We start from the raw sequence: 57,671 nt of genomic DNA, 5'->3' as shown, positions 1-57,671 counted from the left end.
AAAATTTGGACTTGCCGTAACCGGAACCGTTAATCCAGCCAAAGTGCGGACCAATCAGGGAGCAAAACCCGGTGACAAGCTTATTTTAACGAAGCCAATAGGTGTTGGGGTTATGTCAACTTCGATCAAAAATAATCTGCTGGACGAATCAGAAATCAAGCGTGTAACGGAAGTCATGGCAACGCTGAATAAAACTTCTACTGAAACGATGGCCGGGTACGATGTTCATGCAAGCACCGATGTAACAGGATTCGGACTGCTGGGACATGCTTCCGAAATGGCAGCAGCCAGCAATGTCGAAATCCACATTCATCATGATGACGTCCCAGTGCTGCCACGTACGAAAGAACTTGCTGTATCAGGATCAGTACCGGGGGGAACCAAAAATAACTTTAAACATGTGCAAGATGTGGTGACCTACCCTGACACAATGGATCAGACTGATAAATGGATTCTTTGTGATGCTGTCACATCAGGGGGACTGCTTATCTCAGCGGCAAAAGATGATGCTGATTCACTGCTGGGCGACCTGCAGAAAAATGGCGTAGACGCACACATTATTGGTGAAGTTATTGAGGGAAATGCGGGCACTATTACGGTCAAATAGTAATTTATACAGGAAGTGACGTTATCTATGTTTCAGGATATTACATTAAAAGAATTATTGGAGCAGCAAAGTAAGCCACACACCGTAATTGATGTACGCTCACCTAGTGAATATCATGATGCTACCATTCCGGGCAGCATCAACATTCCGGTATTTACTGACGAAGAACGTGCCGAAGTGGGAACTTTGTACAAACAAGTCAGTCAGGAAACTGCTAAAAAGCGTGGGCTGGAAATTTTCTCCGCAAAACTCCCGCAGTTTATCGAGGAATTCAATCAAGTTGATTCACCGAAAACAGTATTTTGCTGGCGTGGCGGCATGCGGAGTAAAACAGCTGCAACGGTTCTCGATTTGATGGGAGTTGACGTCTATCGGCTGCACGGCGGTTATCGAACTTATCGCCAGTGGGTAGTCGCCGCCCTTGAAAATATGGATTTTAAACCGAATCTTTTTGTGCTGAATGGCAACACGGGATCCGGCAAAACCATCCTGTTAAAAAAACTTTCCGAAAAAGGATACCCGATAATTGACCTGGAAGCGATGGCCGGTCACCGCGGATCCATCTTTGGACAAATTGGACTTGAGCCGCACAATCAAAAAAAATTCGATTCCCTGCTTATTCGGGAAATTCATCGGTTGCAGGATGCACCCTTTGTCTTCGTGGAAGGTGAAAGCCGCCGAATTGGCAAGGTAACAATTCCGGATTTCCTGTATACAAAGAAGGAGCATGGGAAGCAGCTCTTTATCGGCCTGCCAATCGAGGAGCGGGTGCGGAATATTCTGGATGATTATCAGCCCTGGAATTCGCCAGATGAATTTCTTGATGCTTTTCACAGAATTAAAAAACGGATTCATACACCAATTGCTGCTGAGATTGACCAGGATCTCCGGAAAGGAAATTATCACGAAGCTGTCAGGCTGCTGCTTGAATATTACTATGACCCAAGATATGAGCATGCTGCAAATCAATACCCGGAAATGCAGACGACACATCTGAACGCCGCTGATAACGAAGACGCGCTCAGGAAGGTTGAGAGCATAATTCTGGAAGCTGCCAAAAATACATGAAACGGGGGATTGCAATGAAAATTGGTGTATTGTCCGATATTCACGAGGGGATTAACCGTAAAAAAACCGGAGAAGATATTCTGCCTACCATCCATAACTGGATTGACACAAACAATCCGGATGTTTTTATCATCGCCGGTGATATGACTGCTAAACCACAACAGGCATTGACCTTGCTAAACCAGCTCCAGAAAACGTGTTCAAAAACGAAAATTCTTTTCGTTCACGGAAACCATGATGTTTACGACGAAAATTCGGTCAATGCCTATGAAACATTGCTGCAATTTCCGGGAAATCTCGGTAACGGAGTCGTTGAATTGAACAAAGATTGGGTCGTAATCGGTGACGGAGGCTGGTATGACTACAGTTACGGCCTTCCACAATTCAAAACGAATGATTTTAAAAAAGGAACGTTCCGTGATTTTACATGGCCGGACAAAACGTACGCACATTGGTCTGAACCCGATCAGGATGTTACTGACCGCTACATCCGTAAACTGTCCTACTGGCTGGAAAAGCATCGTGAACAAAACATTATTATGGTGACCCATTTTGTGCCTTTCTCCCACTTTGTGGAAGTTAAAAATGACCCGGGCTGGGATTTCTTCAACGCCATGCAGGGCAGCTCGGTATTTGGCGAACTTGCCAAGCAATATAACATAAAAAAATATATCTTCGGACATGTACATAAACGGTACCATGAACAATACAATGGAATGGAAATTATCTGCAATCCATTGGGCTATTACCCGCACGAGTGGGCAACTGATTCAGCTGAGGAAGAAATTACATCGACGATTAAAATGATTACCATTTAATGTAACGTTTAGTTCATATGCCGTTCATATTGATAGGGTATACTGAAAACAGTTTGAACAAGGGAGAGAGAAATTTTGAATACGTACAGTAAGATATTACTCAGATTTTCCGCTTTATTTGCTTTACTCGGAGCATTTCTTGGCTCACATATGGCTGGTGCGGGCAGCCTGGCGTTTAAAACAGTACACGCGCATATTTTAGTCGTCGGCTGGCTCTCTTTATTCGCCTGGGCTGTCTATTACAGGCTTTTCACCCCGGTAAATAAAATCCTCTCTATACTGCACGTCACCACAGCGATTGTTGGAGCAGTCGGTCTGACTGCCGGCATGTGGTTGTATTATCTGCGGCCATTTGATATTGCCGATGGCGTCGCAACCGTATTCTTCATCGTTGGCGGCTCCATTTTGCTGTTGGCATTCGTCTTTTTTGCCATTTTGGTGTTTTTGAAAACGGAAGATGAATAATAAAACAGGAATCTGTAGGAGGCGCCACAGATTCCTGTTTTTGATCGTACAAAATCCTTTTTTCGAAAAAAGATTGCCAACTATTCCTTCAGCACTTTTTGAATGGAGTTATTAAGCTTCTTAACATTAACAGGGTTCGTTTTTGCATCAGACAGATGGTACTTTTCTTTCAGACGGATAATTCTTTTAACACTTTGATCAATCCGCTTCTCAGATATTTCCCCGCTGCGTACTGCTTTCTTTAAACCATGAACAGCTGCGACCACCTTATCATAATCATGTGCAACCATAACAATGTCAGTCCCCGCTTTGACTGATTTCACGGCAGCCTGATCGATTTCATAGTTATTCGTAATCGCCTGCATCGTCATATCATCGGACATAATCACGCCTTCATACTGGAGCTCTTTTCTCAGCATACCGGTTAGAACCGGTTTTGACATCGAAGCAGGATAATCCTGATCAATTTTCGGCAGCAAAATATGCGCTGCCATGACGGCATCCGCACCATGTTGCATCGCATTTTTAAACGGAATCAACTCCAACTTTCTTAACTCCGCTTTATTTTTATTTACCGTTGGAAGCTGCAAATGAGAGTCAACACTTGTATCACCATGTCCCGGAAAATGTTTAATAACCGAAACAACATTCTGTGATTGAATTCCTTTCATCGCCTGAATTCCAAGATTGCTGACTATTTCTGGATTACTGCTGAATGCCCGATCACCAATAACCGGGTTATCCGGGTTGCTGTTAACATCCATTACTGGTGCAAAGTTAAGGTTGAAGCCATATTCTTTTACCATTTTGCCGAGAAGCGATCCGATATTACGTGCATACTCCAAATCATTAACTGCCCCTATTTTGCTGTTTGGCGGAATGTCTATTAATTTACCCGGCAATCTTGAAACAGCACCGCCTTCCTGGTCCACTCCAAGAAAGACAGGCAGGGCATTTTGCTTATTGACCTGCTTAATGTTATTCAAGAGTGACACCGTTTGATCAGGTGTCTCCATATTAGCTGAATATAAAATAAAGCCGCCTACTTTGTATTTTCCGATCAGTTTTTTTGTTTGTTCGGTCACTGTTGTTCCGGAAATCCCTGCAAAAATCATTTGACCGATTTTTTCATCCAGTGTCATTGTATTAACCTGCTTTTCCAATTGATAAACAGGACTCGTAACAACAGAAATATGATCAACCGCTGGATTTGGACGAGCATCGGTTGGCCTGGGTATTACCCATTTCAAATGGTAATCATCATTAACATGGTATACAAGTATAACCTGATGGTGAGATTCATCATTATAAACGTGTGTTTCATCAGGATTTCCTTTAATTTCCTTGATTCCCTTATAATGAATGGAGGAGAGTCTTGAATCAAATAACCGAATATCAAAAACAGTTTCATTTTTTATGCCGAAATGGACATTGCGATCCGGAAACTCAACATATTGCCCGTTGTTTGTTTGTACCGTTTCCTGATAACTGTCCCACTTTTTTGTTACCGAATTTATTTTCGTTTTACCAGCCGTAAAAGAATGACCTGGTACTTCCCCTTTTGCAGCCTGCGAAAATATTTTATTGATGGTCGCATATTCACTTTCTACATCCTGTTTTTCCGTCCGCTGCGAATTTTCCGGTGCGGACTTGGATGGCTCTTCTTTCTCCTGCTGTGTCAGATAATATACACCGATGAGCATGAGTGGAATAACAACTGCCAAGCCAATCTTTTTGATCACTGGAATATCCTCCAACTGTACAGTTTAGTGCGAAATCCGTTCTGAAGTCATGGTCACCATGCTTTTAATGCTTCACCTTCTGAAAATAATCGATGATCCCAAGTGCACTGACTTGCATATCCAGATTAATGATAACCAACACATCATGATCCGGCGGCACACCAAGCCCTGAAAGGTAGTCCTTTGTATGCTGCAACAATCTTTCAGCCAGCGCATCATATCCCTTTCCTTCCGCTTTTACTTCATGGCCAATTTGCATAAACACATCCAGCCATTCTGAAACTTGACTTAGTGCGCCGTCAACACGCTCTGTCATCCCGAAATGACCGAAGTAAATTCGGTCCACACCCAGACTGCGAATCCGGTCAATGGATTCGTGCATTGCTTCCGGATCAAAATGGTTCGGTGATGTCGATGGCAAAAAGAAATTAATGCCCAGTTTTGTAAGTGATTCATAACGAATCCCGACCGTATCACCTGTAAAAATTCCATTACTGATTGGATCATAAATACTGAAATGATGTTTGGCATGTCCGGGAGTATCAAGAAATTCAAGTGTACAGTCCGGTCCGATTTTTAAAGTATCTCCTTCTGATTTCTCAATCAGACGCTCTTCAGGAACCGGAACAATCGGATCAAACAGTTCACTGAAACTGTCACCGTATACAGCCCTGGCTCCGGCAGCAAGTGCTTTTGGAGCAGCCAGATGTCTCGATCCCCTTGGGTGCACAACCACTGTTGCATTCGGACATTCCCTAAGCAGCAATCCTGCCCCGCCGGCATGGTCGAGATGAATGTGTGTAACAATGATATACTTCACCTGTTCCAGCGAAAACCCAAGTGCATGCAATCCCTTTTTAATGTATTTGACCGATGGACTCGGTCCGGTTTCAACCAAAGTCAGTTCATTTTCATCGATCACATATATTCCAGTACGTTCTGGCTTTCCCAAATCAAATCCATCAATCAAATGGATCCTCTCATCAAGTTGAATCGGCTCTTTATCCTCCACAAATCTTCCCCCTCTTCGCGCTTCTTTCTTTACTATACCAAAAACTTCATACCGTTTTACAGTCCGCAGTTTATTTGTTTATTCCGTTTTTATAGTATTCCCCGCACTGCACGCAAACTGCCATCCAAAGTGATTTTCCATCAGTCAAGGTTACCGTATCGGACGCTTCAATTACTTTATTGCACCTATGACATACTGACATTACAGGGTCATCATAATCCAAATCATCAAAGTTATAGAATTCCTCCAGTTCTTCCATTCGTTCCAGCTCCTCTTTTTGCTTGCATTATATCGCACTTTTTGTTTAATGCCTAACACATAAAAATCCAAAATGCTGCTGCATATTAGTGACAAATCCGCATTTTCTTGGCAGGAACTACAATTTTTCCGTTCACTTTTACTACCCAAAATCAATTTTCCGCACAATTTATTTTACCAATGCCAAAAGTTGGTATAAACAGGAAACTTTTCATCCATACTAAGCGTGAATAATATCAATTTACACCCAGGAGGAATGAACAATGCTAAAAACACTTTCATATCTGTTAATAACTGCTTTTGTACTGTTTACTGTTGCAGCATGTGATGCTGGTAACGACGAACAGGAGGAAACACGCCAGCAGCCTGCACAGGAGGCTTCGACCAAAGTGGATAAATCAACTTCAGAGGATCTGAAAAGCGGAGTGGAGCAGGTATTATCAGCAGTTGAAGATCTAAAAGAAGCAAATGATGTAAAAACAGTGAAGAAATATGGAAACGCACTTCGTGAAAGCTGGGATAAAATTGAAAAAGAGGTCGAAGAAAATTATCTCAACTACTATATGAATATCGAGCATACATTATATCCGCTCATTGATGAAACACAAAATACCAAACCAAATTCGGAAAAAATATCCAAGCTAAGTGATGTCACCGTACGCAAGCTGGAAGCATTTAAAGAAAAAATCGGTCCAGCCGCCGCATCATAGGATAAAACCCTCTTTTCAGGGGGTTTTTTCTATACATATTCCGCTTGTTTTTCGCCAAAAATAACATTGATTAACTTAAGGAGGTCAATGCAATGCATAATCAACAACAGCAAAACCAAAACACTCAAGGTATGACTGGCATGCCAGCACAGCAGTATGGTGCTCATGATATGTTCGATGCGCACGAGGCACTTTCAACACTTATCGGTGGTATGGATCAATATACCATGTACGAGCAGCAGGCTCAGGATCCGGAATTGAAAACGATGATGCAAAAACACAAGACTTTTTGCACGCAATTGTACAACACAATGGTTGACACGTTTAAATCCGGACAAGACCCGTCAACACCAACACAAAGCTACGAAATGCAGCAGGACAACAATGTTATTTACGGTATGCAGCCTTCACAACCGAAGACACCTATTCAGTCAACCACCGAACTGAATGATGAGTGCATTTCCGGTTTCATGCTTGGCTGTATGAAAGCAAATGCCACAGCATTTACGTCAGCAGCCCTTGAAATGTCCAACCCGGTAATGCGCCGGATTTTGCAGGATAGTATCCCAAACATGGCTGAAATGGCATATGAAATATTTTTATACCAGAACAAAAACCATTATTATCAAGTACCAAAACTGCAACCGCAAGATATGCAGGCATTTCAGAATAGTTATGGTCCAACACAGGGCACAATGCCTCATTAACTGACTGAATTCCAAAAAACACCTCGCTCTGATTTTTATCCGAGCGAGGTGTTTTTATGTTGCAAATTGCCATCGTACCAAAGAGGCAACAACTGCCTCAGACCATTTAAAGACCTCAGTTCAACAAGTGCGTATCAAAGAACTTCCCTACTCGTGTGCAGATTTAATCCAGCAGGCGGTTATTTTCATCTACTGACATGATTCGAGCGCCCCGGTCGATGTCCTTTACATCATAGCTGCCATCCCCATCACAAACACTGCATTTGTACTGCCAGCCTTCGTCATCAGACAGCATTCCAGTTCCTTCGCATGCCTTGCATCTATAATCTCGTTCCATGTATTTTTCACCCCTTTGCTGCTTGCCTGTCTTTGGCCCAGTTGATAATACCACCGGCAAGCATAATGTCAATTTGCCGCTGGGACAGACTGTGTCTAACCTTCATTTGCTGGTTTTTATCCTTCACTTCGATATCAAATTCATATCCCTGCTGAATTTTGTTCCGCATATCGGTCAGGATAAGCGTGTCGCCAGACTTTAACAGGTCATAGTCTTCTTCATTTACAAATGTTAACGGCAGCACCCCGAAATTAACCAGGTTTTGCCAATGAATCCGGGCAAAATCCTTCACGAGAGCGACCCGCAGTCCAAGGTATCGCGGTGCCAAGGCAGCATGCTCACGGCTTGAGCCCTGACCATAGTTAAATCCACCGACTACCGCATGTCCCCCGTTTTCCACTGTGCTTTTTCCGCGCTTATAGTAGGTGTCATCGATTATCTCGAATGTAAATTTACTGATTTCCGGCAGATTGCTTCGGTACGGCAATACCCGCGCTCCACCGGCAAGAATTTCATCCGTCGAAATATTGTCACCCATTTTTAGTAAAATAGGCAATTCAAATTGATCCGGCATAGCATCCATTTTCGGGATTGATGCGATATTCGGCCCTTTTTGCAGATCAACTTTCCGTGCATCTGCATGCGGGAGCGGATTGTCAAGCAAGTTCACATCTGTTGTTGGATGCTTTGGATCTTTTACTTTCGGGTAATCCATTTCCAATGTACGCGGATCGGTGATTTTACCCGTCAATGCAGATGCTGCCGCTGTTTCCGGGCTGCACAGATACACGCTGTCTTCTTTCGTCCCGGATCTGCCGGGGAAGTTCCGTGGTGTGGTGCGCAGACTGTTTCTTCCCGTGGCGGGAGCCTGTCCCATTCCAATACAGCCGTTACACCCCGCCTGGTGCATGCGCGCTCCTGCCTGCAGCAGACTCGCAATATGACTTTCTTTAACCAAATCGGTAAGCATCTGCCTTGAAGTCGGGTTAATATCAAATGACATTCCATCTGCTATATGCTTCCCGGATACGGTCTGTGCAGCGACCGCAAAATCACGAAATCCCGGGTTCGCTGATGAACCGATATATGACTGGTAAATAGGTGTGCCTGCTATATCTTTGACAGGTACTACATTTCCGGGACTGGAAGGTTTGGCAATGAGCGGTTCGAGTGCGGAAAGATCAATTTCCTCCAGGATGTCGTATTCCGCACCATTATCAGCTTCCAATTCGATCCAGTCATCTTCACGATCCTGCTCTTTTAAAAATCGCTTTACTTCCTTATCAGATGGAAATACGGTGCCCGTTGCCCCTAATTCCGCGCCCATGTTGGCAATGACATGCCGGTCCATGGCACTCAGATGTTTTAAGCCGGGCCCAAAATACTCAACGACTTTTCCGACACCGCCTTTTACATCATGGCGGCGTAACAATTCAAAAATGACATCTTTGGCGCTCACCCAATCGGGAAGTTTACCAGTCAATTTAACCCCCCATACTTGCGGCATTTTTACATAAAATGGTTCCCCTGCAATCGCTAGTGCCACATCAATACCGCCAGCACCCATCGCAAGCATCCCCATACAGCCATTAGCACATGTATGGCTGTCAGATCCAAGCAATGTTTTACCAGGCTTGGCCAAACGCTGCATATGAACCGGATGACTCACCCCATTGCCCGGTCTGCTGTAATACAGGCCAAATCGTTGTGCCGCACTTTGCAAGAAGAGATGGTCATCCGGGTTTTTGTTGTCTTCCTGAATCAGATTATGATCCACATATTGTGCGGAAGCTTCTGTCCTGGCGCGATCCAGTTCCATGGCTTCGAGCTCCAGCATAACCAACGTACCTGTCGCATCTTGTGTCAGAGTCTGATCAATTTTCAGTCCAATTTCCTCACCTGGTACCATTTCACCGGTTACGAGATGATCTTTTATCAACTTCTGTGTAATGTTTAATGGCATGGACATTCCTCCTACATAAATATACTTTTTTAGTATATGAATATACGCAAATAATATTTGCAGGAAATTCGAATCCATTCGCATTCTTAATCGTATTATCTACTATCAAAGATTAGGGGTTGGTTAAATGAATAATCATGAAATTGATTTTAAAATGTATGGCGATGATATGCAGTTTGTTGAAGTGGAACTGGACCCGGAGGAAACTGTAATTGCTGAAGCCGGAAGTCTAATGATGATGGACAGTGATATCCGTATGGAAACCATTTTTGGCGATGGCTCCGAGCAACAGGGAAGCGGACTGATGGGCAAACTTCTCGGTGCGGGCAAACGGGTTATTAGTGGGGAGAGCCTGTTTATGACAACCTTTACCAATCAAGGCTCTGGAAAAAAACATGTTGCATTTGCCGCACCTTATCCCGGCAAAATAATTCCAATGGATCTTAGTGAAATTGACGGAAAGCTTATCTGCCAGAAGGATTCGTTTCTGGCTGCAGCAAAAGGTGTTTCGGTCGGGGTCGAATACCAGAAAAAAATTGGTGCGGGTTTCTTCGGTGGTGAAGGTTTTATCATGCAAAAACTGGAAGGAGACGGCATGTCATTTGTTCATGCCGGTGGTACGATGCACAAAAAAGTTCTGGAACCAGGTGAAACATTGAAGGTTGATACCGGTTGTTTGGTTGCCATGACCGGAGACGTCGACTACAACATTGAATACATCGGTGGTATTAAAACAGCATTATTCGGCGGGGAAGGTCTATTTTTCGCAACACTGCGCGGACCGGGCACAGTATGGGTACAATCGCTTCCATTTAGCCGACTGGCCAGCAAAGTATTCGCCGCAGCACCCCAAAAAGGCGGCGACAAAGGTGAAGGAAGTATCACCGGCGGATTGTACGACCTGCTTGGCGGGAAATAGGCAGTACCGCCCGGGATTTTCCTGTTTTAAAAAGCCCCTATCTGCACATACTAACCTTGAAAATTCAATACAGGGGTGATGAGCATGGGCAGAGATGAGCACAATAAATCCAGAGGCAGGAACCGGCTTGCACAGACTCCGAAGAACCAAAAATCGGACGGACGTGATATTGAATTTTCCGAGGAACTTGCCGATTATGACGACAAAATAGCACAGGAAAGAAGCAAAGCAGCGGACAAACGGGCTAAAAATAATTCGCAGAAATAAATATACCGGGCTCAGCCAATCATTTCTGAGCCCGGTTTTATATCAGTTAACTTCCGCCAATTCTCCTTCGATCTGCTCCATAATTTCAGCTGCTTTTTGCCAGTTGCCGCTGGACAGTGCCTTTTTATACGTATCAAACAGATCTGACAGGTTTCTTAACTGTTCTTCCGCATTCGTTAACGGCTGTGATGAATCATCTTTTTCTTCTGTATTGCTATCCTTTTGGGAGTCGTCATTATTACCATTTTCTTTTTTGCTGCCCGATGAATCAACTTTTTTCAAAATCGCATCAAGTGCATCATCAAAGGTTCTTTCCATTACAATGTAGTCCCCGTAAGCAAGAATAACCCGCTTCACTTCCGGCAATGACGTTGCATTGGAAGATTCAATGTATACGGGTTCAACATAAAGAATCGTATCTTCAATTGGAACCACAAGCAGATTCCCGCGGATTACCTTTGAACCGCCCTGTGACCATAAATTGAGCTGCTTCGATATTTCCCCGTCCTGGTTAATCCGGTTCTCAATTTGCTGCGGGCCATAGATATTTTTTTGTTTTGGAAAACGATACACAAACAATTCCCCGTAATTTTTACCATCATTACGTACGCCAATCCATGAAATCATATTTTGCCTGTTTTTCGGTGTATATGGCTGCATCAGAATAAATTCTTCATCTTTCTCTTCAGGCAGGCGCATGGTCATATAGTAAGGCTCCATTACAATATCCTCGTTAAAATACTTCTCTGTTGGAAACTGCCAGGAGTCCTCTCGATTATAAAACACTTCCAGATTTGACATGTGATACGTTCCATACATTTTCGCCTGTACGGTGAACAGCTTCTCCGGATAACGGAAATGTGCCTGGATATCTTCAGGGATGTCAGAAGTAAACATATCCGGGAAAATACGTTGATATGTCTTCAATAGCGGATCATCCGGATTAACAACATAAAAATTCACGTCACCGGTATAGGCATCCACCGTCACTTTGATGGGATTGCGAATATAATTTTTTTCTCCTTTGTAAGGTTCAGCGTTTGGATACCGTTCTGCTGTCACGTATGCATCAATCATCCAGACCAAACTTCCGTTATCCCTGACAACAATATACGGGTCTTTGTCATAGGTAAAAAACGGCGCAATCCGCTTAACCCGTTCCATAATATTTCGCGTAGCAAGCAGTTTGCTTTCATCGGTAATCTGATCCGATATCATCATTCGGAATGACCCTTCATTCAACGAAAATAAAAGCCGGTTTATTCCATCCAAAGGAATCCCCGAGTCTGCATTAAAGCGTGTATCAACATTTTTTTCGCCTGAAGGGTAATCAAACTCATCCACTTTACTGTTAACTAAAACATTTTGATAGGATTCTTCACCGAAATAAATTTGTGGTCTGCTGATATCCAACACCCCTTCTGGCGGAAGGTTTTTTACCATATATTTCGGTTGGCCCTGTGGGGTAACCTGGTTGACATGACTCATGGTAATCCCGTAACCATGTGTATAGCGCAGGTTTTGGTTCACCCATGTTTTTGCCTGATCCGGAAGATCTTTCATACTCAATTCCCTTGCCCCCACAAAAACCTGTTCATAGTCTCCGTCAATCCTGTAACGGTCAATGTCAATATTATTAAACTCGTAATAGGTGCGGAATGTCTGCAACTGATTGTATACGTCAAGCAACGGACGTGCATCATTCATCCGTATATTATCAATCGTTTTCTGGTTTCGTTTGACCATCGCTTCACTCAACGAAGAATTACCCGGATGCTGCATTTCCTTAATATCATTCAAGGCATACGCATCTTTTGTATAAGAAAGGTTGTGTTCAAGAAACGGACGCTCTTTGGAAAATTCATTCGGTGAGACGATAAAGTTCTGTACCGATCCCGATGCCAATTGACCGACAATCAATAATCCGGCATAAATGGCAACCGGAGTGACCATCCCGCGGAGTTTCCCCCGAACAAGTGCAACAATCATCCATACTGTCCCAATCAATGCTGCGGCTGCCAATACATAGGCTTTCGGTATATTAATAACCTTGTCAGTATAACTCAATCCATGAACAACACTTTCCTGGAACAAACTCACTTTATTAGTCAACAGTGTATCATATGGTTCCAGCAAGTGAAGGGCCGCCAGCAGCAGTCCGATGAAACCGAGCGTTAGGCCTAAATGTAACTGAGCAGAGCGGCTCATTCGGTAAATATGAAAAACGGAATAAGCTGCCGCCTCGACTGCCAGTAGAAAAACACCCAGACCAAGCAGTAAATAAACAATATATTTTAAAAATGGCAGCACAAATAAATAAAAAGAAATATCCAGATTAAAATATGGATCGGTCTGTCCAAATGAAGCATGGTTGAAAAATTTCAATGTGCGCTCCCAGCCGAATCCCTGTGTAATACTGCTCCCGAAAACGCCAATTAAAGCAGCAATCCCTACTATAATTGGAATGATTTTTTTCCGTTCCAGTAAGACAGCCGGCAATTGACTGCGATCCATGTGGCCGAGATACGTGTGACGAATCCAGGAAAGCGTAAAAAAGGTAACAACTGCAAATAACAGAAATCCGATCACTGCAAGCCAGATTTTACTTTTAAAAACAGTTGTAAACACCCCTGCAAAGCCAATTGTATCCATCCATATGTAATCAGTAATGAAACCAAGTGACAGCAAGCCCGAAATAAGAAGCACAACAGGAATAATCAATATGTAGCCAGTGCGTTTTAAAACTTTATTGATTCTCTCTTTATGACGTTCTGTAAAATTATTATTGTTATCATCATTCAAATAGAACTCCCCCTCTCCCATACAGCTTACAGTATTCGGAGTTGCCTGTCACCACCCGGTTTTTGTCGAAATTCGACGGATAATAACATTTTTATTAGGCATAGTATGAAATGGAGGTGGTTTACATGACACAGCAATATCTTTGCCCTAACTGTAAAACGAACCGGTCCCGGTTTAACATTATTGAACAGATGGCCAAACCGGTTAAATTGGACGCACAAACCGGCGATATCATTAACGATTATTCAGATAAAGATCCGGAAGTTTTTCATATTGCTTACAATGGTCCGCAATACAGAATCCAGTGCGGTGCATGTGGACTGGTTGAAGATGAAATAACCTTTGTGAAATTTGCCGAGTATAATAATCAATCCTGATATTATTCAACAAAATTCGGGCGGTGTCAGACACTATCCGAATTTTGTTTTGAAGCTGGGGTCCCTCGCCTTTCTTTACACGAAGGAAACGGTTTCATATAATAGAGATAATGACTGTACACTACAAGGAGGGGAAGAATGAGCGAGATACAAGAGGGTACCCTGCTTTGGGAGCCTGATGAAAAAAGAAAAGAGCAATCCAATATTTATAACTATATGAAATGGCTCGAACAGCATAAAGGACTAAAATTTGATGATTACCAATCACTCTGGAAATGGTCAACCGATGAACTGGAACTTTTCTGGGAATCTATTTGGGAGTATTTTGATATCCAGACAAAACAGCCATACAAAACTGTGTTAAGCACACACAAAATCCCCGGTGCCAAGTGGTTTCCGGAAGCGACAATCAATTATACCGAACATATTTTCAGAGACCGGGATGAACAAGAACCCGCTATTATTCACGCCTCCGAAACGAGAGAGAGAGATGAAATAACATGGGGTCAACTATACAGGGACACTGCTGCATTACAGCAAACCTTAAAAAAGCTCGGCGTAGCAAAAGGTGACCGGGTTGTTGCCTATGCAGCCAATATCTATGAAACTATTGCGGCGTTTTTGGCTACAGCAAGCATTGGTGCAATTTGGTCCAGTGCCTCACCCGACTTCGGTACGCAAAGTGTGATTGACCGCTTTAAACAAATCGAACCGAAAGTGATGCTAACGGTGGATGGCTACAGCTATTCCGGGAAAAAATTTAACCGGATGCCGGTGGTTGAAAATATCCAGTCGGAACTGCCAACGTTGGAAGCAACGATTGGGATTCCGTTTTTAAATGAAGAAGCAGATTTTAGCAGCTTAAAAAATGCTATTCAGTGGAAAGATGCTGTTAAGGCGGATGAAAAACCTGAATTAACATATGAGCATGTGCCATTCAATGACCCGTTATGGGTATTGTTCTCATCCGGCACAACCGGTAAACCGAAGCCAATCGTTCAAAGTCAGGGTGGTATCCTGCTCGAACATTTAAAGGCGCTCTCGTTCCATGCTGATCTTGGTAAAGGGGACCGTTTTTTCTGGTTTACCACAACCGGCTGGATGATGTGGAACTTCCTTGTCGGAGGCCTTCTGGCTGGAAGCACGATCATTCTATATGATGGAAACCCGGCTTATCCGAATAAAAAAATGCTTTGGAAGTTTGCTCAGGATACAAAAATGACGACATTTGGCACGAGTGCAAGCTATATTACCGCATGTATGAAAGATGAAAATCTCGTACCGGGTAAAGAATTTGACCTGAGTCATCTGGAAAACATCAGTTCAACTGGTTCACCGCTTCCTCCTGAAGGTTTTCAGTGGTGCTATGATAATGTAAAAAAAGATCTTTGGATTGCATCGGCAAGTGGCGGAACCGACGTCTGTACAGCGTTTATTCTTGGTGCACCTATATTGCCGGTCTATGCTGGAGAACTGCAATGCCGTGGTCTTGGAGCAAAAATTGAAAGCTTTGATGATGAAGCTTACCCGCATATCGATGAAGTTGGTGAACTGGTGCTGACTGAACCATTCCCGTCCATGCCGATTTACTTTTGGAATGATGAAGACGGCAGCCGCATGCATGACAGTTATTTTGATATGTTCCAGGGCATTTGGCGGCATGGGGATTACCTCAAAATCACCGACAGACACACGTGCGTCATTTACGGACGGTCTGATGCAACCATTAACCGCGGCGGTATCCGAATTGGCACAAGTGAAATCTACCGTGCCGTTGATCATGTCAAACAGGTGGCAGACAGCCTGATTGTTGACATCCCAGGTAACAACGGGGATTCCTACACGCCACTATTCGTTACCATGCAGGATGGGGAGGAATTAACGGAGGACATCCAAAAAACAATTAAAAAAGAAATCCGGGAAAAATGTTCACCAAGACATATTCCAACCGGAATATACCAAGTTCCCGAGCTGCCAACAACGTTAAATGGAAAGAAACTGGAGATCCCGGTTAAGAAGATTTTGATGGGTAAACCAATTGATAAAGTCGTCAACAAAGGATCATTGAGCAATCAGAATTCACTTGATTATTTCATCAAGTTTGCGGAAGAACAAATGGAAACAAAATAAACTAAAGCGCCCGGTCAATAATTGATTGGGCGCTTTTTACAGTCTTTTAGTGACGGGCTTGGCTGTACTTATGCAGTGCAGCCAAGAAGATTTTTATAAAAATAGATTCGTGGATATTATAGTGGTAATCGTGGATATAATATAAGAAATCGCGAATATCGTAAGTGAAATCGTGGATAATCAATCTAGAAACGTGGATATATCAGAGAAAATGATGCACACGCAATCGGCAGGATATCTGACTTTCAATCAAGGTCCTGCCATTTTTTAGGGTCACATCAGACCAGAAAGACCGCTTTTGAGGGCTTTATGCCCAATCTTTTGCAACGAATTTTTTAAGCAGTTTAATGTCCGTATCATGTTCAGATACATTACCTGCCATACCCTCTAGACTCGAAAGCAGTTCTGTATTTTTAGCCACTTGAGTCGACACGTTATCAAGTTTATCAATGACAGTTTTTTGTCCGCTTTCCACCTTTCTCAACCGTTCATTCATAGCTCTTTGACCGCTTTCCACCTTCCCGAAACGTTCATTCATAACTTTTTGACCGCTTTCCATCTTCCCGAAACGCTCACTCATCATTTTTTGCCCGAATTCCAACATCTCCAATCGCTCATTCATGGGCTGTAATTTTTCTTCAAACAGCATGGAGAGCATCTCAGATAACTCTTTCTTGTCCATTCTCTTCACCTCTTAAGTGTATTATATCAATTGCTGCAATCAATTCGCACAAAAAATTACGGAACCCGCCGTAGACAGGATAACGCGAAGTATAAGCAATATGAACTCAAAGATCCTATGATACAAACGCCCAGGAACAGTATATACTGCTTCGGGCGTTTGTATTAATTTAAAGGATGCACATTCCCGTATGGCTTTCCTGATAACCTCTGTTCCCAATACCCCTTCTTTTCACCACTTTAACAACATTTCACCTTCATCGAGCAGCTTCAGATTATCCCTTCACTATGAATTATTCTTACAGAGAAAATACGCAAAAATGACCATTCCCTCTAATTTATCTCAATACATCAAATAGTCTATTGTTAAGCAAAACACACCCTTACTTCCCCTTCTTTCCCGGCAGTTTCCAGACAGCTGTTTATAAACTTCAAAATTTCATCCTGCTGCCATGCACGAAAATTTTCACTTCCCTTTTTACTTAAATCCTTGTCATAAAAACGGCCATACTTTTTCATAGCTTCTTCAACCTGATCCAACGTCAGTGTTGCCATCCCGCCTGAACCGCTGACACCTGCATAATATTCATTTGCATCGAACAGATCATAAAAGATAGGAGCCACCGCATCCCCCATAGTGAAACGGACATAGCCAATTTCTTTTCCTACATTATTGTATGAGCAAATATCGTGTCCCAAATCATCCATCCTCCCTTATATTTACAGCATGATAGTGAAACATTGTGCACAATATCACAATTGTGATGGGAATAAATAAAGAGAATCTGTCATTTTAATTGAAAGAATAATAGGTTGAAAAGTTAAACGAGGTTACTTAAAGAAAGTTTTGAAGCAATTGTCGAAGTTTTAAATACTATGAAGCATTAACAGAAGAGTTCATTTGTCGCAGATTTTAGAAGAAAGCGAGTGGAATATGCTACTAAAATAATACAAGGTTTTATAATAATTGTCAAATAAATCTAAAATATTTTACACGCCGGGATTAAATCCGGCTTATCACACACGGCACCTGTCTGCATCAAGCATTACTTATCCACGCTCGCCCAAATCAATTGTATGATACCAGACCAGTGGCTTTGCGTACGCTCAATCTTCAAGTTTGATTCTTCAACGATATTGATAATCTTCCGGTCACAATGACATCCGGTAGCTTTAATAAATAATGGATCAATCAGCTTTTGTGTATTGGAGAATATGATATTGGAACTTAGTCCATGTTCCATTAACAAAACTGTTCCACCTGTTTTACACCATTTATTAAAATTATTCAGTACCTTGACAGGATGCGGATAACCACACAATGTGAGAGTAGAAACGATACAGTCGAATGAATCGCTTTCAAACTGCATTTCCTCAATATCCTTTTGCAAAAGTTCTGCATCAATGTGACATGCTGAAGCAGTTTTCCGTGCAGCCTTAATCATTTCCGGACTGAAATCCACCCCTGTAAGACAGACATTTTCACGATTATAGAACTGAAAATTAGAACCGATGCCAACTCCAACCTCAAGAACCCTTCCATGCGCATCATTCAACAGTTCTGTCCTCCACCTGGCAAGTGTCCGATTATTAAGTGCCCGTTTATACACATCCACTTGGTTATCGTACTTTTTAATCAGCTTTTCTTTGTCCATTTACCATCAACTCCGAATCAACTTTATATTATTAAAAGATATTGTACCATCATATTCCTGATAATGAGAAAAATACCCTTAGCAACATTTTATTAATGGTACTCAAATAGCCGCAATTATTCAACATGCTGTCCTTACAAAAGTGTCCAATATCCCATCAAGCATGGGGATATTGGACATGGTATCCCTAAACCATTTTATACCTAATCTGAATTTCCATTTAAATGATGTTTCTTCGATTTTTCCAGTGCCTGATCATATTCATTTAATAATACATCCAAGCGCTGCGAAATAGCCAAAACCTGTGGATCATTCGGATTGTGGTTATAGGTTTTATACATTCTTTCTCTTGTTTCCTCTATCTTTCTTTTTAATTCTTTGATGCTATACAACTTTCGTACTCCCTCTCCACCAACGTTGAATCTAACCCGCATAATGGAGATTAAAAACTGCTTAAAAACTTCATTGTACCTTTGAATTAAAACTTTTCTTCATGTGACTCACTTATACTGCTATACGTATAAATGTCGTGCAGTGATTTTCACATTCATGATACACCTATTCGATTTTAATTACAGTTATACTTCCACGCTGGAGAAATACTTCGTTATCTCCCGTAATTAATTGAACTGATCAACGGTAACCACATACTTGGATGCGTTATCTGCTATGTTTGAAATAGTACATCCGCCCTCCTTTTAATAGTTTTTCCAAGATGTTTTGTATAAACTTCCATGATACCAGTTATGATCAAAATTCATATTAAATTAAGAGATAACTTAGTACTTGATACCCATCTGCTTAATATATAAACATTTACCCCTCCATTTACAAGGTAAAGACTACTCTAGTAAAAATATTCCATGCTACAATTAAATTAGGAGATTACTTAAATAAATGGAGAAGTTCAAAATGGACGGAAAACCAAAAGACAAACTACAAATGAAAAAACAACATGACTTTACAAAAGGGAATATTTTTAAACATTTAATTATTTTTTCCGGACCGCTGATGCTGACGAATTTGCTGCAGACATCGTATCAATTTGCTGACAGCCTTTGGGTTGGGAACCTGCTCGGGGCAAATGCACTCGGAGCGGTGGCGATTTCAAGTACGATTATTTTTACAGTGCTTTCATTTGTGTTGGGACTTAATAACGCTGCACTAACTATTCTTTCCCAGCAAAAAGGAAAAGATGATGAAACCGGCTTGAAACGCTATTTGAATGCGTTTGTCATTATCTTGACGATACTCGCACTGGGCTTGAGCATACTCGGATTTGTGCTGGCGGAGCAGCTGCTTCTTCTTTTGGGAACGCCGGAAAATATGCTGCTTGAAGCCAAGGCATATTTACAGATCAATTTTCTTGGAATTTTGTTCTTATTCGGCTACAACTTTATCAGTACTGTATTGAGGGCAATGGGCGACAGCAAGACCCCGCTTCGGTTTGTGATAATTGCTGTCCTGCTTAATATTATTTTAAACCCGCTGTTTATCGCCGGGCTGAATCTCGGTATCAGCGGGGCAGCGTACGCCACCATTGTGGCGCAAGGTACAGCATTTTTTTACGGCATCATTTATGTGTTGTCCAAAAAACTTGCTCCGTTCAGCGCCCCGACAATGCCTTCAAAGCAAGAGGTCGGCTTGATATTAAACCTGGGTATTCCAGCCGGTCTGCAGATGGCAGTTATTTCAGCCGGTTCAGCAGCCATTATGAGTGTCGTCACCATATTTGGCAGCAGTGTTGTAGCAGGTTTCGGGGCTGCCCAGCGGCTCGACAGAATTTTGATGCTGCCGGCCCATGCGCTGGGAACGGCTGTGAACAGCATGGCGGGGCAGAACATTGGTGTCCATGACTGGCAGCGGGTAAAAAAGATAGCCAAATACGGTGTACTTTACAATTTTTCGATTATGCTGCTGGTCGGAATCATCGTTGTGCTGTTTGCGGAATATGGCATCCGGCTGTTTATTGAGGATACTGAAGCGGTGGCATTCGGAACAAAGTATTTACAGATTATTGCCCTGTGTTATCCGTTTCTCGGCATCAACTTTGTTTTAAATGGCATTGTCAGGGCATCCGGTGCAATGTACCAGGTACTTGTGTTAAATATCATTTCGTTCTGGGTGCTGCGTTTTCCATTAAGCTACATATTTTCCAGCTGGTTCGGCGATACGGGAATCCCGCTTGGCATGGGTACCAGTTTTCTGCTGAGCAGTTTTGTGGCCTTTATGTACTTCCGCTTCGGCAAATGGCGTGAGAAACAATTGTTTTCCAGAAGTAAATAATAGCAACTGATTTATTATTTTTTGAAAAAAAGGTCGATAATTGTAAAACGATTTTTAAAGGAATTTTGCTCATTTTATAGAAATCAACAATATAAGGTGACGGATCCACAACATTAAAAAAGAAGGTGAATCGTATGTTCATGAAAAATCTCTTAAAATGGATGCCTCATAATGAGCAAAGTGTGTATGAAAGAAAGCTTTTCAAGGTTATGAAGGAATTAAAAATCGAGGAGTATCATTTCAATTGGGACCGCACCAGTTGCTTTATTGAGTTTCATTATCAGGAAAGTTCCTACAGATTGGAACACTCCGTTGAAAAAGCAAAACGAAAGGGACTTATTGTGAGAAATGGCTTGGATTGTTTAATGGAATTGACCCAATCCCTTGAAGAGCTGTGTGGAATTGTTAATAGAGGAACTTATAAATTCGAGACATGGATAGCAGGCATGAAACAGACAACTTCGGAGCAGGAGACGCCTGAATTCCAGGAGGAATTTCAAATTAGATATAAGTCATTAGGAAAGCAGAGTCTTCCAGATTATGAAAAAGAGGAATATATTCCGTTTGCAGCGGAATCATCCCTGGGTAATACGGACCAAAATCACCATAATCGTATTATCCGACAGCAGCAGCGGAATCAGGGACCACTAATTTAACCATTAAGATCAGGAAATGAACTGTATGGGAGCCTTCCATTACAAAAATGAGAAGGCTCTTTAATTGTATACGTTCAATTTACATAAAGAGGCCATACTATGAACTTCAATCAGCAGAAAAAAAGCGCTTCACTTCATACTATTGGATATAAACATAGAAGCATCCTGATTCATAAAAATACGGTCACCATGATAAAACGTCCTAATTTCAATAGATTTAAATCCAACTTCAGATAACTTGTTTTTCAGTTCGTCATGCGAAAAACCATTATGAACTTTCGGGTGATTTATTTTCTCGTTTTTGTCAAAATCCACAATAATCAGCTTGCCTCCATCATTTAAGACGTTGTACAATTCCTGCAAGATTTTTTTAGTGTCCGGAATATGGAGCAGAACTAATGACATTAACGCTATATCCCCCTTAAGTTCAGGACTTTCTTCTGTAAAATCCGAATAAAGTACTTTTGCATTTGCAATCCCTTTGTGGGCAATTTTAGCTTTCGCAGCCTCCAGCATTCCGTTTGATGAATCCACCAGCAAAATGGACTTTACCAAATCTGATACCTCTAAACTGACTAAACCGGTACCACCCCCATAATCTAATAAGGTTTTCGATTCGCTATTTCGTAATTCCGGTCTTACTTCCTTAACAATAACTTTTGCTAATTCAATTCTTTCTTCTGTATCATATTTTTTTGCAAGCTGTTCAAAAACATTCTTATCCATACTCGACTCCTTATTTTGACATAAATTAATTATTTCATAATTAAAAATAGGCTTACCAAATTTCGATAAGCCCATTCCATACATATTGTATTATTTTGATAATGCGATTTTGATATGGACTAAGTGGTGCTCTTCGTGCCAAGCTAATTTTGCAACTTTTGTTGCAACTGTTATTTCACCGTTTCGCTGGTGGGTAAAAGCACGAGTTAATTGTTCTTCCGTTAAACTATTCCCTAAAGATACGATACGCTCATTTATACCTTCCAGCAGTTTAACAGAACTTTCTACAGGAAGTTTTGTATCCGGTTGAACAGCCCACTTTTCCTGATCAAAAGCTGGTACTGTTGGATTCTCATCTGTTAATGCCAGCTTCAAACGTTGGTACATATTCAACTGAGAATCTGCAATGTGATGAACAAGCTGACGGACTGTCCAGCTGCCATCACGATATGTTCTGCTTAATTCCTCATCGCCTAATGAGTCAACAGTTCCCCTTAATCGAGTCGTGTAGGTTTCGATTTCCTTCAGCCATTCTTGAATATTTTCTAATGTTACTTTTTCAGGAACTTGTAATTCACCAATCGGAAATCTTACATCCATTTTTAATCCCCTTCCTGTTTTTTATACTTATTTATCGATAACATAAATTTTCTCATAATCCTCATTATATTTTAACATAAAAAACTAATTACCTCTTTTCAAAGAACACAGGTGACCCTTTAAATTTTCTATCCATAAGCGTCACCTTTTACTTTATCTTAAAAAACCACAAATAAAATTTCCATGAAATATAAAAGGTTATAAATAAAGTTAACCTATACTTCACATCTTCAAAATATTCTTCCCTACCACAATCTTATCCCAGTCAAAATGACGCCACTAATTAGGTTAGCTATACCGCTTGATGAAGATTAAACATTTTCGAAACACTTTATGACTCACCCGCTCAAATAACTGTTTACCGGTTGCTGACCAATCGCTTCGGCAAACATCTCCCTCGTGAAATCGGGAAAATACGCATCCGTGAAATAAAAATCTGATTCAGCAGACTGCCAAAGCAGGAAATTGCTTATCCGCTTCTCACCGCCCGTCCTGATAATCATATTAGGTGACGGCAGGTCCCCCGTGTACAAAAACTGCTGCATTTTTTCCTCAGTTATATCATCCTCGCTGATGTTCCCATTCCTAACTTCCTCAATCAGCGCTCTGGCGGCTTGGACAATATCGCCCCTGCCACCATAATTGAAAGCGAAATTGACAATAATACCGGTGTTTTTTTCTGTACGGGCAACTGCTTTTGCCAACACTTCCCGGGTTTTATCGGGTAACGGAGATATGTTTCCGGAAATCCTTATTTGAATATTTCTCTTCATAAACTCAGGAAGTTTTTTATTAAAAAATCTTACTGGTAAATCCATCAGGTAATTCACCTCGTTAGACGGTCTGGACCAATTTTCTGAGGAAAAGGCATACAGTGTCAGGACCTTGATGCCACATGCAATACCGGCATCAATAATCTCTTCCATACGCTTTGCCCCCGCATAATGGCCTTCGCTTCTACTCAGACGTCTTTTTTTACCCCATCTGCCATTTCCATCCATGATGATTGCCACATGGTCAGGATTGCCTCGATACATTTAACTTCACGCTCCTCCGTATTTATCCAATTCCAGTTCAAGCAGCCGCTCGCGTATTTCCCGTTTCGTAAAATTAAACGATTGCCAGTCATCCAGTGGATTATTCTTCATCGTCTGCTGGCGGAAATACAGCATACGTTCAAGCTCCGGATAATCCGGATCCATTTTGTAAAGTTCTATTAATCCCTCAACACCTGTATATGAAAGAGAATTAAGGTAATGAATATCAATCTTGCCGCTCTCCTCAAAACGCTCCAGATTCTCATTTACTATTATCTGTTCAATATGCATGACATTCAGTGCCGTATAGAACATCAAACCCGCAATCAGATAAAAGTGCAAAAGCGCCAGTCGCTCAAGCCAGACACGGATAAATGTGTAGGTGAAAACCACAATCAGGAAAATCATAAATGCATGAGCCAAAATCCGGTCCATGGTAAATCCATATGCAGCTTCATACATACTTAACCGCTGATACGCGGACACTAGCATCACTCCGCTGACGATAATCAGCAGTGAATACATCAGTTTAAGCACCAGCTTTAGTTTTGCCCCCTGTTCACGCACAAGCTTCAGACAACAAATCAAAATCGTCCAGTTGATCAATGTGACGAGTACCAGTTCGAAAAAACCACGTCTTGCATATTCCGCGTAACTGTATCCTGCCTGAAGTCCATCACCGAAAAAGTAGGTGAACTGAATCACAGCAAAAAGGGCGTAAACCGCATTAAGCAGAACCAGAATTGTCACTGCCGTTACCCCATTCCAGCTGATTGCACTTTTACCATTCTCCAAGTCTCTTTTCATCTGAATGGGCAGCCGTCTCGTATTCCGGAGAACCTGCAAAATTCCAAAAAAGAGAAACGTGAAAATCAAGGCAGCCACTGTGCGGAAAATCAATTCCAAGTTAAGATCAAAAATAAACTTTGGCAAATGAAGCACTATGTCCTTAAAGACAGCATCCGCCGACATTAAAAGACCTGTAATGACTCCAATGAGAGGGATACCAATCAGAAAACCAAGCATCACCCGTTTTACTGTCTGTGATGTGGATTTATTCATATTTCGAAATAGCTGATTAAATAATCTGTTGCAAAACCGGGTACTGTAGGCAACGCCCTGCCCGATTTTCGCCGCCATTCGCAGCAAAAATATGGGTTTACCCCATTTCAGGCTGCCGGGGCTTGTAATTAAAACCACGTGGAACAGTACAAGAAATGGGATAACTACGATATTCAGCAGGTAAAAAAGCCCATTGTCATACAGTAAATAACTCGCTGCCAGGAGCCAGATACACCCCATTATTAAGAGGCCAATCCTCCGGTGATTGAACCCGCGCCTAAACCTCACAAACACCACCAGATAGAACCCTGTCAAAAAAACCAAATATGAGACTCCTATCCGGGCATGAAAAAAGCTGATTTCTGCTAGTATGCCAAGCCCAAGACAACTGAGCATAAATAGCCATTCATTCTTCTTAATTATGGTATCCATCTACCGACCACCCCTTACTGTGTTATTCTATATACAAAGTAGTTCTATGTAGTTATGCAAAAAAATATTTACCTAAGCAGGACCAACTTCCAGCCGGATAATCAGTCCTTTATACAGATGTTCTTCTCCCCCATCGAAAACCTGCCAGGCATACAGGGTAGAGGAATCCAGTAAAAACAATACAAACAATAATGAAAGGAAAACTGAGCAGTGGATCAAACCATTCATAGGGAACTATTTTAAACAAAACCAAATACATAAAAAATAAATTCGGTACTATCGAAATGAAGAACGTGCGTCGCAAAAGCTTTCGCCCTCCAGCACCAAATTCCTTTCCAATCTCATAACCCAGCAGTCCCCAGAACATAATATATCCTGCCATAATAATAAATGGGATAGTTGTAAGCCTGGTCCACAGCGCCTCTACCCATCCCCAGTTAAAGTAGTTATAAAATAGAGTAAGTGCGATTCCCCCGGCAAAAATCCCGATATTCAACAGAACAAATAGCAATTGCATTCTGCCTGGGGTGATTGTCTCCTGACGCCATTGCCGGGCTATTTCCTCTGGTGAGCCTATCCGCAGTGTTAGTTCATCGTATATTTTTTCCGGGTCAAACGATTCCTCGTAAAGCAGTTCCTCAACATGCAGGCGGTAATCCTCCATGATTTTATTTTTATCCGGATGATTTCCAAGCAATGTCTCAAGCCTTGTGAAGAACTTTTCAACCTGATCGGTCATGATTCATTTCTCCTGATCAGATTGTTCATGACCTGAACATAACGATGCCATTCACTGGTTCGCTCCTCGAGAATCTCCTTGCCTTGCTCCGTAATGTGGTAGTATTTCCTAGCCGGTCCTTTTTCCCGATCCTGCCAGTAAAATACGATATATTCCTGCTTCTCCAGTTTGTGAAGTGCCGGATATAAGGTCCCTTCTTTAATTTGGAAATTGTGGTCACTGCGTCGATCCATCTCTTTCACCAGTTCATATCCATACATATCCCGTTCGTTAAGCAACTGCAAAATCAAAAGGGACGTGCTCCCTTTGATAAGCTCCCGGTTGAACATGTTTTCACCTACCTAGAATTATTAGGTATCTTTACTTTAATGGTTGAAATGATATTTGTAAAGAACTTTAACCTTCACTGCACTAAAAATTTATAAAACCCTACAATCCGATTAACACCCCGATCGTATTGCTTAAGTCAAAGAAAAAGCTCCCATAAACTATGAGGGCAGCTTTTCATCATTTCATACAGTCATTTTCCAGATTTTATTTTAACTCCTTCTTCATGCTATTCCCTCTGTTGTTATTCAGTCAGGCCACAGCAATCATCAAACCAAGATATCCGGTGAGTACAAAGAACATGGCCATCAAAAGTGACAAGGCAGGATGCATTTTCATTTTGGCAATATAGATCATACATATGAAAAACACAGCTGCAAGTATAAACATTACAACACTCACAAATCCAACATCAAGGGCGACCATCATTTCGGGATGAACCGTCTGGCCGTATATAGCTTGAAAAAGAGAAGATGCCCCTTCCTGTTCAATAATAGTCGCTATCTGATTGGGCAATGCCTGTTCTCCCATGAACGCCGTAATTGTAAATACGATAAGAATCAGAATGGATTCCGCTTTCATCCATGGCTGCAATTGATATCCTGGGTCCTTCGCCAATCTTTGACGGAACAGGAAGCCATTGATGATGCCGTATCCTAATAGCGGAATAAGCAGTAAATGTTTAAACAGCAATGCTTGACCATAATCAGTCAGCCAGCTGTTTCCAAAACGGTTAAAGATACTCGAAGATTCTCCGCTGACATCGTTTATAACTACATCCATTGTGAAATAACCGGATATAATCAAAGCAAGGACACATGTAATAGCAAGCGGCGTAAACCATTTCAGGCTCCGTTGCCAATCTACTTTTTCCGGAGTAAACCATCCAAAGATAAACAACAAACCGCCCCAGACACTGACAGCTAGCAAATGAACCGTATGTACTGTTGTGCCCCAAACCGCTTGAAGTCCGGAAGCGTGACTGGAAGCACCCTGGCCAGTCGCCAGCAGTACAACAAACAACAAGCCGATACCTGACAGGAGCCGGTCATTTGCTATGTTTCCAAATGCAATCAGGCAAAACAGCAACACAGATATGAAAAAAATAAACAGCCAGGTTCTGCCGGTGCCAAATTCAAATAAGACTACCTCAGCAGAAGTCCAGAGTCCCATGTCTGTTGTAAAATTAATAATGATTGTAAGCACAGGTGCGAAAGATAGCAGCCCAACACCAGCTGTTACTACCAGCAACAGCCATTTTGGCACATAAAATTTAGGCATTTGTCCTGCCAGAACAGAATATCCAAGCATCGTACCCATTAATAAAGAAAAACATAAATACAGCAGTCCCTGCGTTACAATAACCATATGACTCTTTCCTTACGCGCGTTTTCGCGCAAGGAAAATTACTATGGCTATAGCAATTACGGCTAGTGCAATGATCATAGCGATTACGCCACCCGAAATGCCGCCTGAGCCATCATCTCCTGTAGCTTCAGCACTGGCTGTCCCAGCATCTGCTTCTTCTTGAGATGATTCACCTGAATCTGACTTCGTATCATTACCAGATGCTGCAGAATCATCGGAACCCCCGGTTTCACTATTCGCATCAGTACCTGAATCCTCGGCTGTTTCTTCTTGACCTTCATTTCCTGTATCTACAGAAAAAGCAAACTGGCCTTCCACCAAATGGCCATCCGCGCCGAAGACTTCAAAAAACACCGTATAATCACTGGATTCCAGAGGTTCCGCAAACGATGCAGTAACTGTATCTCCTTCGATGCTTATTTCCTGAGATTCAATTCTCTCCCCATTTTCATTTTCCAGATAGACATCCTGTTCCTGCTCAATCGTTGTATTAAATGTCATCGTTATGGAAGTGATTTCATCGGTGACAGTTGAGCCCTCTTCCGGATTTGATGACACCACTACTGAATGAGCCTGGACAGCGGCACTCGAAAAGATAAACATAAAGACGAATGCACTTATTACAGTCATTGGAATATATTTCAATTAATTACACCCCTCATCTAATTTTCGTTTAAATCATACCATAAAAAGCTAACGGAATGTTGGGATATAACATTTTTTCACAAATTTTTCAAGTCGTTTGACGTATTTATTGCTGTAATGTCTAATTGTTGAAAAGATGTTTCCATTTAGAATCTATACCCAAGCCTCTGCCTATACAAAATAAAATTATAATCATAAGATGGGTAAGAAAGACACGAAAAATATCCGGAAAACAACCAAACCTATATTATACTTTAATACCTTTTTATTATTACGTATCCCTTCAATACGGTTCTTCGATAAAATGCTGATCCTACATACTCAGCTTTTTATCAAACTCTATTTTGAACTACAAATACCTTCATTTGTCTAAGGAGGTTTCATATATGCCCAATCAAAATAACCGAAAAAACAATGTTCACTCGTTTACAACAGCTGATTTATTACAACAACGTAATTTAGAAATCGTTGCAGCTGCATTACTTGTTACTGGAAAGCTTAGAATTGATTATGTAACCGTTTATCGAGATGAGCCAACAGTTGATGTACTCATTACTGGAGAATTACCGCAACCGAATTCTAGAAATAACAATATGAATCGAATGGCTAAATTTTTGAAGGACAACGGTGATATGACCATTAACGATGTTATGGGAGCGATTAATCAGCGTCTAAATGAATAGAAAGGAGAGATAATAAATGTTTGAAGAATTTGATGGAGTTGCCTTTAATCAAGGAGTAATCATTGTTGTATTAATTTTCTTGCTTATATTTGGAACTGTTACTGGCGGAAATGGCGGAAACCAAGGTGGAGGTCAACAAGTACAACAGGCTATGGCTTAAGTAAACGAATTACCACTTGGAATAAAATATATCCACATTCTATGAGTTATTCTCTCCTTATGAGACACTGATAATAGTCTTTTTTTAAAACGCTGAATCTGATTGTTCAGCGTTTTTCATGTACCCCATCCAGTTAGTTATCCCCTCCTCTTTTTAAGCCCTTTATCACCATTAAATCCATAGTGACTGTACTTTTTTAGTTCACTGATTATGTCAACTGTAATTCAAGTATCATACCTTTAGGTTGATTTCTTTTCTTTTTCAAAATGAACAAATATGTTGGTTATCCATTTCGATATTACCATTACAATTAAATATCCTAGTATTACATAAAGATAATTAATTCCATTCTTCACTTGAAACAAGTCAACAGTTGACAACAAAGGCCTCCATAAAAAAGCGAGTATTAAGCACAGACCTGTTGCATACAGGTAGTAATTTTTGTCATGGTTTATTGTCCATTGATAAACGAACATAAAAACTACTGGAACAAAAGATGCCTCAAAAGTAAATACAGGCAAATAAGGGATTAACTTATATGGAAAGCTCCATAATTCATTAAATATCGCTATTTCATCCAAATAATTTAACCAAACATGAATATTAAATCCAAAAAAACCAATATGAAGTGCTTTTTTTCTGTCGATAAATAAATATAGACAAATTAAAGATAATACAAAGACAGTTAGCAAAACCCAAAATTCCCATGAATGAAAGCTGGAATACTGTTGCCAATAATCAACCTTTATTGGTGTAAGTTTATTTTCTAATTTATTTATCTGTTCAATTTGTTTGATTTGTTCAGTCTCCAAAAATAAGCACCCCTTTTTAAATTTCCATGTGAAAACTCCAGGATAGACTTACCATTTAACAGCTTCTCCAATATTGCCTGTAATATGTATCTGCTGTTTGCAGCGCAGGATGTTGGATGATTAGAAAACTTGGGTGTCACCAAGCCTTTAGGTGACAGTCATAGTTGCACTTATGCAGTAAGAAAGGATTTTATTCTTAACTGCCAAAAAAAGCCTCAGCCCTTTAGCTGAAGCTCTTGCTGCATTATTGTTTATAAATTTGATGCAATTTCGGCCTCCGTTCCAACAACAAGCGGTTGGCAAATTCCTCATATGAATATTACACATCTAAATAAATATCTACTAATCCCATCTAACATTCATAAGCCATTTTCAGGAATTCATACCTATCACCGTTTGTATCCTGCATAAATATATCAGTATCCTCAAATCCAATTTTCCGATAAACCTTAATTGCTCGTTGGTTGAACGTTGCAACAGCCAGCGTTATTTTAGTTGGAGCGTATTCTGAGTGAACAAATTCTATACCCGCTTTCAGAAATTCCAATCCGTTTCCTTTCCCTGTCAAATCTGGCCGCATGCCTAAACCAACATCCACAATGCCATCCGACTTCTGGCTGGCTCTAAAAAAACCGATTAGTTCGTCGTCGTTTGTAACAGCAAAACTGGAGTCACCTCTCGCTTGGGAATCCAAAAATTCTTCCAGGTCTTCTTCATCTGCTTCGATATCATAAAAAGAATACTCACCATCATAATGCCAATTATAAGCAATTTCTTCCGCCTGCTCCTGTGTCATTTTCTTAAATTCATATGTCATTTTTTTGTAACCTCTCCCTATTCATACCATGCCTTTTTCGGTCGTTCCTCGGGATAACCCACTCTTTCCCGGTACCTTTTTCTTTCATCCGTAAAATCAAACCACTGTCGGTCCAATGCTGGATTATTCGCAAAAGCTACTACACAGCGAATTTGATCCTCCACACAACTATCAGTCCACACGCCTAATCGTTGTTCCAATTCATCAAGCAACGCCGCACCATGCTTATCTTTTATCTCTTCCAGTGAAAAAATCTGTAATTGATAAACCAGTTTCTCAGCCAGCTTATGACCGATGGAAGGAACCAACTGAAATTCAGCCAAACCTTTAATTTGGTTTGTCCTACCATATGACGCATTCAATATTCCAGACAATTGCCCGGTACTTTGGTTATGTATCTCGCTGATTTTAATCTTTGCCTTTTTCAGCTTTGCTTTCTCATCCGGTGTCAGCGGTAATCTCGGATTAGACATTATAATCACACCCCTTTATCGAATGATTTATTTTCAATAAATCCAAAACCAGCTACTTTACCCATTTAAACCCTCCCTTCCCAAAAATAATTTTAATCAAGAAATCGAAATAATCACTTTAATAGAGAGAGACAACTTAACGTATCACACCAGCAAAATATCCCTTCAACACCTGTTTATCGTTTTGATTTATACATATAAAAGATGAGGTAATAGCTGTTCTATCCGTCTGCCGTTCCAGCTTATCCACAGTTACTTCACAAATTATCTTATCTCCGGTAAAAACAGGACGCAAAAACTCAAATTCCATCGTCCGGGCAAGCACATTGTTATCCCCGCCAATTTTTGTCGGCAATGTTGCGGTAAGCAGCCCCTGGATAACAACTCTTCCTTGTTCATCAGGAGTAAGGTGGTGCGTTCCCTCGTCACCTGAAATTCGTGTAAATAATTCAACATCCTCCATCGTAAATGTCCGTTCAAATGTAATGATATCTCCTTCCTGTAACGTCAACTATCTCCCCTCCAGCATCATTCAGGTTAATTTTCCTTGTGACAAAATTTAAGTGCCGCGCCTTTCGAGAAAGCATTTACTCCTGCCACTCTCTTCGCAAAATGCCAAAGAGCAACATGTCTTCAGCCTGACCGTTCTTTTGCAAATATTCTCTATGTCCGCCTTCGTGCTTAAATCCGCATTTTTCATAGGCTGCGATGGCACGTTTGTTGCTTTCAAACACTGTCAGCTGGACCCTGTTCATATTTAATTCGCTGAATGCAAATCCAAGTACAAGCCGGAGAATTTCCTGACCATATCCCTTATTCCAATTTGTTTTATCACCTATCCCGAGTGCCAGCCACGCATTGCGGTTTGCCCAGTCAATCGAATCAAGCGCTGCAAAGCCGATTAAATCACCTGACTCCAGCACCCGTACTGAAAACAAATAATCATTATATTCTTTATGTTTTTTTACATACCATTCCTTCAGCTCTTCTTCGGTTTTCGGAAAAGCTGGAGATGCGTCCATTAAATGCATGAACTCTTCATCCTGATGCCACTGTTCCAGACTGTTCAGATCCTCTTCCTTAAATCTTGCAAGTTTAATTTTAGTTCCTTCCAATAATTTCATCTCGCTTTCCCCTCCTTATTAAAATTCCACAAAAAATGGCTGCGATGCTTCATCCAAGCATTGCTCAATCCGCTGTCTGAAGTTTTTCCAGGTAACCATCTTCAACGCTTCTTCAAGCGGAAAATAACCCGCTTCCAATGCCTCCTCAGTCGGAATCGGTTCTCCGTCGACCGGTTTTCCTAAAAATAATGTATTACAAATAGACTTTGTGACATTTTGATAGACGCCGCAGAACTTAATAATCTCAATATCCACACCGCACTCCTCTTTTGTTTCGCGGATTGCTGCTTCCTTCAGTGATTCCCCTTCTTCCACTTGTCCGCCAGGCATCTCCCAACCCCGACGCGGTCCTTTAATCAATAACAACTCATTATGATCATTTAAAATAATCGTTGCCGCTGAAACAATATGTTTTGGTGGTGCTATCATAACCAATACCCACCGTTACAACCGGCATAATCGTTGTGTAGTATATCGGTAACTTCATTGACAATTTTTATGTACATTGTTTAACCCCCTGTAAGAACTCTAAATCTCCTGTATCATCTCTACCCTGTTGCCAAAAGGATCTCTGAATTCAAACCGATCAAATCCGGGATCTGGAACAGATTAAAAGTATATCTCTTCAAACTGTCATCATCTATTATGCTTTCACCGATAAATGTTTCGTACAATTATACAAATCACAGTCCCAGCCACTCTCACATTTTACAAGCGTTGTAAAAGATGTATTATATAAGGACTCAACCATATTTCCACCAGGAATGAGTTCATTTAAAAGACGCTTTATAAATGCACCATGGCTGACAATCAGTACCTTTTGGCTGTCATGTTTTCCATTAATTTCATCAATAAACGACATTCCCCGGGAAATAATGCTTTCATTCGACTCAAATTTCATATCAAGCTCACGCCAGCGGGGCCCCCATTTTTCCATGCGTTCTTCTTCAGTAGTTCCTTCGATAAGCCCGCCGCTTCGTTCACGCAGTCTGGCATCCAAATACAGCGGAACTCCAGTTTTTGCCACAATAATCTCTGCTGTTTGTTTTGCCCGTAATAGATCACTGGAATACACGACATCCCACCCAGCAATTTCCGGTCTTTCGGCAAGAAGCCTTGCTTCCTGCAAGCCCTGTTCAGCAAGCGGTATATCGGAATTCCCCTGTGCTCTTCCTTCAATATTCCATTGTGTTATCCCATGTCGGATAAATCCCAGTTTAGTCATCGTAGCATCACTCCCCAATTATTAACTGTATCCATAATAACACAAATTTTCAGATAGGAAGGGGATAAAAAAATGAGCCTTCATTCAACAGGAGATTCTTTTCCCGCGGAATGAAGGTTCACCACTTGAGATAATAAGATTAGTCAACTTTATCTTGTTACGTCTCTTCACCCGAATTATCCCAGTTCTGTTCCTGGTCATCTTTATCAAATTCAATTATGACATCTGATACACCTTTTTCGTTCAAAATCTTTTTCTCGATACGATCACGGATTTTATCAGCCTCTGTTATTGTCATCTCCGGATCCAGTTCAATCTTCAATTCAACATACATTTCCTGGCCCTGTCGAATAACCTTCAGATCCCGTATATCCTTTACATGGTCTGATTCAAAAACGTACTCTCCAATTTTACTTTCCATATCCTCATCCGAAACACCTAAAATTCCGGCAGCATTATCAAGAAAGATCCGTCCAACCACATAAAACAACATAATTCCTATAATAACGGAGGCATAACCTTCAGCTGAGTGGAAAGGTGTGTAGGTTCCAATAAGGATACCGGCAATAGCAATTAAAGCACCACTTGTGGCCACTGCATCCTCTAAAAACACAAGTTTGGTTGCTGGTTTGGCATTACCTATATTTTTAAAACTTTCGCTCACAATTTTAAACCCCTTTATATCATCACCTTCCAAATCCTCTACTATTTCCTTCATTGCTTTATACCAAACAAACGATTCCAACACTACTGCAATTCCGAGGACAGAAATGTTCAACCATAACCAGGAACCGGCGTCCGGGGGATCAATGATATGGTGAACTCCTTTTTTAATCGTCTCATACGCCAGAATACCAACGACAATTACAGCTCCAAGGCATACTAAATTTACCAATCGGGAAAACCCCTCCGGAAAACGGTCGGTTGGAGCCTTTTGACTTAGAGCTGAGCCAGTGAATACAAATAATTGGTTTGCCGCATCTCCAATACTGTGCATAAATTCCGCAAACATTGCCACATTTCCTGTGATAAAATAAGCAATCCCTTTGATTATAGCAACAACTGTATTTATGATACTGGCCCATAGTGCTGATTTACTGCCTTTTTTCAACAGCTTGAATAATTCTTTCATAAATTTTTCCCGCCTTTTCACTGATACATTAATAAGGTATTACTATTGTCTCAACAATTGGTTGTCCTTACTCATTAGAATACAAAGTTTATTCTAAAGGTGTTGTGGAATATTAAAGCAGCAATAATTGCCGCCAGTCTGCAGGAAGATTTCAGGGGGGGATTTATATTTAAAAATCTCACCGATCAATGAGACGGGTATCGGGGTAGCATTATTTTCGGTTTTTCAAAAGGCAAAAAAAGAGCCACTGCAGAGAAAGCAGTGGCTCATTATCTCCAAGATATTGTCATTAGCTTGATGGTTTTGTATAATTCAGTTCCCAACTGATACCGTTCCTGTCTTTAACAATAGCATGTTTGGCACCCCAGAACGTGTCCTGCAGTTCCATTTTCACTTCGCCTTCCTCGGCAAGCTTATTATAGATATTCATAATCTCTTCCTCTGTATCCAAGTCTGGTCCAAGCAGCATATCCGTTCCCTGAACTGTTTCTTCACCAAATACATCCGCCATGTACACGATGCAGTTCTTATTCATGTGCAGTTCAGCATGTATGTATTTTCCTTCATGTCCTTTAAACATTTCAATACCATCTGCTAGCTGGGTGTTTTTAATTTCACCACCGAATACCTGCTGATAAAATGCAATCTCCTCCTTGCAGTTTTTGATTCGCAAATGCGGAACAATCTTTTTCATACATGTTCACTCCTCGTTTATAGTTGATGTCATGATACCATTTCGCAGGATATCAATAAAAACTTCCAGTGCTTTAGTCTGAAACGGTGATTTGGTTATAAATGCAAATTGTCTGTTAAACGGAAGTCCATCAACGTTTAAAATAGTCAAATCGCCATTTCGCACCTCTTTTTGGATAGCCCATTGCGACAGCAGGGTAATGCCAAGGCCGGCCTCTACTGCACCTTTAATCGGCTGCGTACTGCTGAAATTCATTTTTTTAGCCGGGGAAATACCAATGTCCTGAAACATAACCTCTGTTGCTTCCCTTGTTCCGGATCCACTTTCCCGCACAATCCATATTTCTTCTTCCAGCATTTTTGGTTTTACAACAACATTTTTTTGACTAAACGGGTGGCTTGATGAGGCAACTGCATACATCTGATCTGCCAGAAAAACCTCTTTCCTGAGTTGCTGTTCCTTAAAATGCCCTTCTACGATACCAATGTCAAGTTGATGAGACGACACCTGTTCAGCAATAAGGGATGTATTACCGATTGTCACTTCCGGCTTAATATCCGGATACATTTCACAAAGTCCGGCAATGATCTGTGGAAGTAAATACTCACCAAATGTGTAGCTGGCTCCTATTGAAAGCGGACCGTTCGCTTTATTCGTCAAGTCATCAACGAGTGTTTGCATATTCGTATAAAGTCCGAGAATCTCTTTCGCATGATGATACACGATTTCCCCTGCTTTATTCAGCCGGACATATTTATTGGATCGTTCCAAAAGTCTGGTGCCGATGGTTTCCTCAAACATGCGGATATACTGGCTGACCGCCGGCTGAGTCATGTGTAATTCCTCCGCAGCTCTGGAAAAGTTCTTTTTTTCCGCAACCGCAATAAACACACTTAAATGCTGATCCATGAAATCAACTCCCTTCACTTTTATGAATAACCGATTACTTATGATTACTATTATAATGATTTATTTCACTTATACAAGGCATTCTCATATCCTTGATACAGGAGGTTTTATTATGCCGAACATCAAAGGAATTTCACTACCCGGCGGAAAATGGCTTGCTGGTGTCGCATTTACATTTTTCATTGCATTGTTGGGTTATTTGCTCGCAATGGTACCGGGATTCGACCGTGTCGGGCAGCTTGCCTGTGCGATTATTCTTGCAATTATTTACAGACAGTTTTTCGGGTATCCGGAAACGATTCGGGCAGGGATTGGTTTTTCATCAAAACGTCTCTTGAGGGCTGCCATTATTTTATACGGTCTAAAACTAAACATTGACGTTGTTTTGAACGACGGACTCGGATTACTGCTTCGTGATGCAGGTGTCATTCTGTTTGCGATTCTGCTTACTGTCTGGCTGGCAAAAGTTTTTAAAGCGAACGAAACGATTTCGATGCTGCTTGGGGTCGGCACTGGCGTTTGTGGTGCAGCAGCAATCGCAGCGGTAGCACCAATTATTAAAGCAAAGGATGAGGACACGGCAATTGGGGTTGGTATCATAGCCCTGATGGGAACGGTTTTCGCAATCGGTTATACCATTATTCGGCCCATTCTGCCAATGACACCAATTGAATACGGCACATGGGCCGGATCCAGTCTGCACGAGGTGGCGCACGTTGCCCTTGCTGCCGCACCGGGGGGAGAAAACGCATTGGCAATTGCGTTGCTGGCAAAACTCGGCCGGGTATTTTTGCTCGTTCCATTATGTTTTATTTTAATTTATTTCATGAAACGAAAAAATAAGTCCACAGAACAGCCTGATACGAAAATTGAGTTTCCCTGGTTTTTGGTTGGCTTTATCATCTTAAGTATTTTGGGCAGCTATGTACTCGGCCAATCGATCCCGGTATCAGATGGCGTCATGAATATTGTCTTTGGTATCACGAATTGGCTGCTCACTGCTGCAATGGTAGGCCTTGGCCTCAATGTGAGTTTTCGCGACTTACGGACAAAAGCATTGAAACCATTAGTGGCAATGCTGATCACATCGGTATGTCTGTCAGTTATTGTTTATTTTATTGTATAAGTCCTGCACCGACTGGAAGAAGTCCAATTCCAAATTTATGTGCGATTTTGAAGCATATATGTGCGGTTTCACACCGGATATGTGCCGTTATGAAACATATATGTGCGATTTTAACGTGGATATGTGCGATTTGATATTTTCAAACACTTTTATCCGATCCTGAACAACCCCATGTTTACAATCATCCTGCCCGGGAAAAGAAATAAAACATTTCTTTTCCGCGAGGGAGCCATCATGAAACAATTAACGAAACTGGTTTTCATAGGCATTGTAGCCGGTATTATTCTGGCGGGATTTTTAAATATCATTCAGGCACTTACTGGCAACCAGGCTTATATATTGCTGTTTAATATGGATTATATCCCCATTTTAAGTCAATGGAATAACATATCCGGTATCGGAATGATTTTCCATTTTACAACATGCATTGCGAGTGTCGGTGTTCTCTACTTCCTTTTAAAACCTGTCCGGTGGCATGAGAGATTCCTCCCCTACTTTCTGACATATACAATTGGCGGCGGCATCCTGTATTCACTAACGGCATTAACCAATATACCACCAGCTTTAACAAACATAGCAGCCTGGGGATTTTGGACGCTCGGACACGGTTTATACGGAGTGGCTGTCGGTCTATTGGTGAAATATTGGAATTAACCTGCTGCCAAAATTCAGTTGTCACTGGCCCCCTATAGTGCTACAATAATTGATAATGAATCTCAATTACGAGGAAATGGGGAAGTATGATGAATGGGGAACATGAATTGTTTGATGTAACGATAATCGGCGGTGGTTCTGCCGGTTTATTTGCCGCCTATTATACTGGCATGCGGGAGATGAATACAAAAATCATTGAAAATCAATCCGATCTCGGCGGTACAGTATCCGTTTTTTATCCGGAAAAATATATTTATGATGTCGGTGGCATTGCAAAAATTTCCGGGGATAAGCTGATCGGACAGCTAAAGGAACAGGCGCTGATGTTCGATCCCACGATTATTTTCAATCAAAAAGTGGAACGTCTTGAGCGGCAAGATGATGGTACATATATCCTCACAACAAACACAGGTGAAGTGCATCACACCAAAACCGTGATCATCGCAGTCGGTCCGGGTGCCTTTTCCGTTAATCGTTTAAAACTGAATAATGAACTCATCAACCCAGGAAAACATATCCATTACGAATCTGTTGATCCCGAAAAATTTGCCGGAAAAAGCGTCCTTATTTATGGTGGCGTTAACACCGCTGTAACGCTGGCAAATAGTTTATCGGGTATCGCAGAAAAAGTGCTTCTGATGCATAAACATGATAAATTTAAAGCCCTCGAACCGGATCTTGAGCAATTGAAGCATTCAGATGTTGAAATTCTGACACCATATACGATGACTGGACTTAATGGGCATCAGGATGAGCTTACTTCTATCCATGCCCGGAATATTAAAACAAAAGAAGACAGGAGTATCCCAGTCGATGATCTGATTATTTGCCAAGGGTACAGCTTTGATTTATCACCGGTTACAGACTGGGGATTCACTCTGGAAAGCAGGCGTATTCCGGTAAATGAAAACATGGAAACGCATATGAAAGGCGTGTTCGTTGCCGGTGATATTGCCGGCTACCCGCAAAAATGGCGCCTGCTTGCATCCGCATTTAACGAGGCTATAACTGCTGCTAATCATGCTAAATATCATGTTGATCCGGCTGCTGTCAAGCAGGTGTACAGTACGATTGTATTTGATGAATAGAAAGCTGATACTGCTGTATCGACAGGCAATTAAAAGACCGATTAATATAGACAAAAGCCCGGCATGATATGAGCATGCCGGGCTTACATTCAGTATTTCAATTTTAATTGCTGTCCCTTAATTTCATATACAGAATCAGCAACCCGATTCACAAATGTCCGATCATGTGAAACCAGGAGAATCGTTCCCTGATAGGCTTTCAAAAATTTTTCCAATGCCACGATACAATCAACATCCAGAAAATTCGTCGGTTCATCCAAAACCAGCACGTTGTATCTTCCCAGAAAGAGCTGAGACAGCACAAGTCGAATCGATTCCCCGCCGCTTAATTCCCGCACATCCTTTTTTATATCATTGCCGGTAAAATTCATGGCATCCAAAACAGCCCGAATTCTTCCCTCATTTTGGTCGCTCCTGTTTTTCATATACGATAGTACCGTCTCCGCCTTGTTAAACTGAAAATCCATTTGTTCGTAAACGCCAAAAACCACTTTTGGAGACAACTCAATAGCTTCCCCCTGATTTACGATATGCTTGAGGAGTGTCGTCTTTCCGGAACCATTTTCTCCAGTTAGGGCAATCGTTGCTGCCAGAGGAAATTGGAAACTTGCCTCCCGCAAAAGCAGTTTATCACCGGCATACAATGTTAATCGATCCGCCATAACCGGAAACTTGTTATGCATCTGAAGTGCCTTGGACTGATGAAAATAAAGCGATTGTTCTTCATCTGGTGCTTCCACAACATCCAGCTGTTCGACCCGCTGCTCAATAGCTTTCGCTGCACGCTGTACCGACTTCTGGCTGGTTCCTTTTGATTTCGTCATAAACATTTTGTTAGCCTTTGCCTTTGTATCAATTTTGGACAACTTTTTATTGGATTGCGTCACCTTTTTGGCTTTTTCCATTTTCTCATCCGCAGCTTTTAACAGCCTGGTTTTCTCCTTCACATACAATTCATGCTGCTCCTGCTGCTGTTTTCTTTCCAATTCCTTCTGTTCTGCATAATCGGTATAGTTTCCCGCGTATTCGGTGATTTTTCCATTTTTGATTTCCCAGATCTTTGTGACCAGCTGGTCCAACACGTATCGGTCATGGCTCACCAGAATCAAAGCTCCATAGTAGTACCTTAACTGATCGATTAAAAAATCAATTCCCGCAGTGTCCAAATGTGTTGTCGGTTCATCAATCAGCATCATTTCATAATACACTGAAAACAGTTGTGCCATCTTCATTCGCGTTAATTCACCACCACTCAGTTCTCCAATATCCGTTTTTGGAACCGATAATTTACCGAGCAGTTCATAATCCATCTCACCATCGACTGGCTGTGCAGTCTGTTCAAAGTAACCAATATCAGTCAGGCGATGGATTTTTCCTTTATTTGGATGAATATTTCCGTTTATCAATTTCAATAACGTACTTTTTCCTGATCCATTTTTTCCAACAAGTCCAATTCGATCAAATTGGTACACCGACAGCTTCGGAATATCCAACACCAATTGATCTAAAAAGGACACCTCGATGTTGGTTAACTCCAGTTTTAATTGTTCCATATCTATCCCTCCGTATAAAAAAGCACAGACATCTGCCTGTGATCCGAGTCAACGAAAGTGGAACAAACCCTGTTTTTAGACAATAAACTTTTATCATAAAGGTTTTTTTATACAAAAATAAAGAAAGACAGAACGAGCCGCCTTTCCACAACTGAGATTTATACATATTACGGATTCTTAAAAAAGGACAGACTACTCCCGTTTACTCCGCATTCACAAGCAGAGCCTTTGAACGTATTAGATTACTGGTTCAAAGTTGGGAATCGCAATCTCATCGCGTGTGTCACTTTTTAATAATCCTCCTTAAATTATAATTTCAATTTAATTATATGCAGTAATGTTAAGTTAGTCAACTTGATTTTTGCTTATTCTGTAATTAATAGTCCAAAACGAAAAACACAATAATTTATAGATGTTTGAAACTTCATACAAAGTGACGATACACATTTAAATCAAGCTGGAACTTGCTCAAAAACACTACCCCTTCGGCTTCGAGTGATAATTTCTGCACCTGGCCCATTTCCTCATCACGGATAGTGATTTTTCCTTCCGCATTAATAACCCGATGCCAGGGTAATTGATGTTTTTTGCTCATGGAATGCAGAATTCGCGACACCTGTCTCGCACCTCTAGGACTGCCGGCACATTTCGCAACCTGCCCATAGGTCATCACCTTACCGCTCGGAATGTTCTTTATAATTTTAATGACATCTGCAGTGAATTTTTCCATGAAACAGATCCTCCCCATGCTTAATCTCTTCTCATATTCTATCATGAAAACGAATGAATGGTAGCACTGTAAAACAGATACTATTGCAGCATTTATATGTGAACTTCTAACAGGCTGACTGTGAACTTCTAGCACTTGAAAGTTAATTTCCAGCACTAAATTGTTATTTTCAAGCACTTCACTTGTGATTCGATATTTTGCCAGAAAACCCCGTTAATCGGAAATCCCGCCAAAGTTCACATTTTTACACATCATAATACTTCACAAAATAATATGCACTTTACAATAGTGTGCATCATACAGTATAATCTATTCAGGAGCTGATAACATGAGCGGAACAAACGAACAGATTGATAAACTGATGCAGGAATTACGACGCGGCACGATTACAATTGGTGTACTTAGTCAGTTGGAGGATCCCCAATATGGCTATTCGCTGGTTTCAAAATTAAAGAATTACGGGGTTGACGTTGAACCTGGAACATTATACCCGCTGCTTAGAAGACTGGAAAAACAGGGGCTTCTGGACAGCAAATGGGATACAAACGAATCAAGGCCAAGGAAGTATTATCTGTTAAGTAAAACAGGCAAAGAGGTATATGAGCAGCTTTGTGTTGAGTGGGAACATGTTGTATCAAGTTTGGATAATTTAATTAAAGGGACGGGAGGACGAGGAAATGGAGATGATTGAACGTTATATTTATGCAGTGACACAAAAGTTGCCGACTTCGCAAGGAAGCGACATTGCGAAGGAACTTCGTGGTCTTATTGAAGACATGTTAGAGGAACGTACACAAGGCGGTAAACCAACGGATAAAGATGTGGAACACGTTTTGATTGAACTAGGGAATCCCAAGCATTTGGCACAAAAGTACCGCGGCACAAAGAAACACCTGATTGGACCAGAAATTTTTGATTTGTATATTCTGGTTTTAAAAATTGTTTTGATTTCTCTTGCTGCTGCGATCGGTATTGGCTTTATTATACAAACAATTTTGGAGCCTATTTCCATTCTGGATCATTTCATTGAGCTTATTGTTTCGATGGTTACGGGAATTCCAACTGCTATCGGATGGACTACACTTGGGTTTGCACTCGGCGAATATTTTGGTGGATTTAAGCCAAAGGATTTACAAATCGATAAGGACTGGAACCCTTCAAGTCTTGCACCTGTTCCAGATAAAAAACGGCAAATCAAACGATCTGAATCAATTATAGGTATAGCATTTTACACGTTATTAATCGTAATGTTTGCTTTTTCCTATGAATATTTCGGTATTTGGATTTTTCATGAAGAATTTTCTGGGGTTGTATCATTTTTAAATGAGAGTACGTATGCTTCTTACCTCTTCTTCATTATTCTCATTCTTGGATTTGGAATATTGAAGGAATCTTTAAAGCTTGTTTCTGGGAAATGGACGTATAAGCTTGTCATCTATTCAGCAATAATCAATTTAATTTCGATGGTAACCGTTATAATCATGATTAATGGGCCGGCATTTTGGAATCCGAATTTCATGGTTGAACTAACTCAGGCAGGCTTACTCTCTGAAGACAGTGATGCATATGTGACTGTAAGCAAGATATGGGAACAATCCACATATTGGATTCTGGTTCTACTTGTAATTGGGTTAATATGGGATGTAATCGATGGGCTTATTAAAAGTCGTAAAAGCTAAGCTTGTATCAATTCAGCGAAATGATTAAATAAAACAGCGCACCAGCTCACAAGAGTTGGTGCGCTTGTTCAAATTATCTACTGCAGGCTGACTTTCAACACGGTGCCTTCAAAATCCCGCATAACAATTTCTTTTGAAGTTTCACCGTTCGTCACAACAAGTATCACATCTTTTTCCTGCAAAATATCCACCTGCTTCTTATTCAGCAACAGTTTTCTTGGTTTTTTCTCATTATAGATGTCGATGATTGCGCGGACGCCGTTATCAAGGCCACGCAGATCTTTTGTATGAACTGTAGCTGTGCCGTTATTATCTTTTGGTACAATGACAGCTTCTTTTGGCTGTTCTCCGCCATTACCATCAGCCGTTGTAATGCGTCCTTCCGGTCCGTATGTGAGAGGGTCCGCTTCTGAGCTGTTAAGACTTTTGACAAATTCAACCGTTGCCTCTAAATCAGATGGGCCAGTTACCGGGTTTTCACCAAGTTCACTGATTGGTGCATATTTATCACCTGTTGAGGTACCCATGTAATTGTTAACTGTCAGCGTGTACGTTTTGTCCATATCGATTGGCGATCCATCCGGCAGCGTAATATCAACTACTTCATTCGTTTCCGGATTCCACGTGTAATGGAATCCGCTGATGCTGTAATCCGGTCCATATTGCGGTGACAGTTGTGCCTGGATAATTGGATAAAGGTCTTCACCTTTGATTTCAAACATCATAAGCGTATTCCCAAATGGCTGGATATTGTACAAGTCCCCCCACGTAATGTCACCCGCGAGCAGGTCATCACGGATTCCGCCGCCATTCATCATTGCAAAATCACTGTCCATGGCGGCATTCATGCCATCAGCAATCAGATTGCCAAGTCCATGGTCGCCATTATTGGAATAATCACCTGTTAGATCTTTGGCATTATAGCCGACCACTTCATTAATAATTGGTGCAACCATGTCGGCGTATTTTTGTAAAATATCAGTTACTGCCGGGTCCGGTTCAACCTGGCTTTGTTTTACAAAAACAACTTCTGCCTCTTTGCTGACGATATCACCCGTTTCACGGTCAATTTCCACATCCACATCAGCAAATGCTTTTCCATATTCAGACGCCTGCACGATTAACTTTCCGTCAACTACCCCATTGTTAACAACATGGTTATGAGCGGAAAAAATCACATCGACTTCATCATCCACAGCATTTGCCAAATTAGCAGCCTGACCTGTCACGGTATCACCACTTTGCTGACCTGGAATATGGGACAACAGGACAATCGACTCAACACCCTGCGCTTTCAATTCAGCGACAGCTTCATTTGCTGCGTCAGAGGCATCAGTAAATTCAATATCCTGAATCCCCGACGGCATCACCATTCCTGCTGCTTCCTGTGTGATGACGCCGACAAAGCCAATTTTCTCACCATCAACTTCCTCCACATAATATGGCGGGAGAAATGTATCACCGGTATCTTTGTAAACACAGTTGGCGCATAATACCGGAAAATTCATGCCATCGTAGTCCTTCGTTCCGTCCGGATGCTCGCCGCCATTGACCATGCGCAGCAGTTCATCGGTTCCTTCGTCAAATTCATGATTGCCGACAGTACCGACATCAAAACCGATTTCTTCCATAATTTCAACTGTCGGCTCATCCTGCAGCAGTCCCGACACCGGCGAACTTCCGCCAATCATATCGCCGGCATGAACGATCAGCGTATTCGGATTCGTCTGCTCCCGCTGTTTGATTGCAGCAGCGGTATAGTTCATTTTTCCATACGTATGGAATGTGCCGTCCCCATCTGGATCAAGCTCATATTGCTGATCAATTTTTCCATGCAGGTCGTTCATACTGAGCAATTGAACGGACAAGTTCCCGTCATCTGCCCCATTATCGCTTCCAGCAAATGTGTAGCCATTCTCCTGTGCTGAAGCCTCATCCCAGAAAAACACCCGCTTTTCAACAGGGACATCCGCCCAGTTTTCCGGCAGCACATATTCTTTTGTGTCTGAGTTTCCAACATACTTATCAAAAGCTTCCTGATTATCATGGGTCCGGAAAACAAATGGCAGCTCCAGAAGCGGATCTTCTGGATTCCAAATGCCAAGTCCAGCATCTTTTGCTTCTTTTACCGCATTTTGGTAGGTTGGATACACTTCTTTGTTGAACGGTGCGATGAAATACGTTACCGCATAACCTTCCCGTACCATTTTCAGATTAATGTTTGTTCCATCTTTTTTCCGGACAATTTCAGCCAGCAATCGTCCATATGAATCGGTTGGTTCCTCACCGACTTTTACTTTCACTTCATCACCCGGCTGAAGCAAGTCCTTCATATAGGATTTTGCCTCTTCACCAAACCGTTTCTGATTGGCATTAATTTCATCCCGGGCCGGGTCATCGTTATGTGCCGGATATGTTTCCGGTGTATCAATATTTAACAGGCGAACTTTTGATGTTCCCAAGACTGGTGTCTCCAGATGAATCGTGTCACCATCTGTAATGCTGGCAACGGTGGATTCATAGGTTCCCGCAGCTGACGGCGGTTCCGGCTGTTCATCAGCAATTTGAATATCTGACTGTTCAGTTGGAATCAACTGATAGGAGTTATACTGACTGACAATCGCTGTAATATCGTACCATTTCTCCGGTTCAATCTGTGACACATCAAGTGCATTTTCCATCACTCGAAGTGTCGTGCCATTGTAGTCGGAATCTATCAGCGAAATATTGTATCCTCCGCCGGCTGGACTGTCAGGAATATTGTCAATGTAGCCATTTACCTGGACAAGCTCCCCTGCATATGACTCTGCAACGGCAGGGTCCTGAAGATCAGCCAGAGTAATAGATTGCGGTGCAGGCAATTCCTGTCCCGTTTCATGAACTTCGATGGATGATGGAATAACCTCTTTTAAACCATTATACGAATCAAGTTCTCCGAAAACTTTTATTCTGTCCCCTTCCTCCAGCTCCGGAAATTCACCTTGTTCAAATGCAAAAATATTGATGCCGCCTGTCTCGTCTTGTATGTAGGTTGTAAATTGAGCACCATTACTGATTGCATTGCTGTCAACGGTTACAACGCCTTCAACCGTAACGGCAGTTCCATCAGGCAACTCCCGAGCGTCTGCAATCGTGTATTCTTCACCTGGATCGTTCGGATCATCCGGCGGGTCTTCCGTACCAGCACCGTCCATTGTGTGACTGCCAAGGTATGCGAACGTATCAGTGGCATAATCTGTCCACTCTGATTCAGCATATATTACATTCGGCTGCTTAACCTCCGCATTGCGGACGAGCGTGACATCCTTTGCATACTCATTGTCATTGCCCACTGTGCCGATTGCATCCACAACATCGCCGTTCTTTTTTAAAACAAATGCATCATTTCCATTGAAATTAATAACAGACGAGTTCTGCAAATCTGCCTCCGCCAATATTTTCTGAGCGGCGTTCTGATGTGCGATGACATATACCTCATTATGTTCCAGCGTTCCGGACAACTGTACAGATTGCGTTGGCTCCGCAGCACCGTTGCTGTACAGCACAATTGAGAAAGCCGATAAATCTATCGTGTTTCCCGTGCCATTGTACAGTTCAACCGCTTTATTGTACGAGGTTCCTTCCACATATTCCGAAATGAATAAACCTTCCGACATATTTTCACCGCCTGCTGCTTTCACCAAAAGCGTTGAATAGTTCATGAAAACAAGTGTGAAAATAAGAAAAAGACTCAGTATCCGCTTCACAGTTGAATTCTTCATCGATACCCTCCATTATGAATAGATTATGACTCACTATTAATATGGCATAGTAGAAAAGGCGATACAATAAATAGTTTGTAAAAAAACGGTTAATTTTTACTATTTTTATAGATTTTTTTGAAAAAAGGTACATAATGCCTATGTGCTGAACAGTACCGGTGTCACGTGTCCTAATAGAATAAGTAAGATGCGGGGTTATTGAAGTTGATGTTTGGCCCGTAATGGTTGATGTTTTTCTCGTGAGGTTGATGTTTTTCTCGTGAGGTTGATGTTTTTCTCGTGAGGTTGATGTTTCGCCTATGTGGTTGATGTTCTTCCCGTGCAGTTGATGTTTCGCTCGTAAGGTTGATGTTCTTCCCGTGCGGTTGATGTTTCGCTCATACGGTTGATGTTCTTCCCGTGCGGTTGATGTTTCGCTCATACGGTTGATGTTCTTCCCGTGCGGTTGATGTTTCGCTCGTGCGGTTGATACTTGTGTCGTATCAGGCGATGCTCTCCACTAAACCAGTCATTTTTCCACTTAGAAAACTTGGTTGTCACCAAGCTTTTCAGTAATAGCCATAGTTGCGCTTATGCAGTAAGAAAGGATTTTATACTTTCTTAACTGCCAAAAAAGAACAGCCTCATTTGGACTGCTCTTCTTAAAAATATCCTATTCCAGTGTCTGGGCCGGTTTTGGCTTGCGTGCCAGTGCCATAATTCCAGCGATTAAGTAAAAGATTGCTGGTATTACAACACCAAGAACGGTTACAATCGTACCCAGAACAGATGTAATAATCAAAATAATTCCGGCTGCTTTTGGCTTTTTATTTCCCTTAAGAAAAACTGCTGCAATAATTCCTAATATCAAAGATACTACAGACACAATCGCAAACAGCATAATGCCACCCGACATAGTTTCAAACACAGCCATATAATCACTTGCTGACATTTGGGGGGTGGCCATGTCATTTGCCAGATTCGACATAAGCTGTTCATTGTTTAAGAACGCTGCTCCAGCAAAGCCCCCAAATGCACATAAAGCATATAATACAACTCCAATGATTGATAGTACAATTTCTCCTGTTCGCTCCATTCCATTTTCTCCTCCTTTTAACTTCACCCGGCTCGCTCCATCAGGCTGACAACATATCGATCGAGCCTTTCTTTCATCATCTCATTAGTCAGCCCGGTAACACCAAATGCTTCCCAGCCAGGATAAACCTCCGGCGGACCAACCAGCATATCCGCCACTGATAATAAATCCCAGTATGGCTCATATGTAAACTTTGACCCGGCAAGCTTCCTGTACTCCCTGAGAAACCCATCCGCAGTTTCCACTCCATATAACATGGCAAGGTTCACCCGACAATGACCGATGTCAACGCCACGGGGACCTTTGCAGCCATTAACCCAATCCACAACACCACTGACCGACCCATCTTTCCACAACACATTTGCCGGGTGATAATCCCGGTGTATAAAGCATTCCCTCGTTTCCGGACATGGACCTTTTAAAAGATTAATAGCCTTTTTCCATGTTGTTGAAACATTCGTCCAAGCTGGTACTTCAAATGAAAAAATATCATTATAGCTGCTGTGCCGATATGGAAAGTCATCGGCATCCATTCCGTGAAAAGCCTCCAATGCTTCCGCCAGTCCATAAAGCCACTGGTCCATCCACTTGGGATTCAGTTCCACTTCACCATCCAGATATGTCATCAGAATAGTTGGGTTACCGCAAATATCACCATTTTTATCATATGCAATAAATTCCGGACTTACAACCCCTGTCTTCTTTGCCATTCGGAGACATTCCGCTTCATGATGTGCCAAATCAGGCTCTTCTCCCAGCCATTCCTCATTATCAAACTGTCGGACCACGTAGTGATTTAATTTCTGACCTGATTGAAGGGAGATGCGATGCAGGGTGGATGATGTACTCCCCTTCAACTGTTGGAACGATTCAACCGTTGCTTTTGGATTCGTATTATCAACGACCCAATCCAGCACTTGTTTTGATAATTTTGTATTGGTCATCATTCAGCAGCCTCCATTCATCATGTAATACGATTAATTATATAAAAAGTTTCGTGATTCTCAAAATATCCATGACAAACCGATATTCTTTTGTTATGCTTATTTTGAACAGTTAAATAATTTCAATCTCACTACTAGGGGTGCCCAAAGTGCGGGCTGAGAGGAAAGCGCAAAACAGCTTTCTGACTCTTATGGACCTGATCTGGTTAATACCAGCGGAGGGAAGTAGACATGCATTCTTTTCTAGCAGACTATTTCAAGTCAGGTCCTTCACCGGATCTGACTTTTTTATTTCCCCAGGAACAGTCCCCCTAATGAAAGGAGGGTTTTATTGAACCGAACCAGATTAATGACGACGATGGCTGTATTTGTTGCGATCGGGGTAATCGGATCCCAGTTGCTCTGGTTCCCGGCGGGTGTTGCAAAAGCTTATCCTGTTCAGCACGCCGTTAATGTGATGGCTGCAGTAACACTTGGGCCAGGTCCGGCTGTAGTGATTGCATTCATGATTGGTCTGCTCCGGAATATGCTGGGACTTGGTACACTGCTCGCTTTTCCCGGCGGCATGATCGGTGCTTTTTTAGCCGGAACACTTTATAAAAAAACGGGCCAAAAAGGTATGGCGGCACTCGGCGAAGCGGTTGGAACAGGGATACTCGGCGCACTCGCTTCGGCCCCTATTGCTAACCTCTTGATGGGTAGTTCTGCCGGCGCATTATTTTTTCTCCCATCATTTCTTGTCAGCAGTGTATCCGGTGCATGCATCGGCTGGCTTGTTGTCGCAAAAATGAATCAGCGGCATTTATCACTAGAAAATTAAATAATTCGGAAGACTGCTGGGGGCGCTGTTTTGGCTGAGAAAAGGATATTCCTTTGTCCCTTGGAACCTGATCAGGATAATTCCTGCGCAAGGGAAGTAGTTACGGACTCACAATCTCCTTCTAATAATTCCCCGGCAGCTTCCATAACCATTTCAAGGAGGCATTTTTCATGACATTTTCACAAGTTTTACGCGAAGAAAATAAAGACATATTTCAGGCCATTTTTGACCATCCGTTTGTTGATGGAATCGGGAAAGGTGATGTATCGGATCAGGCAATTGCCCACTATATCAAAGCTGATTTTGAATATTTGAATGCGTTTATTCGCATTTATGGCATCGCAGTCGCGAAATGTGACTTACGTGATGATATGCGGTTCTTCGATGAGCAGATTCAATTCGTACTGAACAGTGAAATCCACCCGCACCACAATTTTTGCGATCACATCGGGGTCGGATATGATGAACTTCAGGGATACCCGCTTCCACCAACAGCCGATCATTATGTCAAACACATGATGTACCATGCACAACTGGGAAGCCTTGGTGAAACGCTGTGTGCGCTTTTACCATGTCCCTGGACGTATTTGGAAATCGGTCAGGAACTAATGGAAAAATATCAACCAAATGAAAACCACCCTTTTTACCAGTGGATCAGTTTTTACGCAGATGAAGAGGTTGGAAAAATAACAACGGAAATGCGGGAGCGGCTAGATAAAATTGCCGAAAATTCCTCATTTGAACAACAACAGAAGATGAAAGAAGCTTTCCGCAAGAGCTGCCAGCTGGAACTATCATTCTGGGAAATGGCCTATACGTGTGAAGAATGGCCGTTGAAAGATGCGGTGATCAGCAAATGAACCATATTCCAAGTGTACTGACCATCGCAGGCACTGATCCAAGCGGCGGTGCCGGAATTCAGGCCGATTTAAAAACATTCCAGGAGCTGCAGGCATATGGGATGTCTGTGATTACATCCGTTGTTGCTCAGAATACAACCGGGGTCAAGCAGGTTCACCATCTGCCCGTCGGAATGATTAAAGAACAGCTAAATGCTGTTACTTCCGACATCCCAATTCACGCATTCAAAACCGGAATGATTGCCACGGTGGAAATGATGGAGACAATCGCCAAAAATGTAACCGATTTGGATGCTCCATTTATTATGGATCCGGTCATGGTTGCCAAAAGCGGTGATCCTTTAATTGCCAGAGACGCCCGCCGCTATTTGAGAGAAAAGCTACTGCCAATGACAACGCTGATAACACCTAATTTGCCGGAAGCAGAAGATATTGTCGGATGGAAGATCGAAAGTACAGAAGCCATGCAAAAGGCGGCAAAAGAAATCGTCCATACGTACGGTGCTGGTGCCTCATTAGTAAAAGGCGGTCATCTGGAAGGTAAAGCTGTTGATATTTTATATGATGGCGAAAATGTAAACACCTTTGAAGCGGAGCGGATTGATACGAAACACACACACGGAACCGGGTGCACCTACTCTGCCGCGATTACAGCATACATCGGCAGAGGGGAAACGTTACCTGCAGCTGTAGAAAAAGCAAAAAACTTTGTGACAGCAGCAATACGCGACTCCTTCCCACTTGGACATGGGAGCGGTCCGACAAACCATTGGGCATTGCGCCAGGAAAAGGTGAAATAATTGAATAAAATAATCATTAACAAAGTACGGGCAAAGCAGCCTTTAATCCATCATCTGACAAATCAGGTGGTTATGAACTTTACAGCAAATGGTTTGCTCTCCTTTGGCGGTGCACCGGTTATGGCAAAATCCGAAGAAGAAGCAGACGATATGGCTTCTGCTGCCGATGGTGTCCTGATTAACATTGGAACAATAACTGCACCGGAAATCCCGGCAATGATTGCAGCCGGTAAGACAGCTAATAAAAAGGGAATTCCGGTTGTACTTGATCCAGTTGGAGTTGCAGCCACTCCATTTCGCACGGATGCAGTAAAAAGGATCTTAAACGAAATTCAGCCTGACGTCATTAAAGGGAACGCCGGTGAACTCGCCCACCTTGTGCAAATTCCCTGGGAGACAAAAGGAGTTGAATCATTGGGTGATGGAAATGCCGACGATATTGCCTTAAAAGTTGCGAAAACCTATCAAACCACCGCAATTGTCACCGGAAAAACCGATGTCATTTGCAGCGGTGAGAAGATTCTCTACAATGACACCGGCAACCCAATCCTTGGAAAAATAACCGGTGCCGGCTGTTTGCTCGGATCTATTCTAACAGCCTGCCTGACAACAGACGATTCAATTGATCAACAGGCACACACTGCGCTTCGGTTTTACGGATTGGCTGCAGAATTTGCCGCCAATGGACTGGAAGTAAATGGACCAGGAACGTTTCTGCCGCGATTTATTGATGCCTTGTCACTCGAAACTAACAAATTGGAAAGGATTTAGTTTATGAATCTTCGAAAATACCTGATTATGGGCAGTCAAAATTGTGATGAAGATCCTGTCAAAATATTGGGAGCTGCAATTGACGCAGGTATCACCGTATTCCAATTCCGGGAAAAGGGCAGCGACGCCCTGACCGGCAATGCCAAGCTAAGGCTCGGATTAAAATTGCGATTGATGTGCTCCCGTTATGACATACCATTTATTGTTAATGATGATCTCAACTTAGTGGAGCCATTGGAAGCTGACGGAATCCACGTCGGACAGGATGATCAGGACGCTCAACAAGTGCGGGAGACGTTTCCCGATAAATTTCTTGGCCTTTCTGTCTCCAACCAGTCAGAAGTAAGCTCAAGCCCGATTCACCTGGCAGATTACCTTGGAGCTGGTCCCATGTTCCACACCTCTTCCAAGAAGGATGCGAAAATGCCTGTTGGTCCAGAGTGGATTGAGCAGCTTCGCAGGGAATATCCGGACAAACCGATTGTAGGTATTGGCGGAATCAATGAAAATAACGCTGCTTCGGTAATGGATGCCGGGGCGGATGGTGTTGCAGTGATCTCGGCTGTAACGAAGGCAACAGATATTAATGCGGCAGTGCAGCGGCTTTAGCCAAATGAATTCGCAAATCATTGGGTCATAGAGTTTGTGCGGAAAATTCTTGTTATTTCGGAAATCACCTCTTCATTAATATTATCGTACCAAACACCAAAAAAGTGGCATCCATTTTTAAAAAGATGCCACTTTTTTTCTTTTCAATACGATTTATAGAGTGAAGACTACTTTTTATGCCGATCAGCATAAACAGCCATCGCATCACGCATGAACACTGCAAGCCCGTCGCCAAACTGGTCGATGTTCTTAGTGAAACGTTCATCATCCACATACATTTGCCCGAGTCCTTTGAAAGCATCCAGGGAATAGCTGCCCATTCTATTCAGGAAATGGTACCATTTTTCAATACCTTCCTGAGCTACGTCAGAATCCGGTGCTTCATGACGAATTGCTGCCAGGTCTCTATAGATGGCATTGAATTCATCTCCGAATGCTTTTTTCTCATCTTGGGACATGCTATTGATTTTGGCGTTCGATTCATCAACAGCTTTATCGCCCCAGCGTTCACGTGCTTCCTGTTCGTATGGGTTATGACTGAAATCAAAGCCTTCAAATTTTTCTTTATTGCTCATTTTAATCTCTCCTTTCATATCTTGAATGGTCTTATCAACCGTCGCAATCATTTTGTCGAGTCTGTTTCGTTTCTCCAACAGTAGGTTACGGTGCATCTCCAGCGCTTCCTGCCTGTCAAATGAGGGACTGCCGATAATTTCTTTTATCTTTTTCAAAGGGAAGCCGAGTTCTTTAAAAAATAATATTTGCTGCAATGTTTCCAAATCATTAACGGAGTAAATTCGATAACCGGATTCGGTTGTCTCTTCCGAGGTCAGTAATCCAATTTCATCATAATGATGCAGTGTGCGCACACTGATACCGACCAAGTTGGCAACCTCTTTTACTTTCATTCAGTGCAACCTCCCTTCAATTGTTACTATAAAGTATAACGTAACGTTAGAGTCAATACATTTTATTGAAAAACTTTTTTCATTGCCAAGACTGGTTGTACAGTACGAAAGATGTGTTAAACTGCAAAAAAATAACCACTATCCCTTATTTGAATTGGATAGTGGTATCCCATAATAATTAATGATATCGGAACCAGACAAACCAACCTTTTTCTTTATTTTTGGCAAGGAAAATTTGACCTTCTGCATTGCTGGCACTTTTCCCTTCCCATTTCGGAAAATGAATCCTGACCAGCCATGACTTTTCAGCAACATCTTTACCGCAAAAATTAATGGCCATTTCATAGTAAACTTCATTGTGATTGTCTCCAACCGTTTTTGGAAAAGACTTTGCAGTGATGATTTTCCATTCACTGTACATGTCAGCGTCATCGCCTTGGGCATAAACTTTTGGAATAATCTTTTCCAGTGCTTTCCTTAGTTCCTTTTCATCGTCCATAGATGTTTCTTCCAAATCACTCGGTTCTGGGCATTCAACTGAACCTGCACGAACCGATCCTGCTGTTGTTCCAAATAATAAAAGCGCCAGCGTAACCAGCATTATTTTTTTCATATTTCACCTCCATATGTCTACCTTTCCACAACAGATTCAAAATATGAAGTATTACTGCTGCCCATACAAAATTGGACATCCGGCCATATCGTAATATGAAAGACTTTTTAACAGGAGGTATTATAAAATGAGAGATTTGGTTTTTGTATATTTGGCCAGCATCGTCGCGGGTTACGCACTTACCCTTATACCGACATCGGCGGTCATCACCCAGGCAATAGCAGATGTACTTGGGTTAATCGGCGGGCTGACAATGATTGTATTCGCCATAGCTATCCTGGTGCTGGGCGTCAAAACCCTGCTGAATAAGCACTGAACTAAATAGTAAGAGAGACCGCATCAAAGCAGTCTCTCTTACAAATCAACAACTTTTCAATTATTTTTCTTTAATATCTTCCACAATCGTTTCCACTTCATTACGTGATATTTTTTCCCGGCCTTCCTTCAATGCCTTAACCGTCCGTTTTGCCAAAGCAAGCGGGATCCGGCAGAATACTTTAATGGTACGGGTATTAATATCTTTCATATATTCATCTGCTTTGCCAAGATTATTTTCCGTGTAATGGAACATATCATCACGGCTCCAGCCATCTGGAACAAAATTTACACCACGCTCACTGTCTTCATCCTGATTCCGCAAAATATTGACCGCCTGAAGTCCACGGCCATATCCAATAGCCAAATCACGGTCAGTCGTGGTGCCGTCATACCATTCCCAAATATCAGAAAGCATGACACCAACCAATCCGGCAACATAATATGTATAATCATCCAGATCTTCTTTCGTTTTCACTTTCCATCCCTTTTCTGCCCAGTCGGCCATTCCGCCGGCCATGACGCTGGTCGATTTCTTAACCTGTTCGACGATACTTTCAGGGCAAACTTCAAGCCAATCACCAAGCCTGAGTGTAACTTCCGGCAGGAGCTTTTCGTACGGCTTCAGCAATTCACGATATGCATCCTGATCAAATTCATTTTGCAGCAGAATTTTAGTTGACCGGAGCAGCGATGTTTTTGTTTCTTTATCCAACTCCTCATGATCTTCTATTTCATCAATTGCCCGCATGCACAAATATGCCGAACCGACTGTTTTTTTCAATACCGGCTTCAGCAATGTTATCGGTATGTAGAACGTTCTGCTTGTCAGTTTCAGAATATGCATCGCATCTTTTTCAAGTTTCTTTGCTTCACTCAACCGTTACGCCTCCCTTAATTAATACTATTATAACAAAAATCCCCCGGTAATAATATCAAAATAGGAAGGTCCTGCAAAACGGCTTCTTTTGTGCAAAGTAGTGAAGTTTTCTTCTCAACCACATCGTATGCCCGCTTCATTTTCCCCTGTGCTTCACCACCTCCCCCCATACACGTTTCTCTTCCCGATTGGTATTTGCTTTAATTTTATTTTATGATGAATAGGATATACAAGCAACTGCGCCAATTAGGAGGGAATCCCTTTGTTTACGGAAAAAGAAAAAATGCTGAATGAAGAATTATATAATCCAGAAGACGCTGTATTGGTAGAGGAACGTAAAAACGCACGGAGACTGACCAGACTATTAAACAGAACAAATGAAACCGAGAGTGAACGACACCACGAATTACTCAGAGAGCTTTTTGGGTCTACTGGCAAAAACATCGAAGTTGAGCCTGCCTTTCACTGTGATTACGGATACAACATACATGTCGGGGAAAACTTTTATGCGAACTTTAACTGTGTCATTCTCGATGTCTGTCAGGTACGAATAGGTAACAATTGCATGATGGCCCCGGGGGTTCATATCTATACCGCAACACATCCACTAAACTCGTACGAGCGGATAGCAGGAAAGGAATATGGAAAACCGGTAACCATCGGGGATAATGTCTGGATCGGGGGCAGTGCAGTCATCAATCCAGGTGTGACAATTGGACATAATGCGGTAATTGCTTCGGGTGCTGTTATCACAAAAGACGTTCCCGATAATGTTGTCGTTGGCGGAAATCCGGCTAAGATTATTAAAAAATTGGATGTTTAATTGAAACATACCGCTCCTGCAAGTTGAAGCGGTATGTTTTCAATGGATCCAAGAAAGCCAGTCATTCATAGAAAATGGTCTGTCCTTATCTTATTTGCTACAATAGCCTGTAAAAGATTGGAGGGATTCGTGTTGAAGATTTACGTGGATGCAGATGCCTGTCCGGTAAAGGATGTCATTATTGAGATTGCTGCGGATTACCAGGTGCCTGTGGTTATCGTCAAGAGCTTTGCCCACTTTTCCCCTAATGATGAGCAGCCTGGTGTTGAGACGATTTACGTTGATACCGGTGCTGAAGCCGCGGATTACCGGATTATGAAGTTAGCCGGAAGCGGCGATATAATTATCACCCAAGACTACGGACTGGCTTCACTTGGACTGGCAAAAGGGTGTACTGTCCTGCATCACAAGGGGTTTGCATACACGAACGACAATATCGATCAGCTCCTGCAGACACGCTATTTAAGCGCAATGGCACGTAAAAGCGGCAAGCGTACCAAGGGACCGAAAGCATTCACCTCTGAAGATGAACAGAAATTCACGGAACTTTTCCGGAGTAAACTTGAGGAATTGATTTAAGTTTTCCCCGTAGCATTTTGCCTGTGAACTTCGCATATCAACCTCCGAGCATGGGGCTGCAACTAAATACGAAATAAAAGAACACCCCCAATATCAGTCGTATCAGAGGTGATTTTTCGGAGTCATTATAATTTCCGTACAGAAAAGTTATCCTGCAGAACCGCCCAGTTTTGCGGGAAGGCATTACCCAGTACCCAGTAGCTTGGGCCACGCAGGTTGTATTCCTTGATCAAATCATATTTAGCTTGCATGCTGCGGGCATCCTCAAACCACACCTCATGTCGCTGTCCGGTTTCATCAGTATAATGGAAAAATGGCGCCTGGTATTCCTCGTTGTATTCAATCGGTACGCCATGCTGTACGGCAAGCTGCACCGCTTCCTGAGGACTGATTGTCTGTGCAGTGGTTCCTTCCACCCATGGGATATTCCAATCGCGTCCGTACAGTGGTACACCCATCATAATTTTTTCGGGAGGGATGACCGTTACAGCAAAATCCAATACATCACGGACCTCATTTATTGGTGCGATTGCCCACGGCTCACCGCCTGCCCAGCCCCATTCATATGTCATTACAACAATAAAATCAACTATTTCACCCTGTGTCTGATAATCATGCGCTTCGTACAACAGTCCCGGCTGGTCAGCACTTTCCTTAG

At 41.9% G+C, this 57,671-nt stretch carries 65 protein-coding genes, 1 pseudogene and 2 riboswitches (2 of these 68 only partly in view); of the genes and pseudogenes, 27 read left to right on the top strand and 39 right to left on the bottom strand.

The features are described 5' to 3' along the window. The 4 genes from selD to HUX68_RS15225 form a co-directional block, all read left to right on the top strand. Positions 1-607, top strand: partial view of a selenide, water dikinase SelD gene (selD, locus tag HUX68_RS15240; RefSeq protein WP_174615611.1) — the 3' portion only. Its footprint begins 437 nt before the window's first position; the window shows 607 of its 1,044 coding nt (coding positions 438-1,044); its start codon lies off the left edge, out of view; its stop codon occupies positions 605-607. Positions 608-634: 27 nt separating this feature from the next. Further along, a complete protein-coding gene (mnmH, locus tag HUX68_RS15235; RefSeq protein WP_174615610.1) occupies positions 635-1,675 on the top strand; it encodes a tRNA 2-selenouridine(34) synthase MnmH in 1,041 nt (346 codons plus the stop codon). Between the two features lie 14 nt (positions 1,676-1,689). Continuing rightward, complete coding sequence (locus HUX68_RS15230; protein ID WP_174615609.1) at positions 1,690-2,493, top strand: metallophosphoesterase; 804 nt, start codon at positions 1,690-1,692, stop codon at positions 2,491-2,493. 75 nt (positions 2,494-2,568) lie between these two features. Further along, positions 2,569-2,958, top strand: coding sequence for a hypothetical protein (locus HUX68_RS15225; protein ID WP_174615608.1), 390 nt, complete (start codon positions 2,569-2,571; stop codon positions 2,956-2,958). Between the two features lie 80 nt (positions 2,959-3,038). Here HUX68_RS15225 and nagZ read toward each other — a convergent pair whose 3' ends face one another. The 3 genes from nagZ to HUX68_RS15210 form a co-directional block, all read right to left on the bottom strand. Next, positions 3,039-4,700: a beta-N-acetylhexosaminidase gene (gene nagZ, locus HUX68_RS15220; RefSeq protein WP_174615607.1), complete on the bottom strand. Its 1,662-nt coding sequence runs from the start codon at positions 4,698-4,700 to the stop codon at positions 3,039-3,041. A gap of 64 nt (positions 4,701-4,764) precedes the next feature. After that, positions 4,765-5,712 (bottom strand): MBL fold metallo-hydrolase, encoded by a 948-nt coding sequence (locus HUX68_RS15215; RefSeq protein ID WP_174615606.1) that lies wholly within the window; start codon positions 5,710-5,712, stop codon positions 4,765-4,767. Between the two features lie 70 nt (positions 5,713-5,782). Continuing rightward, entirely contained in the window at positions 5,783-5,971 is a 189-nt protein-coding gene (locus HUX68_RS15210; protein WP_174615605.1) for a hypothetical protein, read from the bottom strand. Positions 5,972-6,233: 262 nt separating this feature from the next. On the opposite strand from HUX68_RS15210, the gene HUX68_RS15205 reads away from it, so the two are divergent. Together HUX68_RS15205 and HUX68_RS15200 are read left to right on the top strand one after the other, a co-directional pair. Then, positions 6,234-6,680 carry a hypothetical protein gene (locus HUX68_RS15205; protein WP_174615604.1) on the top strand — a complete coding sequence of 149 codons (447 nt, stop codon included), beginning with the start codon at positions 6,234-6,236 and terminating at the stop codon, positions 6,678-6,680. Between the two features lie 92 nt (positions 6,681-6,772). Further along, positions 6,773-7,387: a spore coat protein gene (locus HUX68_RS15200; RefSeq protein ID WP_174615603.1), complete on the top strand. Its 615-nt coding sequence runs from the start codon at positions 6,773-6,775 to the stop codon at positions 7,385-7,387. A gap of 163 nt (positions 7,388-7,550) precedes the next feature. On the opposite strand, the gene HUX68_RS15195 is transcribed toward HUX68_RS15200, so the two are convergent. Further along, positions 7,551-7,724: a hypothetical protein gene (locus HUX68_RS15195; RefSeq protein ID WP_174615602.1), complete on the bottom strand. Its 174-nt coding sequence runs from the start codon at positions 7,722-7,724 to the stop codon at positions 7,551-7,553. Between the two features lie 7 nt (positions 7,725-7,731). Then, positions 7,732-9,687 (bottom strand): aconitate hydratase, encoded by a 1,956-nt coding sequence (locus HUX68_RS15190; protein ID WP_174615601.1) that lies wholly within the window; start codon positions 9,685-9,687, stop codon positions 7,732-7,734. Between the two features lie 127 nt (positions 9,688-9,814). Between HUX68_RS15190 and HUX68_RS15185 the strand changes: the two genes are divergently transcribed. Together HUX68_RS15185 and HUX68_RS15180 are read left to right on the top strand one after the other, a co-directional pair. Beyond that, positions 9,815-10,606 (top strand): TIGR00266 family protein, encoded by a 792-nt coding sequence (locus HUX68_RS15185; protein ID WP_174615600.1) that lies wholly within the window; start codon positions 9,815-9,817, stop codon positions 10,604-10,606. A gap of 84 nt (positions 10,607-10,690) precedes the next feature. Further along, positions 10,691-10,873, top strand: coding sequence for a YfhD family protein (locus HUX68_RS15180; RefSeq protein WP_174615599.1), 183 nt, complete (start codon positions 10,691-10,693; stop codon positions 10,871-10,873). Positions 10,874-10,915: 42 nt separating this feature from the next. Here HUX68_RS15180 and HUX68_RS15175 read toward each other — a convergent pair whose 3' ends face one another. Further along, positions 10,916-13,675 (bottom strand): UPF0182 family membrane protein, encoded by a 2,760-nt coding sequence (locus HUX68_RS15175; RefSeq protein ID WP_246206697.1) that lies wholly within the window; start codon positions 13,673-13,675, stop codon positions 10,916-10,918. Positions 13,676-13,800: 125 nt separating this feature from the next. On the opposite strand from HUX68_RS15175, the gene HUX68_RS15170 reads away from it, so the two are divergent. Beyond that, entirely contained in the window at positions 13,801-14,052 is a 252-nt protein-coding gene (locus tag HUX68_RS15170; RefSeq protein ID WP_174615597.1) for a DNA alkylation repair protein, read from the top strand. A gap of 138 nt (positions 14,053-14,190) precedes the next feature. Then, entirely contained in the window at positions 14,191-16,182 is a 1,992-nt protein-coding gene (locus tag HUX68_RS15165) for an acetoacetate--CoA ligase (protein WP_174615596.1), read from the top strand. Positions 16,183-16,489: 307 nt separating this feature from the next. Here HUX68_RS15165 and HUX68_RS15160 read toward each other — a convergent pair whose 3' ends face one another. The 4 genes from HUX68_RS15160 to HUX68_RS15145 all read right to left on the bottom strand — a co-directional run bounded on the left by HUX68_RS15160 (position 16,490) and on the right by HUX68_RS15145 (position 18,910). After that, positions 16,490-16,864: a hypothetical protein gene (locus HUX68_RS15160; protein ID WP_174615595.1), complete on the bottom strand. Its 375-nt coding sequence runs from the start codon at positions 16,862-16,864 to the stop codon at positions 16,490-16,492. A gap of 365 nt (positions 16,865-17,229) precedes the next feature. Further along, positions 17,230-17,562, bottom strand: coding sequence for a hypothetical protein (locus HUX68_RS15155; protein ID WP_174615594.1), 333 nt, complete (start codon positions 17,560-17,562; stop codon positions 17,230-17,232). A gap of 347 nt (positions 17,563-17,909) precedes the next feature. Further along, a complete protein-coding gene (locus HUX68_RS15150; RefSeq protein WP_174615593.1) occupies positions 17,910-18,518 on the bottom strand; it encodes a class I SAM-dependent methyltransferase in 609 nt (202 codons plus the stop codon). A 203-nt stretch (positions 18,519-18,721) separates the two neighbouring features. Then, positions 18,722-18,910: an aspartyl-phosphate phosphatase Spo0E family protein gene (locus HUX68_RS15145; protein ID WP_246206696.1), complete on the bottom strand. Its 189-nt coding sequence runs from the start codon at positions 18,908-18,910 to the stop codon at positions 18,722-18,724. A gap of 550 nt (positions 18,911-19,460) precedes the next feature. On the opposite strand from HUX68_RS15145, the gene HUX68_RS15140 reads away from it, so the two are divergent. Then, positions 19,461-20,804: an MATE family efflux transporter gene (locus HUX68_RS15140; RefSeq protein ID WP_174616483.1), complete on the top strand. Its 1,344-nt coding sequence runs from the start codon at positions 19,461-19,463 to the stop codon at positions 20,802-20,804. A 140-nt stretch (positions 20,805-20,944) separates the two neighbouring features. Then, positions 20,945-21,460: a hypothetical protein gene (locus HUX68_RS15135; protein WP_246206695.1), complete on the top strand. Its 516-nt coding sequence runs from the start codon at positions 20,945-20,947 to the stop codon at positions 21,458-21,460. A gap of 129 nt (positions 21,461-21,589) precedes the next feature. Here the strand turns inward: HUX68_RS15135 and HUX68_RS15130 are convergent, their stop codons facing one another. The 8 genes from HUX68_RS15130 to HUX68_RS15095 form a co-directional block, all read right to left on the bottom strand. Continuing rightward, on the bottom strand, positions 21,590-22,186 hold the full coding sequence (locus HUX68_RS15130) for a class I SAM-dependent methyltransferase (protein ID WP_174615590.1): 597 nt from the start codon (positions 22,184-22,186) through the stop codon (positions 21,590-21,592). Between the two features lie 90 nt (positions 22,187-22,276). Beyond that, on the bottom strand, positions 22,277-22,786 hold the full coding sequence (locus HUX68_RS15125; RefSeq protein WP_174615589.1) for a YfiT family bacillithiol transferase: 510 nt from the start codon (positions 22,784-22,786) through the stop codon (positions 22,277-22,279). A gap of 338 nt (positions 22,787-23,124) precedes the next feature. Continuing rightward, entirely contained in the window at positions 23,125-23,823 is a 699-nt protein-coding gene (gene uppS / locus HUX68_RS15120; RefSeq protein ID WP_174615588.1) for a polyprenyl diphosphate synthase, read from the bottom strand. A gap of 6 nt (positions 23,824-23,829) precedes the next feature. Continuing rightward, positions 23,830-25,317, bottom strand: coding sequence for a DUF4153 domain-containing protein (locus HUX68_RS15115; RefSeq protein WP_174615587.1), 1,488 nt, complete (start codon positions 25,315-25,317; stop codon positions 23,830-23,832). Between the two features lie 109 nt (positions 25,318-25,426). Beyond that, the gene (locus tag HUX68_RS15110) at positions 25,427-26,056 is read right to left on the bottom strand and encodes a hypothetical protein (RefSeq protein ID WP_174615586.1); all 630 of its coding nucleotides are present in this window, start codon (positions 26,054-26,056) and stop codon (positions 25,427-25,429) included. After that, complete coding sequence (locus HUX68_RS15105; RefSeq protein ID WP_174615585.1) at positions 26,053-26,385, bottom strand: PadR family transcriptional regulator; 333 nt, start codon at positions 26,383-26,385, stop codon at positions 26,053-26,055. Before HUX68_RS15105 ends, HUX68_RS15110 begins: the two co-directional genes overlap by 4 nt. A gap of 250 nt (positions 26,386-26,635) precedes the next feature. Continuing rightward, entirely contained in the window at positions 26,636-27,751 is a 1,116-nt protein-coding gene (locus tag HUX68_RS15100; RefSeq protein ID WP_174615584.1) for a copper resistance D family protein, read from the bottom strand. 12 nt (positions 27,752-27,763) lie between these two features. Beyond that, complete coding sequence (locus HUX68_RS15095; RefSeq protein ID WP_246206694.1) at positions 27,764-28,396, bottom strand: copper resistance CopC family protein; 633 nt, start codon at positions 28,394-28,396, stop codon at positions 27,764-27,766. Between the two features lie 386 nt (positions 28,397-28,782). Here HUX68_RS15095 and HUX68_RS15090 point away from each other — a divergent pair, with 386 nt between their 5' ends. Both HUX68_RS15090 and HUX68_RS15085 read left to right on the top strand, forming a co-directional pair. After that, positions 28,783-29,079 (top strand): hypothetical protein, encoded by a 297-nt coding sequence (locus HUX68_RS15090; protein WP_174615583.1) that lies wholly within the window; start codon positions 28,783-28,785, stop codon positions 29,077-29,079. Positions 29,080-29,095: 16 nt separating this feature from the next. Beyond that, positions 29,096-29,239, top strand: a complete 144-nt coding sequence (locus HUX68_RS15085; protein ID WP_174615582.1) for a hypothetical protein — start codon at positions 29,096-29,098, stop codon at positions 29,237-29,239. A 239-nt stretch (positions 29,240-29,478) separates the two neighbouring features. Here HUX68_RS15085 and HUX68_RS15080 read toward each other — a convergent pair whose 3' ends face one another. From HUX68_RS15080 to HUX68_RS15035, 11 genes and pseudogenes are all read right to left on the bottom strand, one after another. Then, positions 29,479-30,051, bottom strand: coding sequence for a CBO0543 family protein (locus HUX68_RS15080; RefSeq protein WP_174615581.1), 573 nt, complete (start codon positions 30,049-30,051; stop codon positions 29,479-29,481). A 352-nt stretch (positions 30,052-30,403) separates the two neighbouring features. Next, positions 30,404-30,868 (bottom strand): GNAT family N-acetyltransferase, encoded by a 465-nt coding sequence (locus HUX68_RS15075; protein WP_174615580.1) that lies wholly within the window; start codon positions 30,866-30,868, stop codon positions 30,404-30,406. 17 nt (positions 30,869-30,885) lie between these two features. Then, positions 30,886-31,341, bottom strand: a complete 456-nt coding sequence (locus HUX68_RS15070) for a helix-hairpin-helix domain-containing protein (RefSeq protein ID WP_174615579.1) — start codon at positions 31,339-31,341, stop codon at positions 30,886-30,888. Positions 31,342-31,477: 136 nt separating this feature from the next. After that, on the bottom strand, positions 31,478-31,852 hold the full coding sequence (locus HUX68_RS15065) for a hotdog domain-containing protein (protein ID WP_174615578.1): 375 nt from the start codon (positions 31,850-31,852) through the stop codon (positions 31,478-31,480). A gap of 76 nt (positions 31,853-31,928) precedes the next feature. After that, positions 31,929-32,465, bottom strand: a complete 537-nt coding sequence (locus HUX68_RS15060) for a GNAT family N-acetyltransferase (RefSeq protein ID WP_174615577.1) — start codon at positions 32,463-32,465, stop codon at positions 31,929-31,931. A gap of 18 nt (positions 32,466-32,483) precedes the next feature. After that, positions 32,484-32,891: an NUDIX hydrolase gene (locus tag HUX68_RS15055; protein WP_174616481.1), complete on the bottom strand. Its 408-nt coding sequence runs from the start codon at positions 32,889-32,891 to the stop codon at positions 32,484-32,486. A 102-nt stretch (positions 32,892-32,993) separates the two neighbouring features. After that, positions 32,994-33,071: pseudogene (locus HUX68_RS19335) on the bottom strand (VOC family protein); the annotation flags it as partial. 37 nt (positions 33,072-33,108) lie between these two features. Next, positions 33,109-33,690 carry a histidine phosphatase family protein gene (locus HUX68_RS15050; RefSeq protein WP_174615576.1) on the bottom strand — a complete coding sequence of 194 codons (582 nt, stop codon included), beginning with the start codon at positions 33,688-33,690 and terminating at the stop codon, positions 33,109-33,111. A gap of 157 nt (positions 33,691-33,847) precedes the next feature. Further along, positions 33,848-34,822 carry a cation diffusion facilitator family transporter gene (locus HUX68_RS15045; protein WP_174615575.1) on the bottom strand — a complete coding sequence of 325 codons (975 nt, stop codon included), beginning with the start codon at positions 34,820-34,822 and terminating at the stop codon, positions 33,848-33,850. A 289-nt stretch (positions 34,823-35,111) separates the two neighbouring features. Next, positions 35,112-35,516, bottom strand: coding sequence for a VOC family protein (locus HUX68_RS15040; RefSeq protein WP_174615574.1), 405 nt, complete (start codon positions 35,514-35,516; stop codon positions 35,112-35,114). A 6-nt stretch (positions 35,517-35,522) separates the two neighbouring features. Next, entirely contained in the window at positions 35,523-36,425 is a 903-nt protein-coding gene (locus HUX68_RS15035) for a LysR family transcriptional regulator (RefSeq protein WP_174615573.1), read from the bottom strand. A gap of 112 nt (positions 36,426-36,537) precedes the next feature. Here HUX68_RS15035 and HUX68_RS15030 point away from each other — a divergent pair, with 112 nt between their 5' ends. The 3 genes from HUX68_RS15030 to HUX68_RS15020 all read left to right on the top strand — a co-directional run bounded on the left by HUX68_RS15030 (position 36,538) and on the right by HUX68_RS15020 (position 39,293). Beyond that, positions 36,538-37,551, top strand: a complete 1,014-nt coding sequence (locus HUX68_RS15030) for a YeiH family protein (RefSeq protein WP_174615572.1) — start codon at positions 36,538-36,540, stop codon at positions 37,549-37,551. A 234-nt stretch (positions 37,552-37,785) separates the two neighbouring features. Then, positions 37,786-38,205 (top strand): hypothetical protein, encoded by a 420-nt coding sequence (locus tag HUX68_RS15025; RefSeq protein WP_174615571.1) that lies wholly within the window; start codon positions 37,786-37,788, stop codon positions 38,203-38,205. A gap of 86 nt (positions 38,206-38,291) precedes the next feature. Then, positions 38,292-39,293, top strand: a complete 1,002-nt coding sequence (locus tag HUX68_RS15020) for an NAD(P)/FAD-dependent oxidoreductase (protein ID WP_174615570.1) — start codon at positions 38,292-38,294, stop codon at positions 39,291-39,293. Between the two features lie 89 nt (positions 39,294-39,382). Here HUX68_RS15020 and HUX68_RS15015 read toward each other — a convergent pair whose 3' ends face one another. From HUX68_RS15015 to HUX68_RS15005, 3 genes are all read right to left on the bottom strand, one after another. Continuing rightward, entirely contained in the window at positions 39,383-40,846 is a 1,464-nt protein-coding gene (locus tag HUX68_RS15015) for an Msr family ABC-F type ribosomal protection protein (protein WP_174615569.1), read from the bottom strand. A gap of 242 nt (positions 40,847-41,088) precedes the next feature. Continuing rightward, entirely contained in the window at positions 41,089-41,133 is a 45-nt protein-coding gene (locus HUX68_RS19625) for an erythromycin resistance leader peptide (RefSeq protein WP_142301762.1), read from the bottom strand. A gap of 137 nt (positions 41,134-41,270) precedes the next feature. Further along, the gene (locus tag HUX68_RS15005; protein WP_174615568.1) at positions 41,271-41,576 is read right to left on the bottom strand and encodes an MGMT family protein; all 306 of its coding nucleotides are present in this window, start codon (positions 41,574-41,576) and stop codon (positions 41,271-41,273) included. A gap of 328 nt (positions 41,577-41,904) precedes the next feature. Between HUX68_RS15005 and HUX68_RS15000 the strand changes: the two genes are divergently transcribed. Beyond that, the gene (locus HUX68_RS15000) at positions 41,905-42,267 is read left to right on the top strand and encodes a PadR family transcriptional regulator (RefSeq protein ID WP_174615567.1); all 363 of its coding nucleotides are present in this window, start codon (positions 41,905-41,907) and stop codon (positions 42,265-42,267) included. Continuing rightward, positions 42,254-43,255, top strand: a complete 1,002-nt coding sequence (locus HUX68_RS14995; RefSeq protein ID WP_174615566.1) for a hypothetical protein — start codon at positions 42,254-42,256, stop codon at positions 43,253-43,255. Before HUX68_RS15000 ends, HUX68_RS14995 begins: the two co-directional genes overlap by 14 nt. Positions 43,256-43,332: 77 nt before the next feature. Here HUX68_RS14995 and HUX68_RS14990 read toward each other — a convergent pair whose 3' ends face one another. The 3 genes from HUX68_RS14990 to HUX68_RS14980 form a co-directional block, all read right to left on the bottom strand. Beyond that, on the bottom strand, positions 43,333-47,016 hold the full coding sequence (locus HUX68_RS14990; protein WP_174615565.1) for a 5'-nucleotidase C-terminal domain-containing protein: 3,684 nt from the start codon (positions 47,014-47,016) through the stop codon (positions 43,333-43,335). A 652-nt stretch (positions 47,017-47,668) separates the two neighbouring features. After that, the gene (locus HUX68_RS14985) at positions 47,669-48,091 is read right to left on the bottom strand and encodes a DUF4064 domain-containing protein (RefSeq protein ID WP_174615564.1); all 423 of its coding nucleotides are present in this window, start codon (positions 48,089-48,091) and stop codon (positions 47,669-47,671) included. A gap of 23 nt (positions 48,092-48,114) precedes the next feature. Then, entirely contained in the window at positions 48,115-49,038 is a 924-nt protein-coding gene (locus HUX68_RS14980) for a phosphotransferase family protein (protein WP_174615563.1), read from the bottom strand. Between the two features lie 123 nt (positions 49,039-49,161). Next, positions 49,162-49,276: riboswitch (TPP riboswitch) on the top strand. 90 nt (positions 49,277-49,366) lie between these two features. Here HUX68_RS14980 and thiW point away from each other — a divergent pair. From thiW to thiE, 5 genes are all read left to right on the top strand, one after another. Continuing rightward, positions 49,367-49,855, top strand: coding sequence for an energy coupling factor transporter S component ThiW (gene thiW, locus HUX68_RS14975; RefSeq protein ID WP_174615562.1), 489 nt, complete (start codon positions 49,367-49,369; stop codon positions 49,853-49,855). A gap of 8 nt (positions 49,856-49,863) precedes the next feature. Continuing rightward, positions 49,864-49,967, top strand: a riboswitch (TPP riboswitch). Between the two features lie 58 nt (positions 49,968-50,025). Next, positions 50,026-50,715 (top strand): thiaminase II, encoded by a 690-nt coding sequence (tenA, locus tag HUX68_RS14970; RefSeq protein WP_174615561.1) that lies wholly within the window; start codon positions 50,026-50,028, stop codon positions 50,713-50,715. Then, a complete protein-coding gene (gene thiD, locus HUX68_RS14965) occupies positions 50,712-51,515 on the top strand; it encodes a bifunctional hydroxymethylpyrimidine kinase/phosphomethylpyrimidine kinase (protein ID WP_174615560.1) in 804 nt (267 codons plus the stop codon). Before tenA ends, thiD begins: the two co-directional genes overlap by 4 nt. Beyond that, positions 51,516-52,286: a hydroxyethylthiazole kinase gene (gene thiM / locus HUX68_RS14960; protein WP_174615559.1), complete on the top strand. Its 771-nt coding sequence runs from the start codon at positions 51,516-51,518 to the stop codon at positions 52,284-52,286. Between the two features lie 3 nt (positions 52,287-52,289). Next, positions 52,290-52,895: a thiamine phosphate synthase gene (thiE, locus tag HUX68_RS14955; protein ID WP_174615558.1), complete on the top strand. Its 606-nt coding sequence runs from the start codon at positions 52,290-52,292 to the stop codon at positions 52,893-52,895. A gap of 167 nt (positions 52,896-53,062) precedes the next feature. Here thiE and HUX68_RS14950 read toward each other — a convergent pair whose 3' ends face one another. Together HUX68_RS14950 and HUX68_RS14945 are read right to left on the bottom strand one after the other, a co-directional pair. Beyond that, the gene (locus HUX68_RS14950) at positions 53,063-53,803 is read right to left on the bottom strand and encodes a MerR family transcriptional regulator (protein WP_174615557.1); all 741 of its coding nucleotides are present in this window, start codon (positions 53,801-53,803) and stop codon (positions 53,063-53,065) included. Between the two features lie 178 nt (positions 53,804-53,981). Beyond that, a complete protein-coding gene (locus tag HUX68_RS14945; protein ID WP_246206693.1) occupies positions 53,982-54,416 on the bottom strand; it encodes a hypothetical protein in 435 nt (144 codons plus the stop codon). Between the two features lie 127 nt (positions 54,417-54,543). Between HUX68_RS14945 and HUX68_RS14940 the strand changes: the two genes are divergently transcribed. Continuing rightward, entirely contained in the window at positions 54,544-54,732 is a 189-nt protein-coding gene (locus HUX68_RS14940) for a hypothetical protein (protein ID WP_174615556.1), read from the top strand. 60 nt (positions 54,733-54,792) lie between these two features. Here the strand turns inward: HUX68_RS14940 and HUX68_RS14935 are convergent, their stop codons facing one another. Further along, positions 54,793-55,611, bottom strand: coding sequence for a squalene/phytoene synthase family protein (locus HUX68_RS14935; RefSeq protein WP_174615555.1), 819 nt, complete (start codon positions 55,609-55,611; stop codon positions 54,793-54,795). A gap of 283 nt (positions 55,612-55,894) precedes the next feature. On the opposite strand from HUX68_RS14935, the gene HUX68_RS14930 reads away from it, so the two are divergent. Continuing rightward, positions 55,895-56,434 (top strand): sugar O-acetyltransferase, encoded by a 540-nt coding sequence (locus HUX68_RS14930; protein ID WP_281355794.1) that lies wholly within the window; start codon positions 55,895-55,897, stop codon positions 56,432-56,434. Between the two features lie 132 nt (positions 56,435-56,566). Next, the gene (locus HUX68_RS14925; RefSeq protein WP_174616479.1) at positions 56,567-57,013 is read left to right on the top strand and encodes a YaiI/YqxD family protein; all 447 of its coding nucleotides are present in this window, start codon (positions 56,567-56,569) and stop codon (positions 57,011-57,013) included. A 125-nt stretch (positions 57,014-57,138) separates the two neighbouring features. On the opposite strand, the gene HUX68_RS14920 is transcribed toward HUX68_RS14925, so the two are convergent. After that, positions 57,139-57,671, bottom strand: partial view of a LysM peptidoglycan-binding domain-containing protein gene (locus HUX68_RS14920; RefSeq protein WP_174615553.1) — the 3' portion only. 874 nt of this gene lie beyond the right edge of the window; 533 of the gene's 1,407 nt are visible here — the last part of the coding sequence; its start codon lies off the right edge, out of view — the gene reads right to left on this strand; it ends in the stop codon at positions 57,139-57,141.

This window comes from Virgibacillus ihumii (genome assembly GCF_902726655.1).
In the GTDB taxonomy this organism is placed as follows: domain Bacteria; phylum Bacillota; class Bacilli; order Bacillales; family Amphibacillaceae; genus Lentibacillus; species Lentibacillus ihumii.
Note: the sequence above shows the minus strand (reverse complement) of the source record. Positions and strands in the feature narration are given on the sequence as shown.

Bases quoted from the DNA above. Each gene is read 5' to 3' on its own strand.
- mnmH (WP_174615610.1), top strand. From the start codon at position 635: ATGTTTCAGGATATTACATTAAAAGAATTATTGGAGCAGCAAAGTAAG.
- HUX68_RS15230 (WP_174615609.1), top strand. From the start codon at position 1,690: ATGAAAATTGGTGTATTGTCCGATATTCACGAGGGGATTAACCGTAAA.
- HUX68_RS15210 (WP_174615605.1), bottom strand. From the start codon at position 5,971: ATGGAAGAACTGGAGGAATTCTATAACTTTGATGATTTGGATTATGAT.
- HUX68_RS15205 (WP_174615604.1), top strand. From the start codon at position 6,234: ATGCTAAAAACACTTTCATATCTGTTAATAACTGCTTTTGTACTGTTT.
- HUX68_RS15200 (WP_174615603.1), top strand. From the start codon at position 6,773: ATGCATAATCAACAACAGCAAAACCAAAACACTCAAGGTATGACTGGC.
- HUX68_RS15195 (WP_174615602.1), bottom strand. From the start codon at position 7,724: ATGGAACGAGATTATAGATGCAAGGCATGCGAAGGAACTGGAATGCTG.
- HUX68_RS15190 (WP_174615601.1), bottom strand. From the start codon at position 9,687: ATGCCATTAAACATTACACAGAAGTTGATAAAAGATCATCTCGTAACC.
- HUX68_RS15185 (WP_174615600.1), top strand. From the start codon at position 9,815: ATGAATAATCATGAAATTGATTTTAAAATGTATGGCGATGATATGCAG.
- HUX68_RS15180 (WP_174615599.1), top strand. From the start codon at position 10,691: ATGGGCAGAGATGAGCACAATAAATCCAGAGGCAGGAACCGGCTTGCA.
- HUX68_RS15170 (WP_174615597.1), top strand. From the start codon at position 13,801: ATGACACAGCAATATCTTTGCCCTAACTGTAAAACGAACCGGTCCCGG.
- HUX68_RS15165 (WP_174615596.1), top strand. From the start codon at position 14,191: ATGAGCGAGATACAAGAGGGTACCCTGCTTTGGGAGCCTGATGAAAAA.
- HUX68_RS15160 (WP_174615595.1), bottom strand. From the start codon at position 16,864: ATGGACAAGAAAGAGTTATCTGAGATGCTCTCCATGCTGTTTGAAGAA.
- HUX68_RS15150 (WP_174615593.1), bottom strand. From the start codon at position 18,518: ATGGACAAAGAAAAGCTGATTAAAAAGTACGATAACCAAGTGGATGTG.
- HUX68_RS15140 (WP_174616483.1), top strand. From the start codon at position 19,461: ATGAAAAAACAACATGACTTTACAAAAGGGAATATTTTTAAACATTTA.
- HUX68_RS15135 (WP_246206695.1), top strand. From the start codon at position 20,945: ATGAAAAATCTCTTAAAATGGATGCCTCATAATGAGCAAAGTGTGTAT.
- HUX68_RS15130 (WP_174615590.1), bottom strand. From the start codon at position 22,186: ATGGATAAGAATGTTTTTGAACAGCTTGCAAAAAAATATGATACAGAA.
- HUX68_RS15125 (WP_174615589.1), bottom strand. From the start codon at position 22,786: ATGGATGTAAGATTTCCGATTGGTGAATTACAAGTTCCTGAAAAAGTA.
- uppS (WP_174615588.1), bottom strand. From the start codon at position 23,823: ATGTATCGAGGCAATCCTGACCATGTGGCAATCATCATGGATGGAAAT.
- HUX68_RS15115 (WP_174615587.1), bottom strand. From the start codon at position 25,317: ATGGATACCATAATTAAGAAGAATGAATGGCTATTTATGCTCAGTTGT.
- HUX68_RS15110 (WP_174615586.1), bottom strand. From the start codon at position 26,056: ATGACCGATCAGGTTGAAAAGTTCTTCACAAGGCTTGAGACATTGCTT.
- HUX68_RS15105 (WP_174615585.1), bottom strand. From the start codon at position 26,385: ATGTTCAACCGGGAGCTTATCAAAGGGAGCACGTCCCTTTTGATTTTG.
- HUX68_RS15100 (WP_174615584.1), bottom strand. From the start codon at position 27,751: ATGGTTATTGTAACGCAGGGACTGCTGTATTTATGTTTTTCTTTATTA.
- HUX68_RS15090 (WP_174615583.1), top strand. From the start codon at position 28,783: ATGCCCAATCAAAATAACCGAAAAAACAATGTTCACTCGTTTACAACA.
- HUX68_RS15085 (WP_174615582.1), top strand. From the start codon at position 29,096: ATGTTTGAAGAATTTGATGGAGTTGCCTTTAATCAAGGAGTAATCATT.
- HUX68_RS15075 (WP_174615580.1), bottom strand. From the start codon at position 30,868: ATGACATATGAATTTAAGAAAATGACACAGGAGCAGGCGGAAGAAATT.
- HUX68_RS15070 (WP_174615579.1), bottom strand. From the start codon at position 31,341: ATGTCTAATCCGAGATTACCGCTGACACCGGATGAGAAAGCAAAGCTG.
- HUX68_RS15060 (WP_174615577.1), bottom strand. From the start codon at position 32,465: ATGAAATTATTGGAAGGAACTAAAATTAAACTTGCAAGATTTAAGGAA.
- HUX68_RS15050 (WP_174615576.1), bottom strand. From the start codon at position 33,690: ATGACTAAACTGGGATTTATCCGACATGGGATAACACAATGGAATATT.
- HUX68_RS15045 (WP_174615575.1), bottom strand. From the start codon at position 34,822: ATGAAAGAATTATTCAAGCTGTTGAAAAAAGGCAGTAAATCAGCACTA.
- HUX68_RS15040 (WP_174615574.1), bottom strand. From the start codon at position 35,516: ATGAAAAAGATTGTTCCGCATTTGCGAATCAAAAACTGCAAGGAGGAG.
- HUX68_RS15035 (WP_174615573.1), bottom strand. From the start codon at position 36,425: ATGGATCAGCATTTAAGTGTGTTTATTGCGGTTGCGGAAAAAAAGAAC.
- HUX68_RS15030 (WP_174615572.1), top strand. From the start codon at position 36,538: ATGCCGAACATCAAAGGAATTTCACTACCCGGCGGAAAATGGCTTGCT.
- HUX68_RS15025 (WP_174615571.1), top strand. From the start codon at position 37,786: ATGAAACAATTAACGAAACTGGTTTTCATAGGCATTGTAGCCGGTATT.
- HUX68_RS15020 (WP_174615570.1), top strand. From the start codon at position 38,292: ATGATGAATGGGGAACATGAATTGTTTGATGTAACGATAATCGGCGGT.
- HUX68_RS15015 (WP_174615569.1), bottom strand. From the start codon at position 40,846: ATGGAACAATTAAAACTGGAGTTAACCAACATCGAGGTGTCCTTTTTA.
- HUX68_RS15005 (WP_174615568.1), bottom strand. From the start codon at position 41,576: ATGGAAAAATTCACTGCAGATGTCATTAAAATTATAAAGAACATTCCG.
- HUX68_RS15000 (WP_174615567.1), top strand. From the start codon at position 41,905: ATGAGCGGAACAAACGAACAGATTGATAAACTGATGCAGGAATTACGA.
- HUX68_RS14995 (WP_174615566.1), top strand. From the start codon at position 42,254: ATGGAGATGATTGAACGTTATATTTATGCAGTGACACAAAAGTTGCCG.
- HUX68_RS14990 (WP_174615565.1), bottom strand. From the start codon at position 47,016: ATGAAGAATTCAACTGTGAAGCGGATACTGAGTCTTTTTCTTATTTTC.
- HUX68_RS14985 (WP_174615564.1), bottom strand. From the start codon at position 48,091: ATGGAGCGAACAGGAGAAATTGTACTATCAATCATTGGAGTTGTATTA.
- HUX68_RS14980 (WP_174615563.1), bottom strand. From the start codon at position 49,038: ATGATGACCAATACAAAATTATCAAAACAAGTGCTGGATTGGGTCGTT.
- tenA (WP_174615561.1), top strand. From the start codon at position 50,026: ATGACATTTTCACAAGTTTTACGCGAAGAAAATAAAGACATATTTCAG.
- thiD (WP_174615560.1), top strand. From the start codon at position 50,712: ATGAACCATATTCCAAGTGTACTGACCATCGCAGGCACTGATCCAAGC.
- thiE (WP_174615558.1), top strand. From the start codon at position 52,290: ATGAATCTTCGAAAATACCTGATTATGGGCAGTCAAAATTGTGATGAA.
- HUX68_RS14950 (WP_174615557.1), bottom strand. From the start codon at position 53,803: ATGAAAGTAAAAGAGGTTGCCAACTTGGTCGGTATCAGTGTGCGCACA.
- HUX68_RS14945 (WP_246206693.1), bottom strand. From the start codon at position 54,416: ATGAAAAAAATAATGCTGGTTACGCTGGCGCTTTTATTATTTGGAACA.
- HUX68_RS14940 (WP_174615556.1), top strand. From the start codon at position 54,544: ATGAGAGATTTGGTTTTTGTATATTTGGCCAGCATCGTCGCGGGTTAC.
- HUX68_RS14930 (WP_281355794.1), top strand. From the start codon at position 55,895: ATGCTGAATGAAGAATTATATAATCCAGAAGACGCTGTATTGGTAGAG.